The sequence below is a fragment of the Neglectibacter timonensis genome (assembly GCF_900048895.1).
Taxonomy (GTDB): Bacteria; Bacillota; Clostridia; order Oscillospirales; family Acutalibacteraceae; genus Acutalibacter; species Acutalibacter timonensis.
In genome coordinates this window covers 1-57,671 of sequence record NZ_LT160636.1, presented here as the reverse complement: position 1 = coordinate 57,671, position 57,671 = coordinate 1, and the positions used below count along the sequence as shown (strand labels likewise).

The 57,671-nt window shown below is 59.5% G+C and carries 46 protein-coding genes and 1 tRNA gene (1 of these 47 running past the window's edge); 9 read left to right on the top strand and 38 right to left on the bottom strand.

All coding sequences use genetic code 11. The annotated features are described in order from the left end of the window. From BN3911_RS02035 to BN3911_RS01970, 13 genes are all read right to left on the bottom strand, one after another. On the bottom strand, nucleotides 1-1,246 hold the 5' portion of the coding sequence (locus tag BN3911_RS02035; protein ID WP_066860727.1) for a glycosyltransferase family 2 protein. 167 nt of this gene lie to the left of the window's left edge; the window shows 1,246 of its 1,413 coding nt (coding positions 1-1,246); the start codon lies at nucleotides 1,244-1,246; the stop codon falls past the left edge of the window. A gap of 56 nt (nucleotides 1,247-1,302) precedes the next feature. After that, nucleotides 1,303-2,595, bottom strand: a complete 1,293-nt coding sequence (locus BN3911_RS02030) for a hypothetical protein (RefSeq protein ID WP_066860724.1) — start codon at nucleotides 2,593-2,595, stop codon at nucleotides 1,303-1,305. A 33-nt stretch (nucleotides 2,596-2,628) separates the two neighbouring features. Then, complete coding sequence (locus BN3911_RS02025; protein WP_066860722.1) at nucleotides 2,629-4,842, bottom strand: hypothetical protein; 2,214 nt, start codon at nucleotides 4,840-4,842, stop codon at nucleotides 2,629-2,631. A gap of 24 nt (nucleotides 4,843-4,866) precedes the next feature. Then, nucleotides 4,867-6,417, bottom strand: a complete 1,551-nt coding sequence (locus tag BN3911_RS02020) for a CotH kinase family protein (RefSeq protein ID WP_066860719.1) — start codon at nucleotides 6,415-6,417, stop codon at nucleotides 4,867-4,869. 72 nt (nucleotides 6,418-6,489) lie between these two features. Continuing rightward, nucleotides 6,490-7,167, bottom strand: a complete 678-nt coding sequence (locus BN3911_RS02015) for a DUF4956 domain-containing protein (protein ID WP_066860715.1) — start codon at nucleotides 7,165-7,167, stop codon at nucleotides 6,490-6,492. Between the two features lie 16 nt (nucleotides 7,168-7,183). Next, nucleotides 7,184-7,885, bottom strand: coding sequence for a polyphosphate polymerase domain-containing protein (locus BN3911_RS02010; protein ID WP_207644491.1), 702 nt, complete (start codon nucleotides 7,883-7,885; stop codon nucleotides 7,184-7,186). After that, a complete protein-coding gene (locus BN3911_RS02005) occupies nucleotides 7,875-8,771 on the bottom strand; it encodes a hypothetical protein (protein ID WP_147578487.1) in 897 nt (298 codons plus the stop codon). Before BN3911_RS02005 ends, BN3911_RS02010 begins: the two co-directional genes overlap by 11 nt. Before the next feature lie 347 nt (nucleotides 8,772-9,118). Further along, nucleotides 9,119-9,712: a GNAT family N-acetyltransferase gene (locus BN3911_RS01995; RefSeq protein WP_066860704.1), complete on the bottom strand. Its 594-nt coding sequence runs from the start codon at nucleotides 9,710-9,712 to the stop codon at nucleotides 9,119-9,121. A 93-nt stretch (nucleotides 9,713-9,805) separates the two neighbouring features. Then, entirely contained in the window at nucleotides 9,806-11,851 is a 2,046-nt protein-coding gene (locus tag BN3911_RS01990) for an LTA synthase family protein (protein ID WP_066860701.1), read from the bottom strand. Between the two features lie 209 nt (nucleotides 11,852-12,060). Continuing rightward, nucleotides 12,061-13,158, bottom strand: a complete 1,098-nt coding sequence (gene wecB / locus BN3911_RS01985) for a non-hydrolyzing UDP-N-acetylglucosamine 2-epimerase (protein ID WP_187127670.1) — start codon at nucleotides 13,156-13,158, stop codon at nucleotides 12,061-12,063. Between the two features lie 197 nt (nucleotides 13,159-13,355). Then, nucleotides 13,356-14,087, bottom strand: a complete 732-nt coding sequence (locus BN3911_RS01980) for a WecB/TagA/CpsF family glycosyltransferase (RefSeq protein WP_066860694.1) — start codon at nucleotides 14,085-14,087, stop codon at nucleotides 13,356-13,358. Next, on the bottom strand, nucleotides 14,077-15,513 hold the full coding sequence (locus BN3911_RS01975) for a sugar transferase (RefSeq protein WP_066860691.1): 1,437 nt from the start codon (nucleotides 15,511-15,513) through the stop codon (nucleotides 14,077-14,079). The genes BN3911_RS01980 and BN3911_RS01975 overlap by 11 nt, the downstream gene beginning before the upstream one ends. A 206-nt stretch (nucleotides 15,514-15,719) precedes the next feature. After that, nucleotides 15,720-16,844 (bottom strand): aldo/keto reductase, encoded by a 1,125-nt coding sequence (locus BN3911_RS01970; protein ID WP_066860688.1) that lies wholly within the window; start codon nucleotides 16,842-16,844, stop codon nucleotides 15,720-15,722. Nucleotides 16,845-17,036: 192 nt separating this feature from the next. Between BN3911_RS01970 and BN3911_RS01965 the strand changes: the two genes are divergently transcribed. Together BN3911_RS01965 and BN3911_RS01960 are read left to right on the top strand one after the other, a co-directional pair. Beyond that, on the top strand, nucleotides 17,037-17,441 hold the full coding sequence (locus BN3911_RS01965) for a DUF2752 domain-containing protein (protein ID WP_066860685.1): 405 nt from the start codon (nucleotides 17,037-17,039) through the stop codon (nucleotides 17,439-17,441). 135 nt (nucleotides 17,442-17,576) lie between these two features. After that, complete coding sequence (locus BN3911_RS01960; RefSeq protein ID WP_187127668.1) at nucleotides 17,577-19,421, top strand: beta-L-arabinofuranosidase domain-containing protein; 1,845 nt, start codon at nucleotides 17,577-17,579, stop codon at nucleotides 19,419-19,421. Between the two features lie 125 nt (nucleotides 19,422-19,546). Here the strand turns inward: BN3911_RS01960 and BN3911_RS01955 are convergent, their stop codons facing one another. Then, nucleotides 19,547-19,810 carry a hypothetical protein gene (locus BN3911_RS01955; RefSeq protein ID WP_066860677.1) on the bottom strand — a complete coding sequence of 88 codons (264 nt, stop codon included), beginning with the start codon at nucleotides 19,808-19,810 and terminating at the stop codon, nucleotides 19,547-19,549. 470 nt (nucleotides 19,811-20,280) lie between these two features. Between BN3911_RS01955 and BN3911_RS01945 the strand changes: the two genes are divergently transcribed. From BN3911_RS01945 to BN3911_RS01930, 4 genes are all read left to right on the top strand, one after another. Continuing rightward, on the top strand, nucleotides 20,281-20,856 hold the full coding sequence (locus BN3911_RS01945) for a DUF4364 family protein (protein WP_066860674.1): 576 nt from the start codon (nucleotides 20,281-20,283) through the stop codon (nucleotides 20,854-20,856). A 101-nt stretch (nucleotides 20,857-20,957) separates the two neighbouring features. Further along, nucleotides 20,958-23,138 carry an alpha-galactosidase gene (locus BN3911_RS01940; RefSeq protein WP_066860671.1) on the top strand — a complete coding sequence of 727 codons (2,181 nt, stop codon included), beginning with the start codon at nucleotides 20,958-20,960 and terminating at the stop codon, nucleotides 23,136-23,138. Between the two features lie 38 nt (nucleotides 23,139-23,176). Next, the gene (locus BN3911_RS01935) at nucleotides 23,177-24,529 is read left to right on the top strand and encodes a sulfatase family protein (RefSeq protein ID WP_066860668.1); all 1,353 of its coding nucleotides are present in this window, start codon (nucleotides 23,177-23,179) and stop codon (nucleotides 24,527-24,529) included. Nucleotides 24,530-24,647: 118 nt separating this feature from the next. Further along, nucleotides 24,648-24,723 (top strand) — tRNA-Lys (locus BN3911_RS01930). A 688-nt stretch (nucleotides 24,724-25,411) separates the two neighbouring features. Here the strand turns inward: BN3911_RS01930 and BN3911_RS01915 are convergent. From BN3911_RS01915 to BN3911_RS01855, 13 genes are all read right to left on the bottom strand, one after another. Next, nucleotides 25,412-27,151, bottom strand: coding sequence for a hypothetical protein (locus tag BN3911_RS01915; RefSeq protein WP_066860658.1), 1,740 nt, complete (start codon nucleotides 27,149-27,151; stop codon nucleotides 25,412-25,414). Further along, nucleotides 27,148-28,227, bottom strand: coding sequence for a bifunctional glycosyltransferase family 2/GtrA family protein (locus BN3911_RS01910; RefSeq protein WP_066860655.1), 1,080 nt, complete (start codon nucleotides 28,225-28,227; stop codon nucleotides 27,148-27,150). Before BN3911_RS01910 ends, BN3911_RS01915 begins: the two co-directional genes overlap by 4 nt. Nucleotides 28,228-28,588: 361 nt before the next feature. Continuing rightward, nucleotides 28,589-28,987 carry a hypothetical protein gene (locus BN3911_RS01905; RefSeq protein WP_066860653.1) on the bottom strand — a complete coding sequence of 133 codons (399 nt, stop codon included), beginning with the start codon at nucleotides 28,985-28,987 and terminating at the stop codon, nucleotides 28,589-28,591. A 10-nt stretch (nucleotides 28,988-28,997) separates the two neighbouring features. After that, nucleotides 28,998-30,734: a hypothetical protein gene (locus tag BN3911_RS17340; RefSeq protein ID WP_187127667.1), complete on the bottom strand. Its 1,737-nt coding sequence runs from the start codon at nucleotides 30,732-30,734 to the stop codon at nucleotides 28,998-29,000. A 75-nt stretch (nucleotides 30,735-30,809) separates the two neighbouring features. Next, entirely contained in the window at nucleotides 30,810-31,709 is a 900-nt protein-coding gene (locus BN3911_RS01895) for a hypothetical protein (RefSeq protein ID WP_066860651.1), read from the bottom strand. A gap of 15 nt (nucleotides 31,710-31,724) precedes the next feature. Then, complete coding sequence (locus tag BN3911_RS01890) at nucleotides 31,725-33,287, bottom strand: hypothetical protein (protein ID WP_066860647.1); 1,563 nt, start codon at nucleotides 33,285-33,287, stop codon at nucleotides 31,725-31,727. Nucleotides 33,288-33,392: 105 nt separating this feature from the next. Next, a complete protein-coding gene (locus tag BN3911_RS01885) occupies nucleotides 33,393-34,196 on the bottom strand; it encodes a hypothetical protein (RefSeq protein WP_066860644.1) in 804 nt (267 codons plus the stop codon). 585 nt (nucleotides 34,197-34,781) lie between these two features. Further along, nucleotides 34,782-35,786 (bottom strand): phage major capsid protein, encoded by a 1,005-nt coding sequence (locus tag BN3911_RS01875; protein WP_066860638.1) that lies wholly within the window; start codon nucleotides 35,784-35,786, stop codon nucleotides 34,782-34,784. 23 nt (nucleotides 35,787-35,809) lie between these two features. Next, nucleotides 35,810-36,211, bottom strand: coding sequence for a hypothetical protein (locus tag BN3911_RS01870; RefSeq protein WP_066860635.1), 402 nt, complete (start codon nucleotides 36,209-36,211; stop codon nucleotides 35,810-35,812). 49 nt (nucleotides 36,212-36,260) lie between these two features. Further along, nucleotides 36,261-36,404: a hypothetical protein gene (locus BN3911_RS17105; protein ID WP_154669690.1), complete on the bottom strand. Its 144-nt coding sequence runs from the start codon at nucleotides 36,402-36,404 to the stop codon at nucleotides 36,261-36,263. A 366-nt stretch (nucleotides 36,405-36,770) separates the two neighbouring features. Then, nucleotides 36,771-37,655 (bottom strand): hypothetical protein, encoded by an 885-nt coding sequence (locus BN3911_RS01860; protein ID WP_066860629.1) that lies wholly within the window; start codon nucleotides 37,653-37,655, stop codon nucleotides 36,771-36,773. Between the two features lie 54 nt (nucleotides 37,656-37,709). Further along, complete coding sequence (locus BN3911_RS17100) at nucleotides 37,710-37,865, bottom strand: hypothetical protein (RefSeq protein ID WP_154669689.1); 156 nt, start codon at nucleotides 37,863-37,865, stop codon at nucleotides 37,710-37,712. Between the two features lie 5 nt (nucleotides 37,866-37,870). Continuing rightward, nucleotides 37,871-38,791 (bottom strand): CHAP domain-containing protein, encoded by a 921-nt coding sequence (locus BN3911_RS01855; RefSeq protein WP_066860627.1) that lies wholly within the window; start codon nucleotides 38,789-38,791, stop codon nucleotides 37,871-37,873. A 69-nt stretch (nucleotides 38,792-38,860) separates the two neighbouring features. Here BN3911_RS01855 and BN3911_RS01850 point away from each other — a divergent pair, with 69 nt between their 5' ends. Beyond that, nucleotides 38,861-39,181 carry a hypothetical protein gene (locus BN3911_RS01850; RefSeq protein WP_066860624.1) on the top strand — a complete coding sequence of 107 codons (321 nt, stop codon included), beginning with the start codon at nucleotides 38,861-38,863 and terminating at the stop codon, nucleotides 39,179-39,181. Between the two features lie 26 nt (nucleotides 39,182-39,207). Here the strand turns inward: BN3911_RS01850 and BN3911_RS01845 are convergent, their stop codons facing one another. From BN3911_RS01845 to BN3911_RS01795, 11 genes are all read right to left on the bottom strand, one after another. Further along, nucleotides 39,208-39,483 carry a phage holin family protein gene (locus BN3911_RS01845; protein ID WP_066860620.1) on the bottom strand — a complete coding sequence of 92 codons (276 nt, stop codon included), beginning with the start codon at nucleotides 39,481-39,483 and terminating at the stop codon, nucleotides 39,208-39,210. After that, entirely contained in the window at nucleotides 39,484-39,705 is a 222-nt protein-coding gene (locus tag BN3911_RS01840) for a hypothetical protein (RefSeq protein ID WP_242871057.1), read from the bottom strand. A 106-nt stretch (nucleotides 39,706-39,811) separates the two neighbouring features. Further along, nucleotides 39,812-40,033 (bottom strand): hypothetical protein, encoded by a 222-nt coding sequence (locus BN3911_RS01835; protein WP_242871057.1) that lies wholly within the window; start codon nucleotides 40,031-40,033, stop codon nucleotides 39,812-39,814. A 44-nt stretch (nucleotides 40,034-40,077) separates the two neighbouring features. Next, entirely contained in the window at nucleotides 40,078-41,373 is a 1,296-nt protein-coding gene (locus BN3911_RS01830) for a radical SAM peptide maturase, CXXX-repeat target family (protein WP_066860614.1), read from the bottom strand. Next, nucleotides 41,360-41,668 (bottom strand): hypothetical protein, encoded by a 309-nt coding sequence (locus BN3911_RS01825; protein ID WP_066860611.1) that lies wholly within the window; start codon nucleotides 41,666-41,668, stop codon nucleotides 41,360-41,362. The genes BN3911_RS01830 and BN3911_RS01825 overlap by 14 nt, the downstream gene beginning before the upstream one ends. Before the next feature lie 11 nt (nucleotides 41,669-41,679). Beyond that, the gene (locus BN3911_RS01820; protein ID WP_066860608.1) at nucleotides 41,680-42,258 is read right to left on the bottom strand and encodes a hypothetical protein; all 579 of its coding nucleotides are present in this window, start codon (nucleotides 42,256-42,258) and stop codon (nucleotides 41,680-41,682) included. A 20-nt stretch (nucleotides 42,259-42,278) separates the two neighbouring features. Continuing rightward, nucleotides 42,279-42,962, bottom strand: a complete 684-nt coding sequence (locus BN3911_RS01815; protein ID WP_066860605.1) for a hypothetical protein — start codon at nucleotides 42,960-42,962, stop codon at nucleotides 42,279-42,281. 10 nt (nucleotides 42,963-42,972) lie between these two features. Then, nucleotides 42,973-45,555, bottom strand: coding sequence for a collagen-like domain-containing protein (locus BN3911_RS17450; protein WP_066860602.1), 2,583 nt, complete (start codon nucleotides 45,553-45,555; stop codon nucleotides 42,973-42,975). Continuing rightward, on the bottom strand, nucleotides 45,539-45,916 hold the full coding sequence (locus BN3911_RS01805) for a hypothetical protein (protein WP_147578486.1): 378 nt from the start codon (nucleotides 45,914-45,916) through the stop codon (nucleotides 45,539-45,541). The genes BN3911_RS17450 and BN3911_RS01805 overlap by 17 nt, the downstream gene beginning before the upstream one ends. A 268-nt stretch (nucleotides 45,917-46,184) precedes the next feature. Beyond that, entirely contained in the window at nucleotides 46,185-47,513 is a 1,329-nt protein-coding gene (locus BN3911_RS01800) for a sensor histidine kinase (RefSeq protein WP_066860596.1), read from the bottom strand. Beyond that, nucleotides 47,513-48,250 carry a LytR/AlgR family response regulator transcription factor gene (locus BN3911_RS01795; RefSeq protein WP_066860593.1) on the bottom strand — a complete coding sequence of 246 codons (738 nt, stop codon included), beginning with the start codon at nucleotides 48,248-48,250 and terminating at the stop codon, nucleotides 47,513-47,515. The genes BN3911_RS01800 and BN3911_RS01795 overlap by 1 nt, the downstream gene beginning before the upstream one ends. Nucleotides 48,251-48,494: 244 nt before the next feature. Here BN3911_RS01795 and BN3911_RS01790 point away from each other — a divergent pair, with 244 nt between their 5' ends. Both BN3911_RS01790 and BN3911_RS01785 read left to right on the top strand, forming a co-directional pair. After that, nucleotides 48,495-48,725 (top strand): hypothetical protein, encoded by a 231-nt coding sequence (locus BN3911_RS01790; protein WP_066860590.1) that lies wholly within the window; start codon nucleotides 48,495-48,497, stop codon nucleotides 48,723-48,725. A 19-nt stretch (nucleotides 48,726-48,744) separates the two neighbouring features. Then, nucleotides 48,745-57,671 (top strand): S-layer homology domain-containing protein (locus BN3911_RS01785; protein WP_187127666.1); only part of this gene is annotated, 8,927 nt, incomplete at its 3' end.

Here is a 57,671-nt window from a genome sequence, read left to right as displayed (position 1 = left end):
GCTGCTGGGTGTGGATGCGGCTGAAGAAAGCGATCAGCGTCAGGATGCACCCGTACACCGCGTACACACAGAAAAACAGCAGCATAAAGGGGCGGTTGATCAGGTTGACCGCAAAGGCCAGCCCGATGGTCAGCAGGCCGAACACCTCAATATAGGGGGAAAGCAGCTCGTACAGCCAGAAATAGAGAAAGGACACCGTACCCATCAGGCCATAGCCTTTGCGCCCCACCACCGAACGGTATTTCCACAGGCTTTCAAACAGGCCGATATGCCAGCGCCTGCGCTGCTTCACCAGATCCTTCAGGCTGCCCGGCGCCTGGGACCAGCACACGGCATCCGGCACATAGCGCATGGAATAGTCGATGTGGTTGCTGCGGCAGAACACATGCAGCTTCACGCAGAGCTCCATGTCCTCCCCCATGGTGTCGGAGTCATACCCGCCCGCCAGCAGCACGATCTCCTTCTGGAACAGGCCGAAGGCCCCGGAGATGATCAGGTTCCCGTTGAATCGGTCCATAAAGATGCGGGAGGCCAGGAAGGACCGGTCATATTCCAGCACCTGCATGGCCACCAGCCAGTTTTTAGGCAGCCGGTAGCTGGCGACCTGGCCGCCGGAGAGCTTCACGCTGTTCGACACCCGCACCTGCCCGCCGCAGGCAATCACCCGGTTGTCCTCCAGAATGGGCAGGGCTATTTTTTTCAGCGAGTCCCTCTGCAGCATGGAATCCGCGTCGATGCACAAATAATAGGGATAGCGGGAGAGGTTCAGCCCCATATTCAGCGCATCCGCCTTGCCTCCGTTTTCCTTGGATACGACGGTCAGCGCAACGCCGTGAATCCGCCCCTCATAGACCGCCTTCTCCTTCCCACAGGGCACCACCCTGCGGATGGGCCGGGCTGAGAGCTGCAGCTCGAAGGCCTCTATCAGTTTCTGGGCGGTGCCGTCGTCGGAACCGTCATCCACCACCACAATCTCATAGAGAGGATAATCCTGCTCCAGAAGGGACGCAACAGAATCCACAATGGTGACGGCCTCATTGTGCGCGGGCACCAGAATGCTGATGGGCAGGTAATACTCTTCATCCACCACGTTCTTCAGCCGCTCCAGATACCGCCTCCGGTACAGCTCGGAAGAACCGGTAAATACGGAGAGAAACAGAAAGGTGCTGTAGCCGATGAGGTACAGCGTAAAAAACACGCCCACCCCATCCAGAAAAGCTTTAAAAAATTCCAGATCATTCGTCATGCCCGTACTCCTTTCCCTGTTTCCCATGCCGCCTCAAACGCTCTTTGAGCCCCGGTTTATTCCCGCTGGAAGGCCTCCAGCCTATAACGGAGAATATCCCTGGCGAACCGGTCCTCTCCCTCCAGCACATCCTTCAGCGCCGGAGCATCCGGCGCTACTGCCCTCCTGGGCCGGCCCAGGCTCACATACCAGCCCCGCTCCCGCAGGGCGTCCCCCAGTTCCCGGGCCGTGCCGGACACCTCCGGCAGGAGATCCGGCGCCAGCTCTGAAACCGGGCGCGCCAGCAGGTTCAGCAGCGCTTCCGCGGCGTTGCTCCGCACGTACCAGTTGCGGTGGCTCAGCGCCTGCTTCAAAACCTTTTCCGTATCGTCACCGGGGTAGCTTTCCAGGGACAGGGCCGCCAGAGCCGCAAACTCCCAACCCTCCGTGGGGGAGGAGCGCACCAGCTTCTGCAACGTTTCCCTGGCGGGCTCATACCGGTTTTTCCGGTAATACCTTACAATGGCCAGCCGCAGCTCCCGGTCCTCCTCTTCCTCCTTCAGAAGGAGGAGAAGCCTGTCACAGAACCGGGAATCCGACATGCGCAGGTAATTGACAATTGCCGTCTGATAATAGGGCAGAAACTCTTCCCAATGCTCCCACAGGACATCGCTGAGCTGCCGCCGGTCCCCGTGGAAGGAGAGCAGACCGTCCGTAATCAGCTTGGCGCTGTGAAGCACGCCTGCCCGCGACAGCCGGACCAGGGCCTGGGCCACAGCCTCCGTGCCGCCGAAAGCGTACAGCGCGCTCAGGGAATTTTCCCGGCAGTACAGGGAGGAATCCGTCACCAGATACAGCATATTTTGGGTGATGGGGTCCTCCGGCTCCGGTCCTCCCAGCAGGCACCGGCGGCACAGATAGGCATAAAACGCACGCACGGCGGAATCCTGGTTGAGATACCGTTCCCCCAACCGGATAAAAACCGCCTTTTTCCCCTGCACCCAGGGAATCAGGGGATAGCGGTTGGAGGGCTGGTCCAGGCACCACGAAATGGCCCCCTGGAACTCCAGCAGGGCGTTGAGCCTGCGCAGCAGGAAGTACAGCACTTCATCGTCTCCGCGGCCCTTCATGGCAGGCCTGAGAAACCAGGGGACCAGCCGCAGCAGGGCATAGCGGCATGCCTCTTCCTCATCCGGCCTGTTCCCTCCCCGGGCGCAGATCTCATTGAAATACCGTTTCCACTGCTCCTGGCGCGCCTCGCCGGCGCGCAGGGAAAACCTGCGCCGAAGGACGCTGAACAGGTCGAACAGCAGCATGCAGGCGCACATAATCAAATAGAGATACAACAGCAGGTTGCTGGCTTTTGGCAAGGTTTTCCCCCCTCTCAATCACGATCCGGCGGTTCAGGGCTCCGTCCAGAGCCGCTGCAGTGCATAATACCCCTCCCGCAGCCGTTCATGGAAGGTGGGCTGACTTCCCCAGCCCTTCAACGGAAGGTAGGCCATCTGCACATCCTTCCGGACGCTCTTTTCGCTTGCCGCCCCCACATAGATTCCCTCGATGGACATTTCCTCTACGCCGTAGTGCAGGTAATAATCGTCGTGCACCATCATCTCCGAAGGGTTGGAGAAATTCAGCAGCAGCCAAGGCAGCCGTATTTCAATATCGTCCCCGTTCACACAGAAATCCGCCAGGGAATCATAGTCGGGGCTGGAGGGGTTCCCGTTCCCATAACGCAGCAGGCCCGTATCAAAGGTCTCGGCAATGTCATAACCGAAATTTTCCAGCTCAGGGCCGGGATTCAGCGGCACCTGCAGCATCAGCCGGATGGGGACAAACGCCGTGGCGTCCACAGCGGGCGGGTTTAAATAGGCGTCCTCGGCGTAGACCAGGTGGGAATAGACGGCACGCAGGGCCTCATACCGTTCCTGCACCAGCACCCGGCTGTTGTCCCTGCCGTCCAGCACCAGAAGGAAGTCCGCTGGACGCTCAAAAGTGAGCGGCACAATCGTCCCCTCCTCCGGGGCCGCACTTTCTGAGCCCTGCCTCTCATAGGCGGGCTTTCTGTCCTGTTCCACCGCCGTCTTGCTGCCGGACCGGGGCGTCACATCCAGGGGCACATAGAGAGTTTCCTCCCCGAACCGGTAGCCCTCCTTGTGGATGCGCAGGGTCAGGTAGGCCTCGTCGTACAGCGCCTGCACCGTCAGGCCATCCTGTTCCACTACCGCCGGAACGTTCTCCCATTCCTCCATATCCCCATCCACATAGGAGACGCAGCGCTCCTTCCCTGGGTCGAAGGCCAGGATCCCGAAATGCTGCTCGTTGGTCTGCACGTCGCACCAGTATGGGGTCTTGGTCAGGTCAGAATAGGCCATGGTGTTCCAGGTGCGTTTGAACCATTCGTCCTGCCAGGTAAACAGCACCGAACCCGCGCAGCCCGCCTTCATAATGTCCTCATAACAGGATACCGCCGCTTCCGCCTGTTCCTTCTCGCTCATCCCGCCCTGGGAACGGCCGGTGTTGCGGTCCGTCTGCGCCCGGCCCCGGGCCGCGGGCACCCCGTACTCGGAGACCACCACCGGCATGGTGTGGTAATCGTTTATCATACTCAGATAGGCCCGGTAGGAATTGAACACACCGTTCTCCATAAACCGGTACTTTTGGGGCACTTCCTGCCCCAGCACATCCTGAAAGCCCAGGTAATCGGGAAAATAGGGATAGATGTGGTAGGAGGCAAACTGTCCGGAAAGGAATTTCTCCGTGCTGCGGATATGCTCCACATCCACCTTGGCAAATTTGCGGAAATAGGCGGAGACCTGCTCCTCCCAGTCAAAGGGGTCGGTGGTGGGCCAGTTGGCAAAGGCTACCAGGCGCTGGGCGTGGTATTTCCTGGTCTCATAGGAGATCAGCCGGTCTCCCATCTGGGCCAGCATGGCCTCAAAAGGGGAGGCGTCCTCACTGGTAAAGAGGTATTCCCCCTGGTAGCTGTTCTTCTCCTTCTGCATGTGGTCGGTGTAAGCCACGGTGGTATCCTCCCACTCCACCCCCAGGATGTATCCCAACACCCAGGGGGAAATATCCCTGGTGTAGGCGCCGCTTCCCAGGTCTTCTGAGAGGGAAAACGTCTTGTTCCCGTGCAGGATATCGATCAGCGTCCGTCCGTCCTCGATCAGCGCTCCCAGATATTCCGGGTCAAAGGCGTCCCTGTGGGAATACATCACATAGTCGTTCACCCACAGGCCGTGGAGCAGGTACAGGGGTTCCTCCCGGTCCTTGTTGTACTCATAGAACGCCTCGTAAAAATCGTCCTGCAGGATGGTGTACACCCGGATGCAGTTGGCGCCCATCTCCTGAATCTGCCCGAACCAGCGGAGATAGGTCTCCCGGTCGATGGCGTAATCCGTGGCGAAATGGCCGGGAATGCCCACGCCCATGTCCACGCCCCGGATTTCAAAGGGCTCCCCGTCCACCAGAATTGTCTTCCCCTCCACCCGGGTAAAGGAAGTGGTTTCCCTTCCGGGATTCCAATCGATATAAAGGCCCGTTTTATCAGCCAGAAACAGGTACAGCAGTACCAACGCCAGCAGACAAGCGCAGACCGCCAAAAAACGCTTCATACCGCCGCCTCCTTCCGTGTCAGTTCAGGGATTTAATTTTTTCACCGCTGATTCGTGGCTGTACTGCTGCAGCACCTCAATGTGCTCATCCAGCCAGTGAAGCCGCCCGAACAGCGCGTCCTTGAGCTGTTCGATGGAATCGTCAAAATCCCGGGGGTTCCGCTCGTCGGGATGCAGCTTATTGCGCCCGTCCATCTGCGCGGTGTCGAAACTGTAGCCCCATACCGCATAGTTCCGGTCTATGGCAGGACCCAAATAGTCGAGCGTGCCGTCGATGAAATTTTCCATGGCCTGATCGCTCAGCAGCCCCTTGCGCAGCTCGCTATACCGGCGGATCACCGTATCTGTGAACTTTTCATCCTTACACATCATCCAGAACCAGGGGGCCTGCACGGTGACAAATTTCCGGATGGAATAATCATCCTCTATATTGATGCTGTAATTGCCGCTGCAGTTGTTGAAGTCCCATACGCAGGGCTTCAGCTTCCCGCCCACGTCCCGATAGTAGTAGGTGGACAAATTCCCCGTATCGTGCATTTCAAAAAGTTCCATGAGCAGGAAATAGTCCGCAAACTCTCCCACATCGAAATCATTGTAATACCCGTAGAGCTCCGAGTCGTAATCGTAGGAATAAAGAGCCCGCTCAACAGTGCTTACGTCCCGCTCGATAAAATCCTTCAGCGCCGGAGTCAGCTTGCTCTTTCCCGGATACTCCACCAAAAGCTGGGCGTTCTTTTTCAGAACGCAGGTGTAGCTGGTAAAATTGTCCAGCGCATTTGGCTGTTGCTCCGTATCGGTGTCAAACTGCACGATATACCCGGTGGTGTTGGTTTCCTCCCGAGGTCCGCGGATGTCGATCCTCCCCTTTCCCCGGCTCACCGTCTCCATCAGCACATAGACGCCCTGGTATTCTCCATCCAGCACCAGCTCGCAGAAACGGACATCCGGGGTATAGTCCATGATTTCTCCCGAAATATTCATTCCCAGGTAGTTGCGCATCAGGGTCTTATCCAGAAACGGCCCGTGAAGAACCCAGCTGTCATGCTTCTCCATCCCCAACAGTTCCTGTGGGTCTTCCTCGCCGTTCTCATTTACCGTACGCAGCGCAAAGGATTTCTTGTCAAACCAGCGGGAAGAGTTCCCCCGAATCCGGATCAGCGCATCAGAAGCCAGATCAGGTTCCTCTGCAAGCATATGCAGGTCTCCATGGTCTCTTACCTTCAGGCGGCAGCGGATTGTGGTTTCACCGGCGTCTGAAAGCGTGTACTGGGTGTTCTGCTTTCCCTCCGCATAATACGGCGCTCCCGGAATCTCCTGTCCCCCGGTGTTGATTTCCAGCAGGGGCAGATGGGTCTGCAGCTCCTCCGGGTCCACCGTGTAGCCTGTTTTGGAGGAGGCGTCGGGATGGATGCAGGCAAGGCCGTCCACATCCGCCGGGGCGGGCTGCTCCCGCTCGTGCTGCAGGTACCGCTGATGGGTATCCGGCAGCCAGGAGAGAACGCCCGCCTGTACCAGGATGCACGCCGCTGCAGCCGCAGCCGCGGTGCACAGGGCCAGTATCCGCTTTTTTCCCATCTTCGTTCCCCCTTTCCCCGACCGCCCAGCCTGTCCGGCGCTTTTTCCCGCACAGCGTGGGAACCCCACGGTTTATCCCGCTATATCGTCATCCTGAGAGACCACGTTCACGTATTCCACCTGCTCGATCTCATAGAGCACATCCGTAATGCTCTTGAGTTCGTTTTCCTTGCGCTTCATCCATTTGCGCGAGAGCTCATAGATCAGTTCAGCAGAGTCCCGGGTGGTGTTCTCCACCTGCAGGCTCACATGCCGGTCGTAATAGCCGCTCACAGCGGATTTGACAGCGTTCTCCGCGCTGCGGGCGCTGCGCACCACCAGCAGGACCCTGTTTTCATTCTTCACACGGCCCAAAATCAGCAGCACTATAAAAACTGCGGCCGAGCCGATACCCGCCACGGCGAAATCTCCCACGCCGCAGGCGATGCCCACCGCGATGCACCAGAAAATGTACACCGTATCCCGGGAATCCTTGATGGCGGTGCGGAACCGTACAATGGAAAGCGCGCCCACCATGCCCAGGGAAAGCGCGATGTTGTTGCCGATCACCGTCATCACGGTGGAAGTGAGCACCGTAAGCACCACCAGGCTCACGTTGAATTTCCGGCTGTACACCGTGCCCGCATGGGCAACATAGTAGGAGACATAGATCACAAAACCCAGCAGCACCGCCATGATGATGTGAATGGCCAGCTGCGCCGTGTTCAGGGCCTCCACCTGCTGGACAAGGTCGTAGAGATATTGCTTCAATTTATTCAGGCTCCTTTCAGACGGAGTGAAACGCGCTGCCTGCGCGGCTCATTCCATATTTGCTGGCGGAACACTCGCTGGCGTCCACAGAACGCAGGGCGTCCCGGATATAGCTGGGCAGGAAATGGTTGTACTTCACTTCCAAAATCGTATGAAATCCCGGAAAGACCGGCGCTCCCAGGAAGGGATCGGCAAACAGGTCCAGATGGCCCGTCTGTGCACGGATTTCCCTGTCGAAGGTGATCCGGATGCTGTTGGTGGGCAGAAGGTAGGCGGTCCTCCGGTACTCGATCAGCACCTTGGGCCTGTAGAACAAGGTCTCCAGCAGGGAATGGCACTCCGCCGCAAAGGGATCGTCCAGGTCCAGAAGGAGGGAATACCTGCCCTGGATCAGCTGCTCCGCCTCCTCCCTCGAGACGCGCAGGGAACGCTTCCTCTGCTGGGCTCCGTCCTTCTGCTTCATTTCCAGCAGGGCAAAGCCGTCCCGGGGGCTGTAGCTGCGCAGCCGCAGCTTTTTCCGCTGGGGATAGCCGCCGCTCTTGTCCCAGAAATCCCGGTTCAGGTAGGTGTCAAAATAGAGGGAGCGCACCAGATAGCCCTGGGAACCGTTATGCGGGTCGGGACGCATGTAATGGCGCAGCGCCTGTTCGCATCCGGCGGCTTCCGTCAGGTTCAGGTCAAATTTCCGCTCCTGCCGGAGCACCTCATCAGGGCCCATCCTCATTCTCCTCCCGTTCCAAGAGTTCCCGCACCGGCTCCGACCAGTGGTAGTCCCGGATCACCTGCTGCTCCGGAAGGGACCGCTGCACTTCCTCCCAGGCCGCCCGGGCCGCGGCCAGCCCCTTGTTGTAATAGGTTTTGTCCTCCGTCAACCCATGCTTTCCCACTTTCTGAAACTCCAGAATGCAGTGCAGGGGCTTCCCATACTCCGCGGCCAGCGCCGCCTCCGTAGAAATGGCCGCAGCCTCGTTGCCGCAGTCATAATCCATCACAGCCACCTCGTCGCAGGCTTCGGCAATCAAGCCGCGCAGCATCTCCGTGAGGCCCTGGTCGTCGTAATGGCGGGGAATGCAGGCAATGGACACAAGCCCCCGCTTCCGGGCATAACGGTAGGCTTTCTTCATACCGGAAAGGTACAGCTTTGCCGATTCCTCCGGCGCCTCCTTCCAGCGCGTCCGGACGTAGGGCTCCACATCCTCCATCACGCCCGCGATCCGCCCCTCCCCGGAAACCTGCAGGTTATATTCCGCAACTGCTTCCAGGGCTCCGGTCAAAGAGGCGCCGTCCTCCTCGAAGCCCCACTCCGTGGCGCCCACCAGCGCGTAAACCGCAACGCCCTTCTGTGCCAGCGCCTTCACAAACCGCTCCGTGGCATCCGGGTCGATCTCCTCCGGAAGCTCCTGGTACCAGCGGGTCACCCCCAGCCGCCCGGCCAGTTCCGCCGCCGCTTCCGGGTCCTCAACCGCCGCTTCCTCCCATTCAAACATTCCGTATGCCTCCGGCTGCTTCTCCACAGGCTGCGGAGTGTTCCTTGCCGCCAGCGCCAGTACCGCTATCGCGAGAAGGATCCCCAAAAAAACAACAGCCTTTTTTGTCCTTTTCACACCGTTTTCCTCCGCAGCCCCGAATCTCAGGTAAGACGATCCATTTCATTTTATTTTATCACGGCATCCTCTTTTTCACAAATGCAATCGTATCCTATTTTGTGATAAATAACGTTGTTTCTGTGTTTTATTTTTGCGGAGGGAAAAAGGATGCATGGGAAGATACAGACGGTATATTCTGCTATATTTTTTTCTGACAATACGTTTTCTGTTGGACGAATTCGTCCAACAGAAAGAGGGGCGCCCCTCTTTCTGCGAAAATAAACTTATCCTTATCTTATCAAACCGGCTGCGAAAAAGCAATAAAAATTGCAAAAAATTTCCTGTTTCCCCATCTTATGTTTTTTTCAGCCCTTCACCAGCAGCGCGGCGCGTTCCCGGGCGGCCTCATAATCCGCGTTTTCGATGAGGTAGGGCTTGGTGGGGCGTTCCGCTCCGGGATCGGACGGAACCAGCTCCCTTTGCAGCACCAGCACATCATGGGGCTCTCCCCATTTTTCCGCTCCCCCCCGCTCCGTCCTCACGGGGGAAAATCCGGCGTGCAGGAAAAACGCCTGGGCCTCCGGATTGGGCAGCAGCACCCGCGCCGTAACCCTGCGCCTGTTTCCCAGCTCCATGATGTCCCTCATCAGGGCCCACAGGGCGGAACCCACGCCCCGCCTGCGGCAGTCCTGCTTCACATAAAGCTGCAGCTCCACGGAAAACAGGTCCTCCGGGGCCTCCCGGTCCTCGGTCAGGCAACAGAAACCGGAGGGCGTGGAATCGATCTCGCAGAGGATCCATCCCAGGCCGTAGGTATACCGGTCGATGCGCTGGATATACTCCTGCAGCTCCGGCGGTTCTCCCTCAAAGGCTTCCAAGCCCTCCGTATAGGGCGCGTAAATTTTCAGCATGGAGGGCCCGTCCCATTCGTTGACCCGCCTGACTGCCACCTTTTTCATAAAACTCTCCCCAAACCCAGCCGGCACGGCCCCCGGAAGAGCTGTGCCCGGCTGCGAAGTTTCCTTTTCTCTGCTTTTCAGGGCCTTTCGCCGTCAGCCGATTGAGAACAGCCCTTCCGCCTTGCCCTCCAGACCGAAGGCATTGTTGTACTGTAGCATGGCATACTCATTGAGAAGGTCGTCATAGGGCGTGCTCTCCCCAATCTTGTAATAGCTGCCCTCCTTGTCGATCATGCCGTTGGCCGTGATCACGGGGAAAACCTGTCGCACCTGCTCCACAAATTTTGTATAGCCGGTGCCCTGAAGCCCGGCGGACCGCAGCAGCAGGCCGGACAGGTAGTTCAGGCTGATCTGCTGGATCTCCTGGCCCTCCAGGGGGTAGTTGGCCCAGATCAGGAAGGGGACCTCGTACTCCCGCATGATGTTCTCAAAGGAAAGTCTGTCGGAATCCTGTCCCAGAAGCTGGGTGAGAAAACCGGATTCCAGATTGGGCCAGTGGTCCCCGAAGAACAGGATGACCACCGGGTCCTCCTGCTGGGAGAAATAGCCGATCAGCTCCTCCAGCGCCTGGTCTGACTTTTTGGTCAGGCTCAGGTACTGCTCCGCCTGGGGGAATTCCCCGGCGGCCTCCGCCACCTGAACGGTGGTGCGGAAGTTTTCATCCTCATAGCCTCCGTGGTTCTGGATGGTGACGTTGAACAGAAAGAGAGGGTCGTCCCCCCGGTTTTCGTATTCGGCAATCACCTGGTCATAGCTGGAACGGTCGCTGGTCAGGCGGTGCTCAAAGGTGCGGTTCACCGTGAAGGCGTCCACATCGATAAACTTGTCAAACCCCAGGTAGGGGTAGGCCGTGTCCCGCTGCCAGGCGGAGCGCTGGCCCGGATGGATGGCGGTGCAGTCGTAGCCATACTCCTTCAGGATGCTCACCAGGGAGCTCTGGTCGTGGTCCACATACTGCTGGTAGGGCTTGCTGCCCGTAGGCAGAAAGCTGAGGGTGTTGGAGGTGAGGAATTCATATTCGCTGTTGCAGGTGTTGCCCCCGTAGACAGAGGAATAGGCCGTGCCCCAGATCACATCCCCCGATTCCTGCAGGGAGTGAAGAAAGGGCAGGTTGTCGGAGGTGAGGGTGAGGCTCCCCTTCCCTGTGCGGGTAAAGTCCGTCATAGACTCGTTCATCACCGCAATGATGGTGGGCAGGCCCTCCGGGCTGCCCAGCGCTGCCGGTTCCGGCAGTTCCTCAATTTCGGCCTCCAGCTGTTTTACCTTGGCAGCGGAGTAACCCTCCGGTTTATCCACCATCAAAAACTGAATGTTGGCAAAGAAGCCGGCCGTGACGCCGGTGAGCTTCGAGCTGGTTTTCTGGTTCCAGGCCCATACGGAGATGCCCAGATCCGTGAGCACGTCCGCGGGGAAGATCAGCAGGAACAGCGCCCCGGCTATGGCCAGCGCACCCGCCCGTTCCGTCATGCGGCCCCTGCGGGACGTGTTCTCCTTCCCTCTGGGGCACACATGGTAGCAGAATAGCACCGCCAGGAGATACAGCAGGATGGATACCGCAATGGGCTTTGTCAGCTCATAGGTATAACCCCCGGCCACGGAAAAAGCCGTGCCCACCGAACTCAGGTCCCAAGGCAGGATGGGCGCGCCCCGGAATTCCGAGGTGAAGTAGTTGGCAATGCCGAAGGTCAGAAAGATCGCTCCGCCCAGCAGGGCGGTGACCCACACCCGGCGGCAGACGGCAAACAGCAGGGCGAACACCATCAGGTAGCCGATGTAGTTTGCCAGAGAGGTTTTAAAGTCAAAATCAGCAATTTGGGTGTGGTTGATGTTGTCCACCGCCTGGAAGGAGAGCAGCGGAAGAACCAGCAGCATCAGCCATCCGGCAATCTTTTTCAACACCTGCGGCAGCTTTACCTCGATCAGGCAAAGGGCGCAGGGAAGCAGCGTCAGCAGGAGATACAGCGCCGTATCCCCCGGCTGAAAGGGCTGCGCCTCCTCAGAGGGGCCGCCGAAAAACAGCTGCGGATTCAGCGCGAACATCACCGCTGATGCGGCCAGCAGCACACCGGCGGCAATCAGGTTTCCACGTTTCAGCCGCAGCTGCAGGGAAAAGCCGCGGTCCTTACTTTCCAACTTCATAATAATGACTTCATCCTTTCGAACAGGCTGGAACATCCGGCGGAAAGCTGTCCGCACTCCCGGCAGAGCGCGGAAAACGCCTGCCCGGTCTCCGGAAATACTCCGCCAATTGCTCTGGGGTTTTGCGTGTTTCTCCGCAGCCGCAGCGAAACACGCAAAACCCCCGCCAGGGAGAATGGCCGCAGCCCCTTCCCCGTCTTTTCAAATTCTCATTTCTGCGCCCCGCGCCAGCGCACCAGCGCGTCCGCAATCCTGCTGCTGGCGAGCCCGTCCCCATAGGGATTGCTCGCCCTGCTCATTTTTTCATAGGCGGCCTTGTCCGTCAGCAGTTCCCGGACCATGCCGTAAATAGAAGTTTCGCCGGTGCCCGCCAGCTTCAGCGTGCCCGCTTCGATGCCCTCGGGCCGCTCGGTGGTGTCCCGCAGCACAATCACCGGTTTGCCCAGGGAGGGAGCTTCCTCCTGGATGCCGCCGCTGTCCGTGAGGATCAGCGTGGAGCGGGCCAGCAGGTTGTGGAATTCCACGACCTCCAACGGTTCGATCAGGCGGATCCGGTCACAGCCGCCCAGCTCTTCGTCCGCGGCCTGCTGTACCAGCGGGTTCAGGTGCACCGGGTACACCACCTTCACATCGGGAAATTCCTCCACGATGCGGCGGATGGCCCGGAACATCCTGTGCATGGGCTCCCCCAGGTTTTCCCGGCGGTGCGCGGTGAGCACCAGCAGGCGGGAATCCCCGGCCCAGTCCAGAATTTCGTCCCGGTAATCCTCCCGGACGGTGGTCTTCAGCGCGTCGATGGCGGTGTTGCCCGTCACCACAATGGTCTCGTCCCGCTTGCCCTCCCGCAGCAGGTTCTGCCTGCTCAGCTGGGTGGGGGCAAAGTGCAGGTCCGCCACACAGCCCACAAACTGCCGGTTCATCTCCTCCGGATAGGGGGAGTATTTGTCATAGGTTCTCAGGCCCGCTTCCACATGGCCCACGGCCACCCTGGCATAGTAGGCCGCCAAAGCCCCCGCAAAGGTTGTGGTGGTGTCGCCATGTACCAGCACGATATGGGGCTTTACTTCGGCGATCACCTCTTCCAGGCCCTTGAGCACCCGGGCGGTGATATCGGAAAGGGTCTGGCCCTGCCGCATGATATTCAGGTCGTAGTCCGGCACGATCTGAAAGGCGGAGAGCACCTGGTCCAGCATCTGCCGGTGCTGGGCGGTGACGCAGACCACGCTGTCAAACTCTTCCCGGCTTTCCAGCTCCTTGACCAGCGGCGCCATTTTGATGGTTTCCGGCCTTGTGCCGAACACGGACATAACCTTGATCTTTTCCACGGTACCAAAACCTTTCTCGTAAAGCAGACGAATCCATCCGCCGGGTCGTCAGGCGGGAGCTGTCCGCGGCTGCTTCTTAAAGTATATTTGCAGAGGTTCAATTTATTTCCAACAAAGTGCTTACAAATTTCTTACATTCACAGGGAAAGGGTGCGGCTCCCGGCTTTTCCGCCGGACCTTCACCCTTGTCTGGCCGCTTTGGCGGCCTTTTTCACTTCCCCCAAAAATTTCACGTTGTTCCGGTAAAATCGGCCCAGCCGGGAAGGTTCCCGCAAAATGCGGTACAGCCATTCCGTGTTCGTCCTGACGAACACCGCCGGAGCCCGGCGCTTGCTGCCGCTGAGCACGTCGAAGGAGCCGCCCACGCCGATGAACACGCCCTTGCCGAACTCCTCCAAATGCCGGGCGATCAGACGCTCCTGTGCCGGCGCGCCCAGCGCCACCAGCACCAGGTCAGGCTCCGCCTGCCGGATGCGCTCAAACGCCGCGTCCTTATCTTCCACATAGCCGTTGCAGTACTCCACGGTCATGCCCGGATACCGGGCCCTCAGTTTTCCCGCCAGGGCGGAGACAACTTCCTCCCGTGCGCCCAGCAGGAATACGCTCTTTTGGGCCTCTCCGGCCTTCTGCAGCAGCCTTTCCGCCAGATCCACCCCGGTCACCCGCTCCTGGGCCGGCAGGCCGCAAAGCCGCATGGCCTTCACAACGCTGATCCCGTCGGGCACTACGGCGGCGCTTTCGGAGAGCAGCAGGTCCCTGAGGTCCTGCTCCCGGCAGGCATGCATCAGAATTTCAGGGTTCGCGGTCACCACGAACAGCTTTTCCCCGGTCAGCATGGCCTTTGCGGCCAGGCCGCAGAACTCTTCCGCCGTGCCGGGGTAAACCCGTTTCAAAAATTCGTCAATCGCCATGACCGGCCTCCTCCTGGGCTGCTTCCCGCTCCTCAAAAGCGGCCCTGCGCTTTTTCTCCCGGTCCTCGTCGAAGTCGAACACCTCTTCCACGCCGAAGGCCTCCGTGCTCTCCGACGCTTTCAGGAACACGGTAAAGGTTTGGAAAATCAGCTTCAGGTCCTGCCAGATGCTGTAGTTCTCAATGTATATCAGGTCCATCACCAGCTTGTCCTTGGGGGACGTGTTATACTTGCCGCTGATCTGCGCCAGGCCCGTCAGACCTGCTTTCACCCGCAGGCGGTACTCAAATTCCGGCAGGGCGTCAGTATATTTTTCCACGTTTTCCAGCATTTCCGGCCGGGGGCCCACCACGGTCATGTCGCCCTTGAGAATGTTGAGCAGCTGAGGCAGCTCGTCCACCCGGAATTTCCGAAGCACCCTGCCCACCCTGGTAATGCGGTCGTCGTCCGCGGTCACCGATTTGTGGATGGAGTTTTCCTCCTTCATGGTGCGGAACTTATACACTTCGAAGACGCGGCCGTACTTGGTGAGCCGCTTCTGCTTATAGAACACCTTGCCCCCGTCCTCCGCCTTGATGGCGATGGCGCAGGCCAGCATGATGGGGCTGGTGAGGATCAGGGCCACAATGGAAATGGAAAGATCCATCAGGCGTTTGATCACCCGCTGTTCAAAGGTCAGGTCCTTTGCCATGTGCATGACCATGGATTTATCGTCCAGGGTGACGTACTTTGCCCCCTGGGACACCACGTCGATCATCTCAAAATTATAGTAGATATTCTTCTGCTTCTGGTAGCAGAAATCGATCAAATCCGTGCGTTCCTTTGTGGGCACGTCGTAGAGGAAAATGGTATCGCTCCTGCTGATGACGTCCAGCACGTTTTGGGCGTCGTACCGCACGATTTCATCGATTTCATACTGCTTTTTAAACCGCAGGATCTTCGGAATGATGTGCCCCAGGCTCTGGCTGGAGGAGGAGATCACGCAGCAGCGCTCCGGCGGCTCGATGGAGAAGTACACATAATTGCCGAAATAGGCGAAAAAGATGATCACCAGCACCTGCAGCACCATAACCAGCAGCAGCAGGTGAGGCGTCTCATAGACAAAATGGTCGTTGTTTTTTTCGCTGGTGTTCATGATGGAGAGCTGCAGGTGCGTCACCAGGTCCGTGATCACCGTGGCCAGGGCCATGGAGTGCACAATGGGCCTGCTCTTCTGGGAGCCCACGGCATACCCGCCGTATACCGACATCAGCGCGATGCCCAGCACCACAAAGGTGACCATGGTGACGCCGGTGGTTCTGGAAAAGTTGAACAGCCAGGGGTTATTGATGCCGAAAATCCCAAAAAATATGCCGAACAGGGACGCAAAAAGGGCGATTTTCAAAATAAAAACAATCGTCCTCTTCAGCTTCTTGATCATATGCATTAGAGTTCACCTCGGTGAGTTACGGACACAGATTCACGAGTTAAATTTACAGTGGAGGTTATTATACCACAGCGTCCTGAAAAATGCAAAGGAAACGGGCTTTTGGGTAAGTTTTCATGCAAAAAAAGGACACAGGACTCACAAAAACGTGAATTCTGTATCCTTTTCCCAAACCAGCGAAAAAATTATTTCTGAATAAGCTTCGCTCAGCCTTCCAGCGTGGCGGCGGCCTTTTCCAAGGTCTCGATGATGCCGATGTGCTGGGGGCAGTGGGCCTCGCAGGCGCCGCACTGGATGCAGTCGGAAGCCTTGCCGCCCTCTTTCACCGCGTTCTTATAGGAATGCTTGGCGCGTTCCAGGTTGTTGTAGAGGATGTATTCGTTCATCGCCTCGAAGATTCCGGGAATGTTGATCTTCTGGGGGCAGCCGTCCACACAGTACTTGCAGCCCGTGCAGGGAATGGTGGGCAGGGTGTTGAGGATTTCCACAGCCTTCTGCACGGTTTCACGCTCCGCATCGGACAGGGGCTGGAAGTTTTCCATGTAGGAGACGTTGTCGTTGAGCTGCTCCTCGTTGGACATGCCGGAAAGCACGGTGATCACGCCGTCCAGAGACGCCGCGTAGCGCACCGCCCAGGAGGGCACGGAGAGCTCCGGGTTCGCCTCCCGGTAGAGCTTCTGAATCTCTTCGGGCATGGTGGCCAGGGAACCGCCCTTGACAGGCTCCATGATGATGACGGGGACATTGTACTTGCGGGCAACCTCATAGCATTTGCGGGACTGCACGTTGTCGTCCTCCCAGTCCGCATAATTGATCTGCAGCTGCACGAATTCCATCTCCGGATGAGACGCCAGAATTCCTTCCAGTACCTCAGCGGAATCGTGGAAGGAGAAGCCGATATGCTTCGCACGGCCCTCTTCCTTGATCCTCTTCATGAAGCCCCAGGCGTCTATCTCGTCCGCCTTTTTCACCTTCGTATGGTCCATGGCATGCAGCAGGTAAAAATCATAATACTTCAGTCCGGCGCGGTCCAGGGATTCCTGGAAGGTGGACTCCATTTCCGCAGCGCCCATCAAATCCCACAGGGGCAGCTTGGTAGCGCACTGGAAGCTGTCGCGGGGATAGCGGTCCACCACGGCCTCTTTCAGCGCCACCTCGGACTTGCCGCCGATGTAGACGTAGGCCGTATCAAAATAGGTGAACCCCTTGCTCATAAAGGTGTCCGCCATCTTCTTCACCTGTTCGATGTCGATCTCTTCTCCCAGCATGGGCAGCCGCATCAGGCCGAACCCCAGCTTTTTGATGCTCTCCCCCAAATAACGATCCGCCATTTGTTCGTTCCTCCCTCTCGGTATTGTCTTCTTTTGGTCAATTTATTTTTAAGTACAAGGGTTAAAGTATGCTTTAAGTCAACCCATTTTTTCTTAAGAATCCGACAGGTTTTTTTCCTGGCCTTTTCCGCCGCGGAATGCTATACTTTTCTATATCAACACCGGGACGCTCTGCCGGAAGGGAGGATGACCATGAAGCGGGAAACCGTTCGCCGCACGCTGCGGGCCGCCGCCGTGCTGCTCGCCCTGTTTCTCCTGTGCCTGCTGCTCTACGCCCTGCGCCCGCCCTGCCTGATCCTTTCGTCCACAGGCTATTACTGTGCGGGCTGCGGCACGCAGCGGATGATCGCCTCCCTGCTCCAGGGGGATTTCCCCGGCGCGTTCCGCCAGAACCCGCTGATGTTTTTTCTGCTGCCCCTGGCGGGCATCTATGCCGCTGCGGAGGCGGTCCGCTACGTGGGGAAAAAGTGCCCGCTCTGGAAGAGCAGGGCTTTCCTCCCCGTCCTGCTTGTTCTGCTGTTCCTCTCCCTCCTTTTCACCCTGCTGCGCAACCTCCCCGCCTTCTCCTTCCTCGCCCCCCTTCCCACGCTTTCCTGACCTTTCCCCGGTCGGTACCGAACCGCCGGCCATGGCGCGGGCAGTTCCATGCGCGCCGGACGCAGACCCCCATCGGAAATCCCAGCTGCGCCGCCCGGAAACACGGCCCGGCGCAAGCACAAGAAAGGAACTCTCATGATGAAATACCATGCCCTTACCCGGGAGGCAAAGCTTTCCGAATCCGAATTCACCGTAAAACGCGGCCGCGATGTGGACTACCTGATGGAGCTGAAACCTGAAAACCTGCTCTTTTCCCACTATGCCGAGGCGGGCCTGAATGGGCTGCTCAACTACACGGTTACCGCCCACGGCGGCTGGGATTCCCCCACCAGCCAGATTCGCGGGACTTTTGCCGGGCACTGGCTCAGCGCAGCGGCCCGCGCCTGCCAGGAGACCGGGAATATGCAGCTGAAGGCCAAGGCCGACTTTCTTGTCAGCGAGATCGGACGCTGCCAGGAGCGCAACGGAAACGGCTGGGCATTCCCCATCCCGGAAAAATACCTCTATTCCCTGCGGGACGGAAAGGGCTTCTGGGCGTCCCAGTATGTATGCCACAAAAACATGATGGGCCTGCTGGACATGTACCTGTATGCAGGGAACGGCGAGGCCCTGGAAATCGTAAAAAAATGTGCGGACTGGTTCGACCGTTTTTCCAGGGAGATTCCCCGGGAGACCATGGATGACATGATGGACCTGCAGGAGACCGGGGGAATTATGGAGCTCTGGGCGGACTTATACGCCGTCACAGGGGACCCGAAGCACCTGGAGCTGATGCGCCGGTATGAGCGTCCCCGGCTGACAGAGCCCGTGCTGCGCGGGGAAGACATCCTGACAAACAGGCACGCCAACACCACGATCCCGGAAATCCACGGCTGTGCCAGGGCCTATGAGGTCACCGGCGAAGAGCGGTACCGCAGAATTGTGGAACAGTACTGGGATCTGGCCGTCACACAGCGGGGGACCTTCGCCACCGGGGGCCAAACCTGCGGCGAGGTGTGGACGCCTCCTCAGGTTCAATCCACCAGGCTGGGCAACTCCAACCAGGAACACTGCGTGGTATACAATATGATCCGCCTGGCGGACTATCTGTTCCGCTGGACGGGGGATGCCGGATATGCCGACTACATTGAGCAGAACCTCCACAACGGGCTGCTGGCCCAGGCCTTCTGGCAGTCCGGCACACGGGATACCTTCTGCGAGCCATTGGAGCCTGAGACGGGAATCGTCTCCTATTATCTGCCCCTTGCCCCGGGCTCCCAGAAAAAATGGGGTTCCAAAACAGGGGATTTCTGGTGCTGCCACTGCACCGCGGTGCAGGCAAACGCCAACTACCGGGAATTTATCTATTACGGTGGGGAGGACTCCCTCACCGTGGCCCAGTATATTCCCTCCGACCTGGAAACCGTTTTGGGCGGGCAGCCGGTGGCTCTGCGCCAGCGGGCGGCGGACGTGAGCGGGCCCTTCCTGAAGTTTGGGGAGGAAAAGCTCCCTCTTGCACAGCGCCCGAACTTCTGGTCCTTCCGGTTTGAGGTCAGGGCCCGGGGGCAGGAATTCACCCTCCGCCTGCGCGCCCCCTGGTGGCTGAAGGGCGCCCCTGTCTGCCTGGTCAACGGCCAAAAACAGGAGGCCGCCGTAGAAAACGGCTGGCTCTGCCTGCGCCGCCGCTGGCAGGAAGACACGGTGGAGCTGCTTCTGCCCAAAGGGCTTTCCTGTTTCCCTCTGGCCGACCGTCCGGATACCGCCGCCTTTCTGGACGGCCCCGTGGTGCTGGCCGGCCTTACCGACCGCCAGAGGATCCTCACCGGAGACCCGGGGCGCCCGGAAACCATGCTCCGCCTTCAGGACGAGCGGGAATGGGAAAACTGGCAGGATGTGTACTGTACCGTGAACCAGGAGGAATCCATCAAATTCCTGCCCCTCAAACAGATCGGGAAAGAACGGTACACCGTCTACTTCCCCATCCGCGGGGAGAAGGGCTGACACCCTTCAGACCGCCCGCCTCTTCCGCCGCACAGCACCTTGCAATGAGGCACGGCTTTGGTGTATGATAAGGGCAATGGAGCCCGTGCATTTGCAAGTTCTTCGGTCTTTTACTGAAATTCTTCTCAGATCTCCTGTTCTTTGTTTTCCGTTTCATACCGGTCTTTCGCTTGCTTATATTTCACCAGCGCCAGCATGATATCATCTTTTATGTCCAAGGCTCTTTGTGTAAGCTCTTCGATTTCCTCGCTTGTCATTTTCCCGCCTTCCGATAACCGATCTGCTATGTCAATGTTTTTTACCAGCCAGCAGACGGCTTTTTGCCTCTCCACTGGCAGGGCCTGCAGCAGTTCCCAAATCTGTTCTGACTGTTCTCCTTTTTCTGCCATAACAATTTCCTCCTATTTCCGTTTTGAATGTGTACATTCTGATTTTATCATGAAACCTAAGACAAAATTGGAATGTATACATTCCAAACTCCAGGAGGACGTTATCATGTATGCTAAATAAAAGCAGGATATCTCGATTGGTGGCAATTTGAGGTTCCTGCGCAAGCGGGCCAGGTTATCTCAAGAAGATGTTTCCGTAAAATTGGATTTACTGGGGCTTTCAACACGCCGGGAAATCATATCTCAAATGGAGCTGGGCCGCTACAGCATCAGAATCAGTGTTTTGTTGGCTTTCAAGCAGATTTACCATGTATCTACTTTTGATGAATTCTTCAAGGATTTAGAACTGAAATAACATTGCCGTTTCCCCAGTGCTCCAACTTATGGGGCCGCACTGCCCGCGCCGTGCGCTGGGCCGGCGGGCGGCGGCTGTCTATAAATGATGAAACCGGAAAGGAAGGATCAAAACGATGAGGCAGGACGCATTTACCGGAGGCGTAGAGCCCGGCGGGCTCTGGAACAAAAACGATATCCGCATTCTTTTGTGCTACCTTTTGGCAAGCGTGGATGCGCCGCTCTCCGGGGAAGACATTGAAAAAATCGTACAGGAGCGGTCCCTGGCAAACTACTTTGAGGTCCGGGACGCCCTGGCAGCCCTGGAACAGCTGGGCAACGTGGCCCGGGTCGCAGAAGGCCTCTATACCGTGACCCAGGCCGGCAGGGAGATCGCGGACAGCCTGGACGCCACCCTGCCGCTCTCCGTACGGGATAAGGCCCTGGAAGCTGCCTTTCTTCTGCTGGCCCAGGCCCGGGCCGAACGGGAAAACCGGGTGGAGACCAGGAAGACGGACCGGGGCTACCAGGTGACCTGCCATGTCTCCGGCGGGGAGACGGAGCTGATGTCCATCCGCCTTTATGTGCCGGACAGGGCCCAGGCGGAGATGGTCAAACGCAATTTCCACCGGGACCCCGGCGCGGTGTACCGTCTGCTGCTGTATTCCCTGGCTGGGGAAAACGAGCTGCTGCGGGACTTTTCAGAGGAATGAAAAGGGAGGCGGCTGGTTCTGTCCCAAATTTTTCCTGAAACTTTTTCTTATACTAATCAATAAAAAATTATCGCTACTATCTAGCAAGGGGGCTTTCGCACATGCCGATCACCTATGACTCACAAAAACGAATTTTTAAGCTGGACACCAAGACCTCTACCTATGCCCTGCTGGTCTACCGGGAAAATTATCTGGTGCACCTCTATTACGGGGCAAAGCTGCCGGACGACAACCTTGCCTCCCTGATGTACCGGGGCAGGTTCGATTCCCTGAGCCCCTACAATCCCAAAGTGGAGGACGAGCTGTTCTCCCCCGACATCAACCCGCTGGAGTATTCCACCAACGGCGCCGGGGATTTCCGCATCTCCGCCTGCTCGGTGCGGGGGGAAAACGGCGACACGGTCACTGACCTGCGGTATGTCTCCCACCGGATTCTCCCCGGAAAGCCCAAATTGCCCGGCCTGCCCGCCACTTTTGCCGGGGAGGACGAGGCTCAGACGCTGGAACTGGAAACCGTGGACTCCGTCACCGGCGTCCGGGCGTTCCTGCTCTATACCGTCTTTGAGGAGTACGGCGTCATCACCCGCAGCGTCAGGTTCGAAAACAGGGGCAGCGCTCCCGTGGTGCTGGAACGGGCCTACAGCGCCTGCGTGGATTTTCCCGGCATGGACTTCGACATGGTGCACCTGTACGGCCGCTGGGCAAAGGAAAATTCCACCGCACGGCATCCCCTGCAGCACGGCATCCAGTCCATCCAGTCCAAGCGGGGCATGACGGGCCCCAACCACAACCCCTTTGTGGCCCTGGCCAGGAACGGCTGCACAGAGGAGACGGGAGAGGCCTACGGCTTCAACCTGATCTACAGCGGGAACTTCGCCATTGATATTGAAACGGATACCCGGGGCTGCTCCCGGCTGCTGATGGGCATCAACCCCACCGATTTCCGCTGGAAGCTCTCTCCTGAGGAAAGCTTCACCACGCCGGAAGCCGTGCTGGTCTATTCCGACGCCGGCATGGGCGGCATGAGCCGCACCTTCCATAAATTCTACCTCAACCACCTGATGCGCAGCGAATGGGCCAAAAAGAAGCGGCCCCTGCTCATCAACAGCTGGGAGGCCGCCTACTTCGATTTTGACGACGACAAGCTGGCGGCATTCGCCGGGGAGGCCCAAAAGCTGGGCATCGAAATGCTGGTGATGGACGACGGCTGGTTTGGAAACCGCTGCGACGACCACCGCGCCCTGGGAGACTGGGCTGTCAACGAGCAGAAGCTCAAGGGCGGGCTGCAGAGCCTGATCCAGCGGGTCAACGCCCTGGGCGTCAAATTCGGCATCTGGTACGAACCGGAGATGATCAATCCCGACAGCGACCTGTACCGCGCCCATCCGGACTGGGCCGTCTGCGCCAGGGGCCGGGATAAGTCCATTTCCCGCTACCAGTGCGTGCTGGACATGACCCGTGAGGACGTGCGGGACAACATTTTCCGGCAGATGTACGACGTCATCTCCAAAAACAACATCGAGTACATCAAATGGGACTGCAACCGCCACATCAGCGAGGCGGCCAGTCTTCAGCTGCCTCCAGACCGGCAGGGGGAATTCTTCCACCGGTACGTGCTGGGCGTCTACGACCTGATGGACCGTATCACCACCGCTTTCCCCCATATCCTTCTGGAGAACTGTTCTTCCGGCGGCGGCCGGTTCGACGCGGGCATGCTGTACTATTCCCCCCAGATTTGGGCCAGCGACAATACGGACGCCATCGAACGCCTGACCATCCAGTTCGGCGCGTCGCTGTGCTACCCCATCGCCTCCCTGGGCGCCCATGTCTCGGCCAACCCCCGCACCAGCCTGAAAACCAGGGGCAACGTGGCCATGTGCGGCACCTTCGGCTACGAGCTGGACCCCGTAAAGCTCACCGAAGAGGAGCGGGCGCTGGTACGGCGGCAGGTGGCGGACTACCACAAATACTACGACCTCATCCGGTATGGGGATTTTTACCGCCTGACCTCCCCCACCGACAACCCCTTCTTCTGCGAATGGGAATTTGTCAGCGAGGACAAAACAGAGGCCCTCACCACGCTGGTGGTCATGCGCCAGCCGGAGCACGTCTTCCACATCCAGTACCTGCGGGGCCTTGACCCCGACAGGCTCTACCGGGAGGAAGAAACCGGAGAGGTCTATTCCGGAGCGCTGCTGATGCACGCGGGCCTGAACCTCTCCTGCGTCAGCTGGGAAAGCCCGGACGGCGACAGCCTTGTGCGGCACTTTACGGCGGTGTAAGCACAATCTTGTGGAATCCCTGTGAAAGGAAGCTTTTTATGAATATTATCCTGCTGCACACCCACGACCTGGGCCGGGTGATTGAGCCTTACGGCGCGGGAGTCCGCACTCCCAACCTGATGGCGCTGGCCAGGGAGAGCACCCTGTTCCGGCACTGCTACTGCACGGCGCCCACCTGTTCCCCCAGCCGTGCGGGCATGCTCACCGGCATGCTGCCCCATTCCGCCGGCCTGCTGGGCTTGGCCCACCGGGGCTTCCATCTGAAAGATTATTCCAAACATCTGGTCCGGTACCTGGGGGACCAGGGCTTTGAAACCGCCCTCTGCGGCATCCAGCATGAGGCCCCCTCCGACAAGGTGCAGGAGTGGCTGGGTTATGAAAAAATCCTGGGGCCGGAGACCGCCGGCGGAGACATAGAAGGAGACCTGGAGAATGCCCGGGCTGTCTGCCGGTATCTCCGGGAGCCTCACAACCGGCCCTTCTTCCTCTCCTACGGCATGGCCTCCACCCACCGCGTGTACCCGAAAAACGGCGGGGTGGACCCGAACTATGTGCTTCCTCCCTTCCCCATCCCGGACAACGCCCAAACCCGGCAGGACACCGCGGAGCTCTATCAGGGCGTCATGGCGGTGGACGACTGCGTGGGCATGGTGCTGGACGCCATCCGGGAGACAGGCCGTGAGGAGGACTCCATCATCGTCTTTACCACAGACCACGGGGTGGCGTTCCCCAATATGAAATGCCACCTGTACGATACCGGGATCGGCGTTGCCCTGATGCTCCGGTATCCGGGGAACCCGGGAAAGGGGACGGCCACGGACGCGCTGTGCAGCCATTTAGACCTGTTCCCCACCCTCTGCGAGCTGGCGGGCCTGCAGCCGCCCCCCTGGCTGCAGGGCGTTTCTCTGTGCCCGGTGCTGGAAGGCCGCGCCGGACAGGTGCGGGACGAGCTGTTTGCGGAAGTCACCTACCATGCCGCTTACGAGCCCATGCGCTGCGTCCGCACCCGGCGTTACAAATACATCCGGTTTTTCGACGACCTGGACAGCTTCTCCCCCAGCAACACCGACGACGGCCCCTCCAAAACGGTCTTCTGCGAGGCGGGCTATTTCGACCGTCCCCATCCCCGGGAGCTGCTGTTTGATTTGACGCTGGACCCTGTGGAGCGGGTCAACCTGGCGGAGGATCCGCAGCTGCAGGACGTGCTTTCCGGCCTGCGCGTCCGGCTTCAGGGAATGATGGAAGAGACGGACGATCCCCTTCTGGAAGCGGAATACACGGACGAAACGGGGAAAAAGCGGTACCGCCGCATCCCCGCCCCCAAGGATTCCATCGTCAACCGCCAGCTCTGCCTCAGCCCTGAGACCCACGATCCCGCCGATTTTGAGTAAAAGACTCTAAACCGGACAGAATAAAGAGAGATTTTTCCTTAGAAAGCAGATTTTTTATTGACAGACCAGTCCGAAGTTGCTATAATATGAGAGCTGTCCACCCAAAGGGCAGCCCTATGACTCATTAGCTCAGTTGGCAGAGCACTTGACTTTTAATCAAGGTGTCCGGGGTTCGAATCCCCGATGGGTCACCAAAAGCGAGAGGAAGAGGCACATGCTTCTTCCTCTTTTTATGCTTATCGGGGATTCGAAAGCCCGTTAAGAAAACGTGCCGGTGGCACGTTTTTAGGGCGTGGGGTTTCGGCGGGCCCACGTTTTCCAGCAGCCGTAGGGCGGGGTGCCAGCCAATCCATCCCTCCGGGCCCCGATGGGTCACCAAAAGCGAGAGGAAGAGGCACATGCTTCTTCCTCTTTTTATGCTTATCGGGGATTCGAAAGCTCGTTAAGAAAACGTGCCGGTGGCACGTTTTTAGGGCGTGGGGTTTCGGCGGGCCCACGTTTTCCAGCAGCCGTAGGGCGGGGTGCCGGCCAATCCATCCCTCCGGGCCCCGATGGGTCCCCAAAAGCGAGAGGAAGAGGCACATGCTTCTTCCCTTTTTCTATGCTTATCGGGGATTCGAAAGCCCGTTAAGAAAACGTGCCGGTGGCACGTTTTTAGAGCGTGGGGTTTCGGCGGGCCCACGTTTTCCAGCAGCCGTAGGGCGGGGTGCCAGCCAATCCATCCCTCCGGGCCCCGATGGGTCACCAAACAAAACAAATCCGAACCTTGCGCCGGCAGGCGATGGGTTCGGATTTGCTGTTTCACTTGTATAAGACGTTTATAAAAGGCTGTTTTGCAACAGGCAGGCGGTATCCGGGAAAAACCAGCGCTGCAGTCCGCGTCTATTTCATCGGAATTGCGGCGGGCTTGTCGGAAATGTATTCCTGCAGCCCCGCTTCCCTGAGATAGTTTTGAATGTGCTCGTCCTGATTCCAGACAAGCAGATAATCGTACCTTGGGAAGAGATCCCGATACTGCGCCAGGCCGGCCTCGCCGCTTGTCACATTGACATGAGAGCTCCAAAGCTCATACCGCGTCAAGTTGAAAAGATACCCGGAATCGTCCTCCGAACGGTAGACAAAGTAGGATTTTCCGCTTTCCACCCGGTTTTCCCTGAGAAACTTTTGATATTGACAGCGCCCTGTGCTTTCATAATCCTGCCTGATCACCAGCCGGGGCAGGTTCTCCCGGAAGGGATAAAGGGGAAACAGGCAGACGCACGCGACGGCAAGGCTCCAGAAAATCCGGTCCGCGGCCCAGTACCGCAGCGTCTGGATGACCGCAACCCCCAGGATAAAGATATTCACAGAACTCATATATTTGTCGAAGGAAGCCAGAACCACAGCCTCCTTCAGCGGCATGGAAAAAAGATACATGCCGTATAGGGAGAGAAGGTAGACCAGCCAGGTTCCCCAAACAGCCGCGATGCTGAGCACCGGCACACGCGGGGACTCCCGTTTCAGAAGTTTTTGCACAAGGACGAGGAGCAGCAGGACCGTCGCCGCCAAAAGGATCCACAGGGAGGGATCCTGCCAGGAAAACACACGCTCCAGCAGGGAAAGGCCAATCCCTCTCATGTCCGCCGGCGTCTTTTCCCCAAGGGCGGAGGAAAACCAGGCAAGGCTCATGGAATGCTTTGTGGCAGCCCCCGCCGGAAAGACCAGGGCCACATGCCGCTTCCAAAGCAGCATGGAGGCCAGGGGTGCCAGAACGCTGCAGCCCGCAAACAACAGGGTTGTTTTTCTTCGGGAAACCAGAGAGGCGCGGTTTTGGATGAGCCAGTAAACCCAGTAAACGACAACAAAGAAAATCCCGCTGTTCTTCACATTGACCAGGAAAATGCAGAGAGGCATGGCCGCCCATACCGCCTGCCGAACGCCGGACTCCCCTTCCGCCGTGGCCGCCATGCAGAACAGAGCCACTCCGGCCAGAGGCATCAGCGTATCCACGTGAAGGCTCAAAAACGAGACGCCCATCACCAGGCTGGAAACGGTGAACAGCGGCACAAGGAGAACCGCCGCGGCCATTTTCGCTTTTTCGGCAAAAACCAGCAGGGCGGTCAGGAAGCTTACGATCATCAGGATCTGGGCGAACAGCTGGCACCCGTCAGAAGTCCCGATGATCCTGCACACATAGTAAACAAAAACAGAGCTTCCCAGGGGATAGGACTGGAACGTGATGATTTCATCCATAAAATTCGGCATCCGGTTTCCCAGAAGCATGGCTTTCACCACGGTGGCCCAGTGGCTGAAGTTATCGTATTCCACAAAGTGGGCGTTTTTCATCAGCAGGGCGAACCACCCCAGAACAGCCGCCCAGACCAGGACAACAGCACAGTTTCTGCGCCGGTGAAAAAACGCTTTCTTCCCGAAAAGGAGAAGCAGGGCAATGCCTGTGAGCCAGAGCCCCCCCGCCGCGAAGGGAAGAAGGTTGAAATACCCCGCCAGCAGCAGCACAGAGCTGAAGCCGGCGCACACTACCGCAGGCGCAAATTCTATCCGCACCCCGAATTTTTCCGCCAGCAGCGCCAGAAATCCCAGCATGGACAAGAGCAAAAGCAGAATGCGCAGGGCAGTGATCATGATTTTTCCTTCTCTCCTCTCTCCGCGAAGACCCAGTTCCGCTGGATCCGGTAGCTGATAAAGAACAAAACGCCGTCCACAACAATTTTGGCCGGGAGCTCCGGCAGCCTGGCCCATTGGCAGAACAGCAGGACGCCGCCCGCAGAGCAAAGCATTTGAGCCGCGCAGAGGATATAATATTTTAGGAAGGTCCCCTTCCCCAGGCGTCCCCGGGAGAACACAAGCTGCCTGTTCACAGCGTAGTTGTACAGCGAAGAGCAGACCCGCGCCCCGACTGTGGCAAGAGTCACTTTCACTTCCCAGGACAGGCTGCCCAGGGCCAGCAAAAGCAGCTGAAACAGCGCAAAGTCGATGAGGCAGGAACTGAGCGAGGACAGGGAATATTTGAAAAAGGTCCCCAAAATCAGCTTGTAGATGGCCCACGAATCGGCAACGGGCCGAAAATGCGTGCTCTTGTTGCCGTCCAGGTAAACCGTTTGAATCGGCACCTCCTCGATCCGGGTTTTTCTGCGCAGCGCGGTCAGGAGCATGGCGGTTTCAAACTCGAACCGCTCCCCGGGCAGCGTCAGGTATTCCTCCACCAGGGAATTGGGGATCGCCCTCAGCCCTGTCTGCGTATCGCTGATTTTTCCCCCGTAGAAAAGCCTCATCACCGTCCTGGTCAGCTTATTCCCCACCCGGCTTTTTGCCGGGACGCTTTTCTGGTCGAAATCCCTGGCGCCGAGAATCAGGCTGTCGGGATGTTCCTCCATGGCCTGTCCCATGCGGCGGATATCCTCTACGGTATGCTGGCCGTCGCAGTCTGCGGTAATCACCCCGCTGCATTCCCTTGACAGGAAAACCTGATAATAATTCAGGGCGTCCTTCAACGCCCGGCCCTTCCCCATATTCACCGCATGCCTCAGAACAAGACAGCCGTACTCTGTTTCAAGCCTTTGGAAGATTTCCTGTTTTTCCTGGAAACTGCCGTCGTCAATGACAACGATATGGGAAAATCCAGCTTCGCAGAGCTCCCTGACATAGGCCGGCAGATTCAAATCCGGGTTAAACGCCGGAATCAAAATGGATACTGCCAATCCGCTTCACTTCCCGTCTCAGTCGATCCCTTATTTTTCAGTCAGTGCAATTATATCTGCATGTTCACATTGTTGTCAATGGCTCTGGGAAAAGAGACCCGCCATACGCGGCCAACCCTGTCCAAAGTTGCTCGCGGCTGTTCCTGCAACTTCCTTGCGGCGTTGTCAAGGCAGAACTCCGGCCCGCACACAAAAAAGGGAGCGGCATTTTGCCACTCCCCTCTCAACTGCACTCCGGCTCTCCTATCCCGGCTTCAGCCCAACAGATTCCCTATTCTCCATAGGCTTCAAAATGCAAATTGGTCATTGTATGGATTTTTTTAGTTCTCCTACTGTATTTTTCAATTTTTATATTTCTGGATTATTCATTTAATAAATCCTCATGAATAACCTCGTCTACCTTTATCAAATCTTTCCGCGTGTAGGCAAACAGGAACTCTTTCATTGGCATACTCCCCACCTGGCTTCTGGGGACATAGTAAATTTCCTTTCCTACAAAAACCTTCAAAAAATTTCCGTTTCCAATCCTTTCATTAGAAATGATTTTACATGTTACTGCTTCGGAATTTCCTTCCTCTGCCATCTCTCCAAACAACTCAATGAAGCAGCTATAACGATTGCCGACCTTCATAAATTCAAAATTATTTATGCTGACCAGGGCTGAATCGTCAAAACATATATCGATATTGCCTGTAAGCTCATTTTGAAGTTCTACCATTCTCGTTGCTGCAAATTCATTGATTTTGATCACCTTATGCATACGCTTCCTCCTATCTCAACTTAATCGGAAAGAATGATACTATATAGCCATTATTTCCGTAAGCTACCCTATATCTTGTTCCGTTTACTATATATTCTTCAAAGGGGCCTTTTGCTCCCATTCCCACTTTTGCAGCCTTTCTCTTCAAGACTTCATTCAGGAATTTTGGTATGTCATTTATGCCTTTTGCTGTAAAATCGGCTGTATGTCTATCAATAATATGTTTCAGCCCTGCAGAATCCCCTCCCTTTTCTAGCCATAGAAGTTTTCCATCAGCATTTTTTGTTATCATCACGACATCATCAGCGTTATACTTAACTCCACTTTCTGCCAACTCATTCATTAGCTGTTTATTGAGGCCGTTCCCTCCAGCCCCCGCAGTATCCTGGAAGAGCCCTTCTTCCCCTGCATTATACCCCGGGCTGCCGCTGCTGTCCAGGCCGGTTTTCGGCTGTTCCTCCAACAATTGTACGGCGTTGTCACGCAGGTTTTCGGGGCCGCCCACTCTGGCATTCAGCCGGATGGTCCCTGTCTCCGGGTCGATTACCCCTGTCTTATCCACCGGCAGCGTCCCATCGAAGACCACCTTTCTGTTCAGCTCTTCCGAAATTCTTTGCGCCGCGTCCAGTTTGGCCTGACCCACATTGTACAGCGCCGCGCTCTTTTCCAGGTCGTTTTTGGCGTCTTGGGCTGCGCTTTCTCTCCAGCTCCAATCCCAATCGCTGACGCCCTTGGGGCGCAGGAAAGTTTCCGCAATCCGGCCCGCCGCTCCTGCCGCCTGGATTCCTGCATTTACCGCCCCCGCCGCTCCTGCTATTCCTGCCCCTGCTGCTCCGGCAATCTTTGCCAGCAGCTGCCGTACAGGCGGCAGGGAGACGCTTTTTTCTTCCTGTTCCGCTTCCTCCTCTCTCTCTGGGGACGCTTCCTCCGTTAGCTCCTGCTCCGGGCCGCCTGATCCGGCTCCGTCCGGGGGATAGGCAACCTGCTCCCACGGACTGCCTCCCCGGCGCGCTCCGCCTCCGCCGGAGATCCCGCCTCTGATAAAAGGGCTCTGCTCCGCTTGTCCCCACGGGTCATTCCCCCGGCTCGCACCGCCTCCTCGGGAGCCTCCGCCATGGGTAAAGCCCTGAAAAGCAGGCTCCGGGCCCGCAGCCCTTCTGCGACGTTCCTCCTCAGCCCACCTTCTTTCGTACTCGTGCCGTTTTCTGGCCTTGTCCTCCATTTCCCGCTGTATTTCCCGGTTGCTTCTCTCCTCCGAGGAATCCGGCAGGCTCCAGCTGCCGTTGTCCCGGCTCGCACCGCCTCCCCGGGAGCCTCCGCCAGGGGTAAAGCCCTGGAAAACAGGCTCCGGGCCCGCAGTCCTTCTGCGACGTTCCTCCTCAGCCCGTCTTCTTTCGTACTCGTGCCGTTTTCTGGCCTCGTCCTCCATTTTCCGCTGTATTTCCCGGCTGCTTCTCTCCTCCGGGGAATCCGGCAGGCTCCAGCTGCCGTTTCCTCGGCTCGCACCGCCTCCCCGGGGACCCCCGCCCCGGGTGAAGGAGTCCTGCTTCAGGCTCCGGAACACGGGCCAGGGAAGCCTGGGCGGAGCATTTTCCTGCCGGGGCTGCTCCACAGCCTGCGTTGCCGTCCATGCCCCCTGCTTTGCCGCGTCCACAATCGCCCGGGCCAGCTCCTGAAGTTCCTCTCGTTCCTTGTCCGCTCCGTTTCCTCCGCTTCCTCCACCTTCTCCTACAATCTTATATGCCATTTTTTCTTCTCCCCTTCCTTTTCAGAAACGGTCCCCCGGGGAAGAAAGCTTCCCCGGGGATGTCCCTGCCTTCTCTTAAAAATACTGTTCCAGCAGCTTGTCCAGGTAGCTGTAATCTCCCAGCTGCGCCTTGGCGAGAGCCAGGTTATACAGCAGGTCGATATTCTTATCCTGCATGTCCGCGCTGATTCCCAACAGCTCCTTCAGCTTCCCATAGTCGCCGTACTGCCCGGCTAGGTTCGCCAGGTCAAACCTCTTCTGGTATTCCGTGGGGATGTTGGACACATCGTACCCCAGCTCGGCCAGCTTTCCGTAATCCCCATACTGGGCGCCGTACAGCGCGTTCTGCAGCGCCTCCTGCCTGTCCGCCGTCTGGGAATTCACCTCGTCCACATACTGGCCGTACCGGAAGTTCCGGTCCGTGTTATACTGGGAGAGCTCTCCCAAATAGCGGTTATACGCCTGCTGGTACAGCTCCGGCACCTTGTCCGAAAGCTGGGAGGCATAGTAGTCTCCTGCCTGGGACGCCGCCGCGGCCGCGTAAGAGGAGGGGATTCCCCCTGTGGCGGAGGCCGCCGTCCCCAGCGCGTCCTGGGTGGCCCGGCTTCCCTCCCTGGCATACTGCTTCCGGTAGGCCGCGTAAACCGGATCGTCCTCCACATCATAGGAAAATGTGGGCGCCGCCTCCATGTCAAAGCTTCCGGGGGAGGGCTTGTTCAGATAGAAGTCCGCCCCCGAGGTCCCCCCGGTGTAATTCCCGTAGGCCGAACGGATCTGCTCCGCCATCTGGTTATATTTGGCCTTCTCTTCCGGCGTCTTGGCATTGCCGTAGGCCAGCTTGGCATTGAGGATGCTCATGCCCGCGTCTGGGTTTTTCTCCGCCAGGTTCCAGTCCGCCTGGGAAAAGCCCGAGCCCACTCCCATATTTTTTTCTTTTGCCGCAGTTAAAAAATCTTCATACCGATAAGTCCCCATCACACTCTTCCTTTCTCAAAGCTCCGTGCCCAAATAAAATTCCCGCGTCAGGGAGAACAGCCGCCAGCCGCCCGTGCCCTCCAACCGGATCCGGTAATGGTCGCAGCGCCGGGGAATCAGCGGCAGCAGGAAGCTGCGCTTTTTCTCCGCCTGCAATTGTCCCGCCTGCCGCCAGGGACCGCCGTCATACCGTACCAGCACCCTGAGGGATGCACCGGCCTCCAGTTCCGCCCGCAGCAGCAGCTTGGAAAGCCCCTTCTTGCCCGGGCTTCCCTCAATAAAGTCCCCAAACTCCGCGGCGCTTTGGAGTGTCTCCTGCACAGCCCCCTCGGGGATGCTCCGAGGGTCTCCCGCAAGCCACAGCCCCCCGTCCGACGCCAGCAGGTACAGCTCACCTCCCCAGCCGAATTCCAGGGCCCGGACGCCGTCCTCCCGGTACCACTGGCCTATCCTGGTATCAAAGGCAAACAGGTGGCTGGCTCCAAGGGAGTCTTCCAGAGAAACATAGTATTTCGTGCCGTCCGAGCCGCCCACAGCGTTTCGGAACCGCTGCTGTCCCAGCGCCTGGGAGATCACCTGGGGCACGCCCCCTGCGTAGGAGACCACCCCGGAGCGGGACAGGTAGAACAGCCTCTCCCCCGCCACTGCCAGGCTTCTCCCGCTGCCCTTTTCCACCCCCAGGCTGGCGCTGCCCATCACCTGGAAATTGGAGGGCTTGCTGCCGTACACCTTGTAGATTTGGTCCTCCTTGAAGAACACCGGGTATCCCAGGTAGGAGCAGCATCCGGTGAAATCCCCGGCGCTGCCCACATCCGCCGCGAAGCAGGCTGTGGAGACCGTGTCGAAATTGGTCCAGATAAAGGGATTGCCCAGATAGGAGGCGTAGATGGTACTGCCCTTGCAGCCCCACAGCCGGTTCTCGTTCTCACAGAGAAAATCCATGTCCGGCACTTCCCGCTTCAGGGCAGCTTCACCGCTCCATACCTGAAAGCTGTTCTCATAAAACCGCAGGGTTTTCCCGTCCTCCGAAACCTCCCGGATCACGGCGGTCTTATTGTTCCGTTCTTCTCCGCATCCGGAAATTGTCACCGCCTCATTCACGGAGAAGGGGAAGGCTTCCCCTGTAGAAACAATGCTGTTCCCCTTGGCGGATTCCCCCGCGAAAACGCCGTCCTCAAACCGGACGCCGCCGCTCCACTGGGCTTCCAGGCTGCCGAATTCCCCGGTCCTTTTGTTGTAATAGGCCTTGTCCGGCAGCAGGATCAGATAATCCCCCAGGGCGCAGAACTGCTTTCTGCTGTCCTCCACAGCCCCCTTTTGCTCCCCGTCCACATAGAAGGAGCCGCCGTCCGCCCAGCAGAGGGATTCCCCCGCATACAGGCCGTTGGGCTTTTCCAGAGTGCGCAGCAGATACCTGGGTTTTCTGGGGGCCAGCACCGGGGCCGAATCCCCAGAGAGGTTTTCCATATCCCACAGGGAGCCTTCTTCCGCCCCCAGGTTGTGGTCGTAACCCTTGAATTTTACCTGCACACTCTTCTTTATGCCGTCCCCGTGCACCATGCTTGGCAGTCCGCTCATAACCGCGCCTCCCCCCGGGTCTCCGTGCAGCTTCCGGGGGATACGGCGGGTCTACACGCCGTTTCCTTCCCTTTGTTCTTCCGTTTTCCCATACCTTCCGCTCCTTTACGTTGCCAGCGGAGATACCGCCAGCGTGTCGTTATAATAGATGCCGTACTTTCCAAAGGTCCAGCGAGTCTCCCCCACGGAGACGGTCACCTCCTGAGGGCCGCGTATGTGCACCAGGCTGCTGCCCTCCAGGGACAGGTTCCCGCCTGCCTGCACCTTCAGGGCCCAATTGCCGTTCGTATACACCCACATGCGGTTTTTGGCCTCACTGGAAGTACCGGCGCCGCTGCTGTCGTACTTCACCCCGCCGATCTCCGCCCCGCCGTTCGGATCCACCACCCGGTAGCTGCCGGAAAGCGACGCCATTCCTGTGTTCAGGTTGATCTCGCTCATCCCGTTCTGGCTCACAATCCGCCCCGTCTTCACATGGTCCCCGGTGATGCAGGTAGTGCCCCCAATGGTGCGAATGTTCAGTCCGTCCACATCCTGCTCCACAGAGGAAAACCTGTTGTCCAGGCCGTTCACCCGGCTCACGACCCCGTTCACGCTCTGCTCTACGGAAGAGAACCTGCCGTCCAGCCCCTTTACCGTGGACTTCACGCCCTCTACCGTGACGCTCAGCTGGGTCACGCCCTGCTCGGTCTCTTCCACGCGAACCGTCAGCGGGCCGGTAAAGACCCTGCCCAGATGGTCCAGCTCTGCCCCGTTGAAGTTTTCCTCCCCCAGGTTCGACAGCGTGTACCGCAGCTGCTCCAGCAGCAGGTACAGGTACCCCGTGATGGTTTCAAACTTCTCTTCCGTACTCTCTTTTCCCTTTAAATCCGGAAACGACGTATCCGCCGTCATCAAACTTCCCGGCATATCTTTTCCTCCTTTTGTCCCCTACCTTTCTGATGAAAGGTAGGACCAAAGACTTTTCTTCCGGCTTCGGACTCCTTCAAGCCTTCAGCCCGCTCCCCGACGCCCCTACCTTTCTGAAGAAAGGTAGGCCAAAGACTTTTCTTCCGGCTTCGGACTCCTTCAAACCTTCGGCCCGCTCCCCGACGCCCCTACCTTTCTGAAGAAAGGTAGGCCAAAGACTTTTCTTCCGGCTTCGGACTCCTTCAAACCTTCGGCCCGCTCCCCGACGCCCCTACCTGCTTTGTAATAAGCAAAAACCGGACGCCGGATATTCTCCGAAGCGTCCGGCTTTTGTTCCATTCAGCGATCTGCTAACCTCGTACCCTGCCATCCCCTTAAGGGGATGGCTAAGACCAAAGGCTTCCCCTTGAGGGGAAGCTGTCACCGGAGGTGACTGATGAGGTGGTTCTGACCCGTATTCTGTTCTGCCGCTGCGGTATGAGTAAGATTTTCCACCTCGTCCAGCAGATTCCCACAGGGAATCTGTTTCCCTTCTCCCCTCAAGGGGAAGGCACAGGGTGCAGCGTCACGCTGCCGTCACGCTGCTCAAACTGCCTGGGTGCCGCCGGTTATGCCGCCTACGGCGGCGAACCGCCAGTCGTTGAAGCCTGCGATAAAGCGGGCGTAGCCCTGCCAGACATTGGCGTCGTTGCCCTCGTCCACACGGCTGCGCACCTCCAGGGGGGTGCGGTCAAGCCAGACGGCTCCGCCGTAATCCTCGTTGTAGCGGCTGTCCAGCAGCATCCAGGGAGCTGCTCCGGCGGCCAGGTATTGGTTCAGGTAAGGCCATACGATCACGTTCCACCTGCCGTACTGGTAGTTAAAGCCGTTGTTGGCGGTATTGGGATCCTTGTCCGCGCCGATGGTGGCGAACACGGCCTTTTTCAGTTCGTACTGGTTGGGGATGACGATGGTGTCGGGCGCCACGTCCAGAATCTCGTTATTGTCGCCCCGGAAATTCTGCATGGCGGTCTCCAGCGCTGCCAGCGCGTCGTCTGAGAAGGCGTCCGCAAACAGGTTGGACTGCGCCTTTCCGCTTACCTTGGCAGGGTGGTCCTTGGCAAACAGGTTCTTGCCGTCCGCGGCTGTAGCGGAGAAGCTTCTGCCCTGGAAGTTCACGGCGGATTTCCCCGCCATTGCTCCGCCCAGCAGGGCCGCGCCGAACTTTTCCCGGGTGCGGTAATAGCTGGTGATAAAGCTGGTGGGTTTCTTTTTCAGATCCATTGCCTTCGCATCCTCCACAATTTCCCGGGAGAGCGTGAAGCTGTTTTTCCAGGTCATGTGTTCCAGGAACTTGTCGAAGCCCTCCTGCATGCCGTCCACTGGGTATTCCCCATTCTCGCCCACAGGCTGGAAGCCTTCCATCGCCGTCATAGTGGTGAATTTTTCACCGAAATGGTTGGAGTTCTCCATGCTGAACAGCTTTTTGACCATGCTCTCCTGTTCAAAGGCTTCTCCTCTCTTTTCCAGGAACATCCGGATCGGAGCCTGGTTTTTGCCAAAGATGGAATCCTGAAGGCCGGAGCCCTCAATAAAAGTGATATTTGCCATAGGTTACTTCCTCCTTTTTTCTCTCACGCCTTGGCAGCCGCCGCGGCCTGCACAAAGCGGATTCTCACAACGTCTTCTCCCGCATAAACCACTTCGGCCGCGCCGCCTGCCGCGGTGCTCAGCGTCAGGCCGTCGCCGCCCAGCTGCACCCTGTCCCCGGGGACAGCGGTAAAGCCGGAGGGCGCGGGCGCCTCAAAAATCGTGTCGGGCTGTACCCGCAGCACGGGGATCAGCTCCCCTGCCTCACAGGGAGCCGTTCTCTGTGCCACGCTCAAATAGGTGGGCAGGTCTGTCCCCGCAGCAGCCGCCAGCTTGCCGGAGGCCATCTTCATCGCCATCCCTGCCTGCGGCGCAATTGCCCCGCAGGGCAGGTACTCCAGGCCGGGCACCCGGCCGTCGTCTGTTTTATGGATTTGAAATGCCATATTCTGTTTCCTTCCTTTCCCGTATCGTGCGGAGGCGTCAGCTTTCCGCTCATTTTTTCTTCGTTTCTCCTGTGCGCAGGTCTTCCCCGCGCCGTACCGTTCCGTGCTGTTTCCTGTCCGGGGAATAGAGTGCTTTCACGCTCTGCGCCCCTGTGTTCTTCACCCTGCCCGCATAACCTTTCTGTTGTGCCATGCCGCTGTCCTTCCTCTCCTTCCAGATTTTCAATGCCCCTTGTTCCGATCCGGATCAACGCCTGTACTGCCCCATCACCCCCTTCCCTCCTCCCCTGTATGTGATATACTGGTTTTGCAGAGATCCTTCAGGGGAGAAGGAGGATTTCCTGTGTATTTTCTGTATTCTGCCCTTCAGATGCTCCTTCTGAAAGGATATCCTGCCCCAGCCGCCTTCTGTGCGCTGTCTCTCTTCGCTTTTACGGGCTGTTTCCGCCTGCCTCTTTTTCAGGCCCGCAAAAAAGAACGAAAAAGCAAGGAGGCCCATTATGTTTCTAAAAATATATTTCATTGATGGTTATATGGTCTTCACCTTGCATCCGTTTCCTCAGTCCGCCTTCCTGCTCTTTGCGTACCGGTTATAGTGCGCCTGGATTTCAGCGTCGGTGATGCCGGGCAGGAACAGGCGGTATTCTTCCGCCACGTCCGGCGGTACATATGCGCCGCCCTCCCCTCTGGGTTTTCTCTGGGCCATGTGGCTTTTCCCGCTCACAGAATTGAGCGCGGCCTGCCTGGCCGCCGCCTCATTCCGGCGCAGCAACTCGTCAAAATTCAGCACCCTGTAGGCATCCGCCAGCTCGTACCCCTTCTCCACCATGCGGCACATCTGTTCATAGCAAGAAAGCCGCGAAAGGTCCCCCTTCTCCCGGATGCTGGGGTCCATCCGGGAAATCTGTCTGACCTGGTCCTCTACTTTCCTGTGGATCTCCGTCTCCTGTGCGTACGCCAGCGCCTGGCGGGCCGCCTTCACCTCCGGCGGCTCTCCTGCAGGCCGCCGGTATTCCGCAGGGGCAAGCCCGCCCCCCTTCTCTGCCCGGCCTCCGGCCCGGCAGGCCTCCAGCTCCGCCCTGGTGCGGACCCGGCCTCCGGCCCGGCAGGCCTCCAGCTCCGCCCTGGTGCGGACGGGCCGTCCCGTGCGGGGATCCACGATGCCCGCGGCGGCAATGGCCGCGTCCACTTCCCGGGACGCCCTGTCCCTGGCCTCCTGCTCCGTCCGTCTCCTCATGGCTGCATATCGGCGGTTGTCTTCCTGGCTCTGCCGCCGCTGCGGGTGATCTGTCTCATCGTCTGCAGGTTCGGCGGTTTCCTGCCCTTTTTCGCCTGACGGTTCTGTTCCGGCTTCAGGTTCGGCGGCCTCCTGCTCTTCTGCGCCTTCCTCAGGGGAATCCCCCTCGGTGCCGAATACTTTCCCGTAATCGATTTCGTTTTCCATGTTTTATTCCTCTCTCCCGGGCATCAGGCCCTAATCAGGATCCCATACCGGCAGTTATCCTCTGCCCTTTTTTCTTTTCCCGTCCGTTCTCAGGTCTTCCCCGCGCTTCACGATGCCCTTGCCCTTTTTTCCGTTGTCCTGGAAGGGCGCCTGCACCTGCTGGGCTCCCGTATTCCCGATCCGGCCCGCGTATCCGCTTTTATCCGCCATGCCGCTCACCTCCCCCCTTCTTTGCCGCCGAGCCTTGTGTCCACATATCGCTTCATAAAGACCAGCCCGCGCAGCTGCGCCTCGCTCATGTTGAGGGTGACTTTTCCATCCTGAATCGCCTCGGTGCCCAGGATCACCCCCAGGCCGGTCAGTTCCTGCACCGCGTCCCTGGCCCAGTCCGGCACATCCCCGATTTCCCGGTAGCGGCGCTCCCGGTTCAGCTCCACCTGGGCCAGCTCGTCCCGCTTCACATAGCTTTCCGGGCGCAGACCGCCCTCGTCGCCATTGAGGATCCCTTCCTCCCTGGCGTAATCCAGCGCCTCCTTCGCCCAGCCGGGCGCGGGCTTTTCCGCCAGTCCAGCAAAATATTTCTCAATCTCTCCCCGTGCGATCTTCCTTGCCTCTGCCTCCGTCAAATCCGGTTCCTCCTTTTTGTTTTCCATGTTGTACAGCGGCACGCAGTAGCCGGAAATATAGGAGTTCGAAAGGCTCCACCAATCCCTCCTGCACTGTCCGCCGTTATTGCCCTCGATGGTATGTACGATCCCATCCTCCACGTACTCCACAATCCCCGTGTGGTCGTCCCCGTCGTCGTAAGGGGTGCCCTCGTCCTCCGGGTTCCACTCGTACATGATGATGTCCCCGGGCTTCGGCACATACCCGCTCTTCCTGCTGCGGAAGCGCCCCCTGGCCTCAAACCAGTCGGAGGCCGTGGCGCAGCCCTTGTAATTCAGCACGCTGTCCACGGGCACCCCGGCATGCCGCATGACCCAGGTCACCCAGGCTGCGCACCAGGCCACCCCGTAGGGCAGGCCGATGCCTGTAATGCCGTTATAGTACCGGATGTACTTGTCCCCGCTGGTGGCTCCCAGCTCTCCCCGGGCCAGTTCCAGTACTCTTTCCGGTGTGTTGTTTTCATTCGCCATATGATCTCTCCTTTCGTCTTGCAATGTATTCCGTTCAATGCTATACTGTCTTCAGGGATGGTGATAAGGATGTTGGATCAAAATGATTTGCAGGCAATTGCACAGCTGATCAGTCAGTCAGAAGACCGGATGATGGAAGTCATGCCGCAGCAAAAAGAAGACTTGATGGAAGTCATGCAGCAGCAGGCCGACACACTGATGGGCATGATGGAAACCAAAATTCAAACCAGCCAGCGTGAAGTGATGGTGTTTGTAGAAAACAGCGTGGGCAAGCGGATTGATTCTCTCTTTGACGGCTACAAGCTGACCCATGAAAAGCAGTGGGAGCTGGAGCATCGGATGGAGCGCATGGAGCAACGTCTCTCAGCACTGGAACATAAAGCCGGATAAGCGAGCGTCCCTCTGGGGCGCTTTTTTTATTTTTCCTTCCCGCCTGCCAGCTGTTTCCCAATCTGGTTGGCGCCGGTGGCAGCCAGCCCGGAGACGATGCCCACGGCCGCGGCGGTTAGAAAATCATTGGCCGGGAAGTCAGGCATAAAGAGCATGCCTACGACCCCCAGAATCCCGCCTAAAAGCCCGCAGACAATGGGGATGAGTCCGTTGTTGTCAAAGGGCGTGGCCTTCACCACCACCCCCGCCAGATAGCAGATCACCGTAATCGCCGCCACGCTTCCAATTCCCGTCAGTTCCATTCAAGTTCCCCCTTTGATATGTTCCAGTTCCGAATTGACATCATCCAGCCTGTGATGCGCCGACTTGATGGCATTCTCCGCCACCGCCATGCGCTCCACCACCTGGTTATGCTTTTCCACTTTCTTTTCCAACTGCTCCAGCCGGAAATTGGTCATCCTCGCGCTGCCGAATATTCCCAGCAGGGAACCGATAAACGTCCCCGCCAGGGACAGCAGCGCCACAACTACAGTGCTGTCCGTAACATCACTTCCTTTCTGCTCAGGCTTCAGGGAGAAGCCNGCAGATCACCGTAATCGCCGCCACGCTTCCAATTCCCGTCAGTTCCATTCAAGTTCCCCCTTTGATATGTTCCAGTTCCGAATTGACATCATCCAGCCTGTGATGCGCCGACTTGATGGCATTCTCCGCCACCGCCATGCGCTCCACCACCTGGTTATGCTTTTCCACTTTCTTTTCCAACTGCTCCAGCCGGAAATTGGTCATCCTCGCGCTGCCGAATATTCCCAGCAGGGAACCGATAAACGTCCCCGCCAGGGACAGCAGCGCCACAACTACAGTGCTGTCCGTAACATCACTTCCTTTCTGCTCAGGCTTCAGGGAGAAGCCAGTTCCAGCAGCCCCTCAAATTCCTCCTGCCCCACAATCTCCACCGCCCATTCCTCGGGAATGTTCAGGGGAAAACGCTCCGTTTCTCCCCGCAGCCGGTGGATCCTGTTGTGGTAATAGGCCATCGCCATCACCCGGGCCTTGTGCATGGGGCAGAGGAAGGTGACGCGCCGGTTGGGGCTTCCCGTGGCCTCATAATTGTAGGCGCTGCACCACCCGCAGCCGCTGGCGATGGGACAGCTCAGGCATTTTTCCGGACTCTGGCTCTGGCGGGTAATCCCGTCCAGCAGTTCCATTGTTTTCCGGTCCTCCCGCGTGCGGGCAATCCCCGCGTCCACGTCCCCAATGCGCAGGGGCGGGCGGTTGGGCAGGGACATGGGCGCGTATCTGAGGCAGGGATAAACCGTCCCGTCCACATCAAAGGCCAGCATTTTCCCCGTGCCGCCGCACCAGTTTTGGGTCTCCGTCTCCGGCAGCGGGGTTCCCGCCTCCCAGTCCAGAATAGACACATACATGTCCCTGTACCGCCCCGAAGCTATGAGCCAGTCCGAAAGCTTCTTCAGCTCCCGGTACAGCACCGCGGCGTGAGAAAGCTCCCAGCCCTCCTCATACACGCAGTTGCAGTTGAGCTCCGTAATCCCGAACCTTTCCATCATGTCCCTGCAGGCTGTAAACGTCCTTTCCACGTTGCCCGGGGCAATGGTGAACTTGGTGCCGCTCTGGCCGCGTCTGCACTGGTCGGCGAAAGCCTCCGCCGCCCTGTCGTAGGAGCCGCAGCCCAAACAGTCCCTGCGGCAGCTGTCGTGGGTCTCCTTGTCCCCGTCCAGGGTGATGCCGACGCTGACCCTGCCGTCGTATTTCCTCAAAAACCGCTGTACCGCCGGGTCCCGGTAAAGCGTGCCGTTGGAGGACATGGAAATCATGTATTTTGTGGCCCAGCGGTGGTTTTTCCCGATCGCCTGCGCCAGAAAATAGGAGACGATCCGGTCAATGAGCCCGATTTCCAGCATGGGCTCCCCGCCGATAAAATCCAGAATCAGCCCGTCCGCGTTTTCCGGCGTCACCAGCCCGTCCCCCCGTTCGTCCTCCTGGAAGAGCAGGTCCACACAGCGCCGGGCAGTCTCCTCTGTCATGCGCGCCTCGCTTTTGTTGGTCTCGTAGCAGTAGGAGCACCGCAGGTTGCACTGGTGGGTGACGATGAAGGTCACCGATTTTACCGCCTTTCCCGGATACATCCTGGCGTACAGGTCCTGAAACTGCATCTGGCCCTTAGGCTTGTCCATTGCAGGCCCTCCCCAGTTTCAGCTCTCCCTGCAGGAAATCCACGGAATAGACGGCGCCTTCCAGTTCTTCCCCGGGCACAAGCCGGCACACAAGCTCGTCCAGGGCCATCCGCCAGGCCGCCGCTGCCTGGCGGCAGTTTTTGATCAGCTCCGCCTGCTTTTCCTCCGGCAGTCCGCTTTCCGCCGCCTGGACGCACAGCACCCGCAGCCCGTCCGCCTCATACTTGAGCATCTGCAGGTATGTGCAGACGTCCTCGGGAATGGGAATTCTCTGTTCCTTCCTCTTCTGGTCCATTTTTTTCTCCTTTAAAGCTGCATAAATTCGTTGTTCAGCCGGGTTGATTTTTCAAAGCTGTCTTCGTCCAGCAAAAGGATGTTCTCTGAAATCTCCTGCACAATGCCCCGCACTTCCGGGAAGCGGCCCAGCTGCATAACGGTGTCCAGCGTCCTGCGCAGGAACATTCCCCTGCAGTAGCGGCCCGGCGCAAGCCGCCCGAGCTTTCCGCAAAGCTCCCTGTAAAACTCCTGAAGCTCTGCCGTACCGTCCCTCCGCAGCCCGCGGAAGGCCTCCAGGCAGTCTGCCAGCCCAGCCAGTTCCCCTTCCGGGAGCGCGCCTTCCAGCTCTCCCATCACCGCGGCGCAGGCAGAGTAAAACCGCTGTCTTTCCGGCGGTTTCTCCCCTTCCAGCAGCCCGTACAGGGACAGCGCCGTCTCCTCCAGGAGGAACCGGCTGTCCACGAATTCCAGAGCCGCCGCCTCAGACACCATTGCGGAAAGCTCTTCCAAGTCTTCCGCCGTGAGGGTCTGGGCGTCCTTTGTCAAAATACGGTATACGGCCATCTTGTGGCCCACCAGGCTTGCCTTGTCCAATAATTCCTGAAACATAATTTTCCTCCGTCAATTTCTTATTTTGCCGTCCCGGTGCAGCTGCTGTAGCAGTCCCAGGAGCAGTTCTTGGTGCAGCTGTAATAACAGCTCCCCGTACAGCTGGTACACTCGCCGGAGCAGCTGCTGTAGCAGTCCCAGGAACAGTTCTTGGTGCAGCTGTAATAACAGCCTCCCGTGCAGCTATCAGAACAACTGCCGGTGCAGGTGTTGGAGCAGCTGATACAGCCTCCGGTGCAGGTATTGGAACAGCTGGTACACCCGCCCGAACAAGTGCCTGTGCAGCTGCTGGAACAGGCCCCGCCGCACCCCGAACAGCCGCTGCAGCCCGTATAACATCCTGTGGTGCACCCGGTGTAGCAGGTCCCGGTGCAGCTGCTTTTGCAGTCGCTGGCGCTGCGGTCCGTGATGGAGCGGGTTTTCCAGGCGTCTATTTTTGTCTCCATCGCCTCCTGCCCCTCCCTTGTCAGGGGGCCGGGGTAGACGGGCAGGTCCGCGTCGTTCACCGCCTGCATGGGCACAAGGTTCTTTTTCAGGTGCTCCCCCAGAAGGGGGCCGCCGTCCTGGGGGACCGCCGTAAAGTCATAATCCGTGCCGCCGTAGGCAGCCACGGAGCCGGTGCGGCTGCGCCGCAGCATCTCCGCTCTGACCTTTGCCTTCAGGTTGACCGCGTCTGCGGTCAGCAGTTTTCTGTCGTTTGCCATGTTTTCCGCCTCACAATCTCAGCACGAAGGCCAGGACTTCTCCCATGCCCCCCACGCTGCCTTCCAGCGCCATGCCCACAATGCTTCCCCGGGGAGCCGTCCCCGGGTCCGCCGCCCGGGCACGGCCCGGAACCTCCGAGCTTGTCAGGTAGTCCCCGATCCTCACCCGGCCGGTAACCTTTACCGGCACCCTGCCGCTGAGGGCGATGGGGGTCCCTTTTCCGCCTATCACATGGGCGGGGTCCGTGGAAACGATCCCCAGCACGTGGATGTCATAGGGGGACGCGCTGCGGCGGATGCCCCCGTCTTCCCAGAGCACGGCGATTTCCCCGGCCTCAATGGGGCCGGTTACCTCATAGGCCTCCGCAAAGTCCGCGCTGTCGCTGTAGTACACGCCGTAGACCCTGGCTGCCCGCAGGTAGCCGTTGTACCGGATGGGCGACGTGCCCTCCGGCACGGTCTCCTGCCTGTCCCACAGCCCGTCCTCTCCGTCCGTCGCTCCAAAATTCAGGGATTCCGCCGCGGCCTGCAGCTGGGATACCGGCACCTTCCCGTCCTCTCCCAGCGTCGCCACGCCGCCCGCCGCGCCTTTTTCAGCGGCGTCCAGCTTCCCGTTCCATGCCGTCCGCTCCGAAGCCGTCACGTGCTTCACACCGTCGGCGATGTGTCCGGGAACCGCGGCCAGCGCTCCGCCCAGCTCTTCCTCCGTCCCGGTATAACCTCCGGAAACCGCCGTCTGGTAGGCGCTTTTCCCGTCCGCCCCCGCAGGCCCCGGATCCCCTTTCGCTCCCTGCGGGCCAGTTGCTCCGGTCTCGCCCTTGTCGCCCTTTTCACCCTTCAAGCCTTGAGGCCCCTGGGGGCCGTTCTCACCCTGAGGCCCCGCAGGCCCGGCATCTCCTTTTAGGCCCTGTGCTCCAGCAGGGCCCGTCTCTCCTTTGGGCCCTTGCGGGCCCGTATCACCCTTCGCGCCCGCGTCCCCCTTGGGGCCCGCAGGGCCCGCGGCTCCGGTTTCTCCCTTGTCGCCCTTGGCTCCCGTGTCTCCCTTGGGGCCCTGGGGCCCTCTCAGCCCTTCCAGCTGCTCCGGGGTAAAGTCAGCGTAAGTGAAGGGATCCCCCTTGGGCCCCGGAGCCCCGGCTTCGCCCGGCGTCCCCTGCAGCGGGCCGTTGTCCATCCATTCCGTGCCGGACCAAATGTAAATGCGGTAGGGCGGGGCGCTTCCCACGTTGTAGGCCATGCCCGCCGTGGGGGAAGGTACCGCCGCCTGCAGCGCCTCCACCGTGGCATACTGTCCCAGGATGGTGAGCCCGGTTCCCGTCTCTCCCTTTACGCCCTGCGGCCCCTGGGGTCCGGTGTCTCCTTTGGGGCCCTGGGGGCCCTGTTCGCCCCGGGAGCCTGTGTCTCCCTTTGCCGCGATCAGCAGCCACTTGCCCGTGTCCGTGGGAGGAACGCCGGTACAGGCCGCCAGGTTCAAATAGCTGGAACCTCCCAAGGAAACCTTGTTCCCCGGCACGTAAGCCCTGTCCGCCTCATAGGGGCCCCATATATTCCTGGCCTGTTCCGCGCTTTCCCGGCCCGCTTCCGCCTGGGTTCTTTCCAATTCCGCCGCCGCCCGGGCGGATTCCGCGCCGTTTCTGGCGTCCTCCTGGGAAACCCGGGCGGTCTCGGCGGCTTTGCGGCCCTCTTCCCCGGACTTTCTTGCAGCCTCGGCTTCCGTCCTCCCTGCTTCTTCTGCGTCCCTGGCCGTTTCCGCCTCCGCCCGTTTTTCTTCCCCGGCTTTCCGGAGGGCCTCCGACTCCGCCCGCGCCGCTTCGGCTCCGGCACGTGCGCCCTCTGCGGAAACCCTTTCCGCCTCTGCAGCAGCCCGCGCCCTTTCTGCCTCCGCTCTGGCTGTTTCAGCGGTGCCCCGCCCGGACTCCTGATCTGCCCTTTCCCGCTCTGCAAAGGCCCTTTCCTCCTCTGCAGCCTTCCTGGAATCCTCCGCGGCAGCCCGTGCCGACTCCGCGCCTGCCCGGACCGACTCTCCGGCTTTTCTGGCATCTTCCGCGGCAAGCCTCTCCTGTTCCGCGCCTGCCCGGGCAGCCTCCCCGGAGGACCTCTCCCCTTCGGCGTCCCTTCGCCCGGATTCAGCCTCCTGCCGGACACCCTCCCGGGCCTGCCGCTCTGTCTCCGCCGCGGCCCTGGCCTCCTCGGCAGCTAACCGGGCGGTTTCCCCGGCCTCTCTGGCAGCCTCTCCGGCTTTTCTGGATTCCTCCTCCCCGACCCGGTCATCCTCCTGCGCCGCCCGAGTCCTCTCCGCCCCGCTGCCTGTCTGCCGCCGGGATGCCTCCGCCGCCTCGCTGGCCGAAGCCGCCGCAGCCTGGGCGTCCTCCCCCTTGCGGGCAAGGTCCTCCCGGAACAGGGCAAATTCCTCCAGCGCGTGCCAATCGTCAACCCCGGCGTTGCGCCATTCCAGCACGCCGTTTTCATACCGGAGCTCCACGTTGGCCTTCAGAAACTGAAGCCATTCCTCTTCCGTCCCTATAAATCCGTGCTTTACCGCCAGCCCGTAGGCCGTCAGGTAATACCCCTTCCGTCTCTCAGGGTAGCAGGCCATATCCATCCTCCTCAATCCAGGTGTCCGCCGGCCGGTAAGCCGCGGCAAACCACCTCATAAATTCCGAAAAATCCGCGTTGAACATCTGCATGCTGTTCTGGTACTTCCCGTACTCCCCGTTGGCAAAATCCACCATGGCGTACAGGTAGCTGAGGTAGAGCTTGTCGTGGGGCGGGTTCACCAGCAGCTCCGTTTCCCCGTCCTCAGGCCACCCGTAGGTCACGGTTTCCTCCGGCGCCAGAAGCATCACCTGGGCCTGCACCATGCCCTCGCAGTCCGTCACCCAGCGGGTTTTCTGCTCCTCCGTGAAACCGTTGGGCTTCACCCAGTCCGCAAATTCTATTGCCTCCTTCAGTTTCATCTCTTTTCCCTTCTTTCTCTTTCCATGGTCTTTTCTCCTGTCTGTGATCCCATACAAACCGCCCCGTTTTCCCCCTGCAGAAAGGAGCCGCCGCAAGACGCGGCAGCTCCTTTTTCCCGGCAGGGTGCAGACGGCCCTCTGTTTTGGACGCAAAAAGGGGAACGGCGTTTCCGCCGCTCCCCTTTTCTACTATCTGCAGTTTATACTATATCACAGAACCCATGTAACATTCCAGCACATCTTTTCAAAATCCCCCATGAAGCGGCCTTCAGCGCGTTCCGGCGTCCGGCCGGGCAATGAGAAAGCGCAGGCGAAACATGCCGTCCTTCCCCACGCTGTAGGAATAGACCGCCTGGTACTTGTCAAAAAAGGCGGCGATGCTGCGGGTGCCCACACCGTGGCCGGGCTCCCTGGATATGGGAAAGCCGTTTCTGTCAAACTCAGCCTTTCCGTCGCAGGTGTTGGCAATTTCCACGCAGAAATGGGGCTTGGACGCCGCCGCCACCTCAATGCGCCGGGGCGTCCCGGCGGGCAGGGCTTCACAGGCATGAATGGCATTTTCCAGGGCGTTGGCCAGCACGGCGCACAGCTCGTCCTCGTCCGCCGGCAGTTTCCGGCTCAGCTTTATTTCAATCCTTACCTGGATTTCCCTGCTCCGGGCCTGTTCCGCGTAATAGGCCAGCAGCGCGTCCAGCACAGGGCTTTCGCAGTAATGGGCCATAACAGTATCGTTCAGCTTTTTGTCAGATTGTCCCAGGTACTCCAGCGCACCGGCGGTATCCCCGCGTTCCAGCATGGCGGTCAGCGTGTGCAGCACAAAGCGCATATCGTGCCGGTGAACCCGCAGCTTCTCCTCGCTGCGGGCCATCATCTCCTGCTGCCTGCGCAGGGCGGACACCTGGGTGGAAAGCAGCTGGCGTTCCCGCTCGGTCTGTTCCTGGCGGCGAATCGTCTGAAAGAAAAAGAAGATCACGGTGTAAGCCGCAGCCGCCATGCCGGACGTAACCAGGATCGCCGTCAAATTCTCCGCCCGCTCCCCTGGATCGACCAGCATGATATAGACATAGAGGGAAACATAGTACGCCAGGGGGATGAGGGAGAACAGGAGCCAGCCCCGGCGCAGCATCCCCTGCATTTCCAGGTAGAGGGGCCGCAGCCGCCAGTTCAGCCACAGCAGCAGCAGGGCGGCTGCGCAGCGGCCCAGCAGGTCAATCCCCAAACGCCCGCCAAAGGGCAGCGCGCACAGCATCCCCGCCAGGGTGACCAGCCCAGTCTCCGCCATGAGGGTCGTGAGCGTAAAGAGAAGCCTGCCATCCCTGTAGCGGGAGACCCACCCAAAAAGGACAAATACCGGCAGGTTGAGCAGCACCGGCGTCAGGCGCATATAGGCCTCGCTTCCCAGCAGGAAAGCCAGCGGGATATTCGCCAGGATGACCGCCCCAATCCCCGCTCCCATAATCAGGCGGGCGCGCCTGCCGTCCATCCGGGCGTCCAAAAAGGCGCAGAGGAACAGGCCTGCCAGCACCGTCATCCCCATCGCCCGAAGAAGGTAGAGTACGCCCAGCCCGGCGCCCCCCTCCGGTGTCATAAAATCCATCAGGCCATTCCCCGCTTCAGCACAAAATCCAGAAAACACTGGCGCACCATGCTCCGCTTCAGGCGGGGGATGGGCACCCTGCCCCCCTCCCGCATGTGAAAGCAGTCCTGCTCCAGGCTGTCCACATAGAGCATATTCACCAGATAAGACGTGCCCACCTGCAGAAAGCGTTCGTCCGCCAGCAGCGGGGCCACCGCCTCCTCCAGCGAACCCCGCCTGCCGGCAGTCACCGTCTGCCCTCCGGCAAGGTAAAATATCACGGAATGGTTCGCCCCCTCCGCATAGCGGATGTCTGCATAGCGCAGCAGCGACACCCGCTCCCGCCTCTTCACCGTCAGGATCCGGCTCTCCTCTTGGGCGAGCTCCTTCAGCACCCGGTCCAGCAGGGGGAACAGCGCCTCCCGTTCCACGGGCTTGAGCAGATAACCGGCGGCCTGCGCGTTGTAGGAGGCTACCGCGTAATCCGGCGACGTGGTGAGATAAATGATGGGCGCGTCGCTCCCCAGCTCCCGCAGCTTGACGCCCACGTCGATACCGGACAGCTCCGGCATGATGACGTCCAGCACATAGAGGTCAAAGCCCCCTTCCGCCTCCGCCTGTTCCAGCAGTTCCTCCCCGGAGGAAACCACGGTGAGCCGGGCGGCGAGGCTGGGGCGCTGTTCCATATATTCCCGGAGCAGTCCGCCCGTCAAGCTGCGCTGCCCCGGCTCGTCGTCACAAAGAGCGATTTTCAACATGATAGGTTCCCCTTGTCAAGCGACTTTTTCCCCAGGACGTGCAAATTTCGCACAAAACCATACCAAATTTACACTTTGCCCCACAAGCCGGCTTTTTTTCATTAGAATAACAGTAGCAAAAGACCGGGGGGTCTGTCAAGGCCTCCTGCAATAAGAGGATCGATTCAGTTGAGGGGCATGCCCCTCAACTGTTTCCGGGGGTTCCCCCGGAAACAGGAAACCTGTTAGGAGGAGGAGATGGGCAATGGGCACAGAGTTGGGAATCAACCGCCGCGCCGAAGACCGTCCGCTGAAGGAACCGCGGGTGGGCGGGAGCGTGTGGCCGCGCCAACGCTGTCCGGCGTTCACGCCCCGTGCCGCCGTACTGCCGGTGGAAAAGGAATGCTGGTACTGTAAATTTGCAGATTTTCATTTGAAGGAGCGGATCCCTCTGGATGTGGGCATCTGCTGCTGGCCGAACAAACAAATGGACTGAGGACTGGGAGGATTTGACCATGCGAAAAGAAACCGTACACTACAAAAGGAGCTCTCGCGCCGGACGGAAAGCCTTGGCGCTCCTACTCTCCTGCCTGATGGCGTTTGCTGCGCTGCCCATTCCGGCGGGCGCGGTGGAGGAACCCGGTGGGCACGTCCACGACGAAACCTGCGGCTATGTGGAGGGCGACCCGGATAGCTGCAACCAAGGCGCTCCGCAGCCGGAGGGCGGCATTGAGCCAAACGACGGCATCGAGCCAAACGACGGCACAGAGCCGGACAAATGCACCTGCGAGACCCAATGCACGGATGGGCAGATCGACCCCGACTGCCCGGTCTGCTCGGCCGAGGACGCGGATTTGTCCCTTTGCACCGGGACACCTCCGGCGCGCCGCGGCACGTCGCGGACGGCTGGTAACACCATCGAGGTGGACGGCTCGACTACAACCCTCGCCAATGCGATCAGTCAGGCGCAGAGCGGCGACACGCTGAAGGTCATTGCCAACATCAACAATGGCGGAACGGGTGTGACGATCAAGGACGGCAAGTCGCTAACCCTTGACCTGAACGGCCACACAGTTACCTATAGCGGCACCGGCAACGCCAGCGCAATCATGCTGTCAGGCACCGCGTCGCTCACCGTAACGGACGGCGGCAGCAACGGCAAGCTGGAAGCCACCGGCGATACGGGCAGGGCTATCCAAAACGGCAGCAGCGGCACAGTCACGGTGGAAAGCGGCACGGTCACGGCCACGACCGGTAAAGCCATCTATAACTGTGGCGCGGTCAACGTCACCGGCGGCACAGTTGAAGCAACCGGTTCAAATGGCAGAGCCATCCATAACGCCGACGGCGGCACAATCACCATCAGCGGCAACGCCGCAGTGTCGGCAACGACCGGCCAAGCCATCTATAACGCCTCCACCGGAGAAATCAAGGTCACAGGCGGCACAGTGACAGCCACGTCCGGCAACGCCATTCGCAACCAATCCACCGGCACGGTCAAGGTGGAGGGCGGCGCAGTGTCATCGCCCAACCAAGCCATCTGGAACAATGCCGCTGGCACAGTCACGGTATCGGACGGCAAAGTGACGGCATCTGGCTCGTCTGGCAAGGCGATCTATAACTACGACGCTGGCGGCACAGTTAACGTCAGTGGCGGCACGGTTGAGGCAACCGACCCAAATGCTATTGCCATCTACAACGTTAACACCGGCACAGTTAATGTCAGCGGCGGCACAGTGTCGGCGGCGGCCGGCAATGCCATCTACAACGTTAGCACCGGCAAAATCACGATCAGCAACAACGCCACGGTCACCAGCGCGAATACAAACGACGGCACGATTTATCTGTTCGCTGTGCCATCCAGCGGCGAGTCGAAAGTCGTGCTGGACATTCAGGGCGGCACGGTAGAGAACACGTCAGCCGATGGCTATGCGGTGTACTTTAACACCAACGGCACAGGCGTGACCTACGACACCCTGAGCGCCTACTACACCAAAACCGGCGGTACGGTGGGCAAGGTTTATCCCGAAGCGCCGACAAACGTGGTGGAGATTACAAGTGGAAGCAATACCACGCTGTACACCACTCTCGCCGGTGCGATCACAGCTGCAACGACCGGCGACACGCTGAAAGTCATTGCCGATATCGACCTCGGCACAGGCGTCGGTGTAATCAACGGCAAAACCCTGACGCTTGATCTGAACGGCCACACCGTTACAAACAGCGGCACAAACGGCAGCAGCGCCGTAATCAAGCTGGACAACGGTGCGTCGCTCACCGTAACGGATGGCAGCAGCGGCCAGAACGGCACGCTGGAAGCTGTAAACTATGCCATCTGGAATATCTCCACCGGCGCGGTCACGATATCGGGCGGCACGCTGAAAGCCACCGGCGAGAATGGCAAAGCCATCTACAACAGCCCCTTTGCAGATAACACGGCTAACGGCACAATCACCGTCAACGGCGGCACGGTAACGGCGACCGGCACATCGGGCTATGCAATATCCGGCAGCGCTGGCGCAGTCAACGTCAGCAGCGGCACGGTGTCGGCGACCGGCGCGTCGGGCAGCGCGATCGACAGCAGCGGCGCAATCACCGTCAGCGGCGGCACAGTAACGGCGACCGGCGCGTCGGGCATTGCGATCGACAGCGTCGGCGCAGTCACCGTCAGCGGCAGCGCCAAGGTGTCCGCGGCGACCGGCAATGCGATCTTCAACTACGGCGCTGGTAAAATCACGATCAGCGACAGCGCCGAGGTCACCAGCGCCAATACAAGCGCGACTTCCGGCACGATTTTCCTGCAATACGTGCCGAACGGCATCGACAACCTTCTTACGCTGGACATTCAGGGCGGCACGGTGCAGAACACCGCAGACCCGGCGGGTTACTCGGTGTACTTCGCGGATGCCAGCGGCGTGACCGCCGCCAACTTGGGCACCTACTACAGCCACACCGGCGGTACGGTGGGGCGGCTTTATCCCGCGGCGGTGGAGCTGCTTGACAGCGGCGACACCTTCAAAGGCAGCTACGCCACCCTCGCTGCGGCGATTGGTGCGGCGCAGACCAACGACAAACTGGTGATCAACGAGACCATCGACCTCGGCAGCGGAGCCGGCGTGGAAATCAACGGCAAAGCCCTGACGCTCGACCTGAACGGTCAGACCGTTACCCACAGCGGCGCCGCCGCAATCACGCTGAAAGATACTGCGGGTACGGCGCTTGCGGTAACGGACAGCAGCAGTACCGGCAACGGCGAGTTGAAGGCAATCGGCCAGTATGGCATTGCTATCTACAACCTCTCCGCTGGAGATGTGAAGGTAACAGCCGGTACAGTGTCGGCGGCTGGCGGCTATGCCATCTTAAACGCCTCCACCGGCAAAGTTACGGTAGAGGGCGGCACGCTGAAGGCAACAACGGGCGTTGCCATCTATAATAGCGAAACCGGTAAAGTTACGGTTAGCGGCGGCGCTGAAATCACAAGCGCGAACACGAGTGCCACTACCGGCACGATTCATCTTGCCAAGGTGTCGACCGAGAGCCCCTCTGTCGTACTGGACATTCAGAACGGCACGGTGGAAAACACCGCAAACGGCTATGCGGTCTACTTCGCGGCCACCGGCGTAACAGCCGCCAACCTGAACACCTACTACACCAAAACCGGCGGCACGGTGGGTCGGGTTTATCCAACGGCGGTGGAGCTGCTTGGCAACGATGACGCCTTCAAGGGCAGCTACGTCACGCTCGACGAGGCGATTGGTGCGGCGGCGACCGGCGACAAGCTGAAGGTCATTGCAGACATCAATCTCGGCGAAACCGGCGTGGACATCAACGGCATCGCCCTGACGCTTGACCTCAACGGCCACAAAATTACCCACAGCGGCAGCACCGCTGGCAACATGGATGCAATCAATCTGGTAAACAGTACGGGTACGGCGCTTACCGTAATGGACAGCAGCACCGGCCAGACCGGCAAGCTGGAAGCCGTCAAAATTGCCATTAATAACGTCTCCAGCGGCACGGTCACGATCACGGGCGGCACGGTGTTGTCCACCGGCGCAAATGGCACTGCCATCTCCGGCGGCTCCAACAGTGGAGAAATCAAGGTCACAGGCGGCACGGTGACGGCGAGCGGCTTGAACAGCGCTGCCATCGCCAGCGGCGGTGCGATCACGGTGGAGAGCGGCACGGTGTCGTCCACCGGCTCGAATGGCCAAGCCATCTTTAGCAACGGCACAAACGGCACGGTCACCGTCAGCGGCGGTACGGTGTCGGCCACCAATGGCGGCACGGCCATCTATAAAGACGATTCCCAAGGCAAAGTTACGATCAGCGGCAGCGCCACGGTCACTAGCGGCAATAAGACTTCCGGTTCCGGCACGATTCGTCTTGGCCCTGTGCAGTCCAGCAGCAGCGCCCCTGCTCTGGAAATCAAGGAGAATGCCACGGTAAAGAACACCGCAGGCGGCAACGCCGTCTACAACGGCTTCGCCGGCGTGATCGCGGTCAGCGGCGGCACGGTGGAAACAACGAGCGGCAAGGCCATCGACAACGCCTCCACCGGAAAAGTTACGATCAGCGGCACAGCCACGGTGACCAGCGCGAATACGAATGCAAACGAGGGCACAATTCGCTTCAACACAACGACTGACTCGACCGCAGTTGTGCTGGAAATCACAGGCGGCACGGTAAAGAACACCGCAGGCGGCAACGCCATCTACAACTACTCCACCGGCAAGATCAACGTCAGCGGCGGCACGGTGGAAGCGACGACCGGCAACGCCATCTACAACGACACTACAGGCGCGGTCAACGTCAGCGGCGGCACGGTGAAGGCGACCGGCGACAGTGGCGTTGCCATCTACAACAACTCCACCGGCGAGGTCATAGTCAACCCTGGCACGGTCAACGTCAGCGGCGGCACGGTGTCGGCAACGACCGGAAACGCCATCTTTAACGGCGGCGCGCTCACGGTTACGAACGGCACGGTGCAGGCGACGGGTGATAAGGGCAGAGCCATCGTCGGTGCCGGTGCGGTCAACGTCAGCGGCGGCACGGTTTCGGCGACCAGTGGCTACGCCATCTCCAGCATGGGCGCGGTCACCGTCAGCGGCGGCAAGGTGGAGTCAACGAGCAGCTGCGCGATCTACAACAACTCCGCCTTCAGCGACTCCATCGGCAAAATCACGATCAGCAACAACGCGGTTGTGACCAGCGCGAACGCGGATTCCACTTCCGGCACGATTTACATCAACGCAGTGCCGAGTGGCAGCACCGACCTTGTCGCGCTGGACATCAAGAACACCGCTAAGGTAACGAACACTGCAAGCCCGGCGGGCTATGCGGTTTACTTCGCGGACAGTAGCGTGAACTCCAACAACGTGACAAGATACTACGCGGTGGCGGAGGGCGCGACGGTGGGCAAGATTTATCCCGCACCGGCGACCATGCCCACGGTGGAGGTCAATTCCTCCGGTAAACCGCAAGCCATCTACGCCAACGGCACGGCGCTGATCATCGCGGGCATAGATGCCACGCACACCACCATCTATGTGGACGTGAACGGGAACGGCGTGCTGAACACGAGCGAGGACAGCTCCCTGAAAACGTTGAACATTGCAAACGCACCGGATGACGCAAGCGACCTCCGAAACTGCAGGGTCTACGGCGGCAGCAAGGAGAACGCGCTGGCCGGAAACCCGAAGATCACGATGACTGGCGGTGATGTGCTCTACATCTACGGCGGCGGCAAGGGCACAGGCGGCGATGTCACGGGTGACCCTGCAATCACGATCACCGGCGGCAATGCAAACTCCGTCTACGGCGGCGGCAGCGACGGCGGTATGGTCACGGGCAGCCCGAAAATCGCGATCACCGGCGGTACTCCAAGCTCTGTCTACGGCGGCGGCGACAAAGCCGATCTGATCGGCAACCCGGTTATCTCGATGACCGGCGGCGAGGCGGGCTACGTCTATGGCGGCGGCGGCAAAGCCGACAACAGCAGCGGCGGCGACGTCACCGGCGACACCTCGATCACCGTCGCGAACAGCGCTGTGGTGAAAAATACTGTCTACGGCGGCGGCAATCTCACTGCGGTCAGCGGCAAGGCCACCGTGAACTTTAACGTCCCGAACGGGAACGAGCAAATAACGATTTACGGCGGCGGCAACGGCGGCACTCAAACCGCCACGGTCGGCAGCACCGAGGTCATCCTCGGCACTAACGGCAAGGTCAGAAGCGTCAGCGGCGGCGGCAGCGGCAGCAGCAACGTCACCGGCACCGCCGAAATCACCGTGCAGGGCACGACGATGAATGTGTTCGGCGTCAGCGACAGCGGCAGCGGCACCAGCACAGTCACCGGCCAAGTCACCGTCAAGGTCGATGGCGCAGCCAAGGTCGGCAATCGCGGGTTCCAAAACACCGGCCTGCACATCAACGGCGGCAATCCAGAGAAAAAAATCGGCGTGAGCAGCTTTGTCATCGGCGATCTGCAAGGTGACGCAAAGATTGACGTTGTCCTGCCCGCGGGCTACGAAACCGGCGTGATCGCGACCGACGCGGTCGAAGCCGACCTCGAAAAACTCTCGCTCGTCGGTCCCGGCGCGACGGGCAAGCTCCTGCGGTTTGACGCGGCAACGAACGAAATCAGCGTCGTCAATGCGCCCGCGGCGGAATACACCGTAAACGGCGGGACGAGCTGGACAGAGTGCGACAGCCTCAGCGACGCCATCACAGAGATGACGGGAGCGAGCAACGCGGCAACGCATCGGGTGCGCCTGATGAAGGATGCGAACACGGCGCTGGAGATTGAAAGCGGCACCTTCACCCTCGACCTGAACGGTCATCAGCTGACGCCTGACGAAGGCGCAGCCACGGTGCTGGTGAAAACAGGTGCGGCGCTGACCCTGACCGACGGCGTGGGCGGCGGCAAGCTCGTCGGCGCGAAGAAGCAGGCAGCGGGCAGCGACGTGGCCGGTGTGGGCGTGTCCGTGGAGGGCAGCCTGACCGTCACCGGCGGCAAGCCCTTTACCATTCAGGGCGGCGGCAACAGTGAGGCCACCGGAGAGAGCGCCATCGAGCTGAAAACCGGCAGCAGCTTGCAGGTCTCCGGCACGGGCGCGATTCGGGTGCAGGGAGGCGACGGCCTTGACACAAATCGCGGCGCAAGCGCGATACACGATACGGGCGCGACCATTTTGTGCGACAACCCCAACGCCGTCTATCAGGGCGGCGACAGCAAGGGAACCAGCGGCAAAAACGGCGGCGATGGCTTGCTCGCCGATACGAGCATCGACGCCATCATCCGGGGCGGTACCTTCATCGGCGGCAAGGGCGGCAACAACACGGACACCGGCGGCGATGGTGGTAACGGCATTCGGGTCAGCATCTCCGGCGCGTCGGTGGCGCGTTCGCTTGTGGTGGACGGCGGCACCTTCATCGGCGGCGCAGGCGGCAGTGAGGCAACGTATCCCGGACACCGGGGCGACGGCCTGTATGTCGAGCGTGCGGACGTCACAATCAACGGCGGCGTCTTCGAGGGACGGTACGGGTGCTGGCTAGCAAACAGCATGCAAGCCACGGCCAATCGATGGACGGTCACCGGCGGCTTCTTCAATGGGGACTCCATCGGATTGTATGTGGACGTGAATCCAAGCAGCAGCCCTGTTGTGTCCGTTACGGGCGGTACCTTCACCGGCGACAAATACGCCCTGACCTCAACCCGTGCGAATATCCTCAAGGGCGGCACCTTTATCGCAAACGGGGAATCCGCTTATGCGATCAAGGGCTATAACAGCATCCTCACCGGTCAGATGCTGACCGCAGGCATGGCGTATTTCGACGCGAGCGGGACGCAGATCACGACGGGTCTGGACGCATATCAGCTCGGTCAGGGCGCGACCATCCAGGTTGCGCCCGCCACGAGCAAGCCCGACCCGGTGTATAACATCACAGGCACGGTCTACGAATATGGCGGCACAACCCCGGCGCAAAATGCAAGCGTGACCCTCAAGCTGGGCGCGGCAGTGGTTTCGCGCACCACGACGGACGCGCAGGGCGGTTACGTCTTCGGCGGCGTTCCCACGGGGCTGTACAACGTGGTGGCCGAGCACAGCGATCTGACCATGACCATTCTAGTGGCGCTCACCGGGGACGCGGACGAAAAGGACATCACGCTCCCGGAGGCAGGGAAAAACAGCGTGGTAGAGGTCAAGGAGAATACGCCTCCCGTGGTCGTAGGCGGCGTGGAGGAGGTCGCGGAAAGTCAGACGGACTCAAGCGGGAGCATCACCGTCAAGCTGACGGTGGAACAGAAAGATAACCCGGCGGGCAAAACCGAGATTGAAGGCGAAGCCAAAGGCCAGACCCTCCTGTATCTGGATGTGTCCCTTATGCTGCACAAGGGCTCAGGAGCACCCGAGGATTTAGGCCCGTCCAATGAAGAGGTTTTGGAGCTGGTGCTGCCCTACGACTTCCGAGGCAAAAAAGATGTGACGGTCTACCGCCACCACATTCATTCAGAATCCCAGGCGGAAACAAAAGCTCTGGACAAGCTGGAAGGCGCACCGGTCACAAAGACGGACGGCACGTTCTGGGCGGACACGGAAAACGGCTACCTGCACATCTACGCCAGCAAATTCTCCACCTACGCCGTGGGCTACACCAGAATCTCCACGGGAGGCGGCTCCACGGCCCATACCCTCACCGCCTCGGCGGGGGACGGCGGCTCCATCTCCCCCAGCGGCGCGGTCAGCGTGCCCCAGGGCGGCAGCCAGACCTTCTCCGTCACGCCTCACAGCGGCTATGCCCTCCGGGACGTGCTGGTGGACGGCAGGAGCGTGGGCGCGGTGACAAGCTATACCTTTGAGAACGTCACCGGAGACCACAGCATTTCCGCGGTGTTCAAACCCTCCTGGAACCCCTTCACAGACGTTACGGAAAGCGATTGGTTCTATGGCGCTGTCCGCCATGCCTACGAACAAAACTGGATACTGGGCACCTCAAACACCACGTTTTCCCCGGAACTGAGCACCCAGCGGGGCATGATCGTCACGATCCTGTGGCGCATGGAGGGCCAGCCGGAGGCGGCAGGCGTCCGTGACTTCACCGACGTGGAGGAGGGGCGCTACTATACCGAGGCCGTGGCCTGGGCGGACAAAAACGGTATTGCCATGGGATACGGGAACAACAAATTCGGGCCCAGCGACCCGGTGACCAGGGAGCAGCTGGCGGCCATCCTGTACCGCTACGCCCAGTACAAGGGCATGGACGTGAGCGCAAAGGGAGATCTCTCCGGCTTCACGGACGCGGGAAAGGCCTCCGCCTATGCCAGGGAACCCCTGGGCTGGGCCGTAGGGCAGGGCATCTTGAACGGCAAGGGCGGCGGCATCCTCGATCCAAGAGGACAGGCCACCCGCGCTGAAACCGCGGCCATGCTCCAGCGGTT

Coding starts and splice junctions, on each gene's coding strand:
- BN3911_RS01905 (WP_066860653.1), bottom strand. CDS start 28,987: ATGCATAAGGTGATCAAAATCAATGAATTTGCAGCAACGAGAATGGTA.
- BN3911_RS01870 (WP_066860635.1), bottom strand. CDS start 36,211: ATGGCATTTCAAATCCATAAAACAGACGACGGCCGGGTGCCCGGCCTG.
- BN3911_RS01815 (WP_066860605.1), bottom strand. CDS start 42,962: ATGGCAAACGACAGAAAACTGCTGACCGCAGACGCGGTCAACCTGAAG.
- BN3911_RS02025 (WP_066860722.1), bottom strand. CDS start 4,842: ATGAAGCGTTTTTTGGCGGTCTGCGCTTGTCTGCTGGCGTTGGTACTG.
- BN3911_RS01855 (WP_066860627.1), bottom strand. CDS start 38,791: ATGGCGAATGAAAACAACACACCGGAAAGAGTACTGGAACTGGCCCGG.
- BN3911_RS01885 (WP_066860644.1), bottom strand. CDS start 34,196: ATGCCGGGAAGTTTGATGACGGCGGATACGTCGTTTCCGGATTTAAAG.
- BN3911_RS01820 (WP_066860608.1), bottom strand. CDS start 42,258: ATGTTTCAGGAATTATTGGACAAGGCAAGCCTGGTGGGCCACAAGATG.
- BN3911_RS01975 (WP_066860691.1), bottom strand. CDS start 15,513: ATGCATATGATCAAGAAGCTGAAGAGGACGATTGTTTTTATTTTGAAA.
- BN3911_RS01795 (WP_066860593.1), bottom strand. CDS start 48,250: ATGTTGAAAATCGCTCTTTGTGACGACGAGCCGGGGCAGCGCAGCTTG.
- BN3911_RS17105 (WP_154669690.1), bottom strand. CDS start 36,404: ATGGCACAACAGAAAGGTTATGCGGGCAGGGTGAAGAACACAGGGGCG.
- BN3911_RS01895 (WP_066860651.1), bottom strand. CDS start 31,709: ATGGGGACTTATCGGTATGAAGATTTTTTAACTGCGGCAAAAGAAAAA.
- BN3911_RS01890 (WP_066860647.1), bottom strand. CDS start 33,287: ATGAGCGGACTGCCAAGCATGGTGCACGGGGACGGCATAAAGAAGAGT.
- BN3911_RS01915 (WP_066860658.1), bottom strand. CDS start 27,151: ATGATCACTGCCCTGCGCATTCTGCTTTTGCTCTTGTCCATGCTGGGA.
- BN3911_RS01845 (WP_066860620.1), bottom strand. CDS start 39,483: ATGGAACTGACGGGAATTGGAAGCGTGGCGGCGATTACGGTGATCTGC.
- BN3911_RS17340 (WP_187127667.1), bottom strand. CDS start 30,734: ATGGCATATAAGATTGTAGGAGAAGGTGGAGGAAGCGGAGGAAACGGA.
- BN3911_RS01965 (WP_066860685.1), top strand. CDS start 17,037: ATGAAGCGGGAAACCGTTCGCCGCACGCTGCGGGCCGCCGCCGTGCTG.
- BN3911_RS01790 (WP_066860590.1), top strand. CDS start 48,495: ATGGGCACAGAGTTGGGAATCAACCGCCGCGCCGAAGACCGTCCGCTG.
- BN3911_RS01995 (WP_066860704.1), bottom strand. CDS start 9,712: ATGAAAAAGGTGGCAGTCAGGCGGGTCAACGAATGGGACGGGCCCTCC.
- BN3911_RS01805 (WP_147578486.1), bottom strand. CDS start 45,916: ATGAAACTGAAGGAGGCAATAGAATTTGCGGACTGGGTGAAGCCCAAC.
- BN3911_RS01955 (WP_066860677.1), bottom strand. CDS start 19,810: ATGGCAGAAAAAGGAGAACAGTCAGAACAGATTTGGGAACTGCTGCAG.
- BN3911_RS01960 (WP_187127668.1), top strand. CDS start 17,577: ATGATGAAATACCATGCCCTTACCCGGGAGGCAAAGCTTTCCGAATCC.
- BN3911_RS01970 (WP_066860688.1), bottom strand. CDS start 16,844: ATGGCGGATCGTTATTTGGGGGAGAGCATCAAAAAGCTGGGGTTCGGC.
- BN3911_RS01850 (WP_066860624.1), top strand. CDS start 38,861: ATGTTGGATCAAAATGATTTGCAGGCAATTGCACAGCTGATCAGTCAG.
- BN3911_RS01935 (WP_066860668.1), top strand. CDS start 23,177: ATGAATATTATCCTGCTGCACACCCACGACCTGGGCCGGGTGATTGAG.
- BN3911_RS17100 (WP_154669689.1), bottom strand. CDS start 37,865: ATGGCGGATAAAAGCGGATACGCGGGCCGGATCGGGAATACGGGAGCC.
- BN3911_RS01945 (WP_066860674.1), top strand. CDS start 20,281: ATGAGGCAGGACGCATTTACCGGAGGCGTAGAGCCCGGCGGGCTCTGG.
- BN3911_RS01875 (WP_066860638.1), bottom strand. CDS start 35,786: ATGGCAAATATCACTTTTATTGAGGGCTCCGGCCTTCAGGATTCCATC.
- BN3911_RS01860 (WP_066860629.1), bottom strand. CDS start 37,655: ATGGAAAACGAAATCGATTACGGGAAAGTATTCGGCACCGAGGGGGAT.
- BN3911_RS01825 (WP_066860611.1), bottom strand. CDS start 41,668: ATGGACCAGAAGAGGAAGGAACAGAGAATTCCCATTCCCGAGGACGTC.
- BN3911_RS02020 (WP_066860719.1), bottom strand. CDS start 6,417: ATGGGAAAAAAGCGGATACTGGCCCTGTGCACCGCGGCTGCGGCTGCA.
- BN3911_RS01940 (WP_066860671.1), top strand. CDS start 20,958: ATGCCGATCACCTATGACTCACAAAAACGAATTTTTAAGCTGGACACC.
- wecB (WP_187127670.1), bottom strand. CDS start 13,158: ATGTCCGTGTTCGGCACAAGGCCGGAAACCATCAAAATGGCGCCGCTG.
- BN3911_RS17450 (WP_066860602.1), bottom strand. CDS start 45,555: ATGGCCTGCTACCCTGAGAGACGGAAGGGGTATTACCTGACGGCCTAC.
- BN3911_RS01980 (WP_066860694.1), bottom strand. CDS start 14,087: ATGGCGATTGACGAATTTTTGAAACGGGTTTACCCCGGCACGGCGGAA.
- BN3911_RS01990 (WP_066860701.1), bottom strand. CDS start 11,851: ATGAAGTTGGAAAGTAAGGACCGCGGCTTTTCCCTGCAGCTGCGGCTG.
- BN3911_RS01800 (WP_066860596.1), bottom strand. CDS start 47,513: ATGGATTTTATGACACCGGAGGGGGGCGCCGGGCTGGGCGTACTCTAC.
- BN3911_RS01830 (WP_066860614.1), bottom strand. CDS start 41,373: ATGGACAAGCCTAAGGGCCAGATGCAGTTTCAGGACCTGTACGCCAGG.
- BN3911_RS02010 (WP_207644491.1), bottom strand. CDS start 7,885: ATGGGCCCTGATGAGGTGCTCCGGCAGGAGCGGAAATTTGACCTGAAC.